This is a genomic window from Methanobrevibacter wolinii SH, from assembly GCF_000621965.1.
In the GTDB taxonomy this organism is placed as follows: domain Archaea; phylum Methanobacteriota; class Methanobacteria; order Methanobacteriales; family Methanobacteriaceae; genus Methanarmilla; species Methanarmilla wolinii.
Genome location: NZ_JHWX01000013.1, coordinates 1,427 through 59,097 on the forward strand (window position 1 = coordinate 1,427; position 57,671 = coordinate 59,097).

At 22.4% G+C, this 57,671-nt stretch carries 45 protein-coding genes; 30 read left to right on the plus strand and 15 right to left on the minus strand.

From position 1 onward, the window contains the following. Positions 1 to 259 precede the first annotated feature (259 nt). Positions 260 to 901 carry a DUF447 domain-containing protein gene (locus tag T523_RS01235; RefSeq protein ID WP_042707074.1) on the minus strand — a complete coding sequence of 214 codons (642 nt, stop codon included), beginning with the start codon at positions 899 to 901 and terminating at the stop codon, positions 260 to 262. Between the two features lie 295 nt (positions 902 to 1,196). Between T523_RS01235 and T523_RS01240 the strand changes: the two genes are divergently transcribed. From T523_RS01240 to T523_RS01255, 4 genes are all read left to right on the plus strand, one after another. After that, positions 1,197 to 1,502: a hypothetical protein gene (locus tag T523_RS01240; RefSeq protein ID WP_042707075.1), complete on the plus strand. Its 306-nt coding sequence runs from the start codon at positions 1,197 to 1,199 to the stop codon at positions 1,500 to 1,502. Between the two features lie 58 nt (positions 1,503 to 1,560). Then, positions 1,561 to 1,839, plus strand: coding sequence for a hypothetical protein (locus T523_RS01245; RefSeq protein WP_042707076.1), 279 nt, complete (start codon positions 1,561 to 1,563; stop codon positions 1,837 to 1,839). A gap of 42 nt (positions 1,840 to 1,881) precedes the next feature. Continuing rightward, positions 1,882 to 2,223, plus strand: coding sequence for a DUF2085 domain-containing protein (locus tag T523_RS01250; RefSeq protein ID WP_042707077.1), 342 nt, complete (start codon positions 1,882 to 1,884; stop codon positions 2,221 to 2,223). An 84-nt stretch (positions 2,224 to 2,307) separates the two neighbouring features. Continuing rightward, positions 2,308 to 2,892, plus strand: a complete 585-nt coding sequence (locus tag T523_RS01255) for a class I SAM-dependent methyltransferase (protein WP_042707078.1) — start codon at positions 2,308 to 2,310, stop codon at positions 2,890 to 2,892. Between the two features lie 157 nt (positions 2,893 to 3,049). Here T523_RS01255 and T523_RS01260 read toward each other — a convergent pair whose 3' ends face one another. The 3 genes from T523_RS01260 to metG form a co-directional block, all read right to left on the minus strand. Beyond that, on the minus strand, positions 3,050 to 3,529 hold the full coding sequence (locus T523_RS01260; protein WP_042707079.1) for a hypothetical protein: 480 nt from the start codon (positions 3,527 to 3,529) through the stop codon (positions 3,050 to 3,052). 11 nt (positions 3,530 to 3,540) lie between these two features. Beyond that, positions 3,541 to 5,100: a DUF530 domain-containing protein gene (locus T523_RS01265; RefSeq protein WP_042707080.1), complete on the minus strand. Its 1,560-nt coding sequence runs from the start codon at positions 5,098 to 5,100 to the stop codon at positions 3,541 to 3,543. A gap of 336 nt (positions 5,101 to 5,436) precedes the next feature. Continuing rightward, positions 5,437 to 7,443 carry a methionine--tRNA ligase gene (gene metG / locus T523_RS01270; protein ID WP_042707081.1) on the minus strand — a complete coding sequence of 669 codons (2,007 nt, stop codon included), beginning with the start codon at positions 7,441 to 7,443 and terminating at the stop codon, positions 5,437 to 5,439. 313 nt (positions 7,444 to 7,756) lie between these two features. Here metG and dtd point away from each other — a divergent pair, with 313 nt between their 5' ends. Next, the gene (gene dtd, locus T523_RS01275) at positions 7,757 to 8,203 is read left to right on the plus strand and encodes a D-aminoacyl-tRNA deacylase (protein ID WP_042707082.1); all 447 of its coding nucleotides are present in this window, start codon (positions 7,757 to 7,759) and stop codon (positions 8,201 to 8,203) included. Between the two features lie 226 nt (positions 8,204 to 8,429). On the opposite strand, the gene T523_RS01280 is transcribed toward dtd, so the two are convergent. After that, positions 8,430 to 10,553, minus strand: a complete 2,124-nt coding sequence (locus T523_RS01280) for a Tex family protein (RefSeq protein ID WP_332248284.1) — start codon at positions 10,551 to 10,553, stop codon at positions 8,430 to 8,432. A gap of 313 nt (positions 10,554 to 10,866) precedes the next feature. Here T523_RS01280 and T523_RS01285 point away from each other — a divergent pair, with 313 nt between their 5' ends. Both T523_RS01285 and priS read left to right on the plus strand, forming a co-directional pair. Continuing rightward, a complete protein-coding gene (locus T523_RS01285; protein WP_232229004.1) occupies positions 10,867 to 12,240 on the plus strand; it encodes a DNA primase in 1,374 nt (457 codons plus the stop codon). Between the two features lie 76 nt (positions 12,241 to 12,316). Continuing rightward, positions 12,317 to 13,321: a DNA primase catalytic subunit PriS gene (gene priS / locus T523_RS01290; RefSeq protein ID WP_042707085.1), complete on the plus strand. Its 1,005-nt coding sequence runs from the start codon at positions 12,317 to 12,319 to the stop codon at positions 13,319 to 13,321. A gap of 396 nt (positions 13,322 to 13,717) precedes the next feature. Here the strand turns inward: priS and T523_RS01295 are convergent, their stop codons facing one another. The 3 genes from T523_RS01295 to T523_RS08710 all read right to left on the minus strand — a co-directional run bounded on the left by T523_RS01295 (position 13,718) and on the right by T523_RS08710 (position 17,308). Next, entirely contained in the window at positions 13,718 to 14,344 is a 627-nt protein-coding gene (locus T523_RS01295; protein WP_042707086.1) for an Ig-like domain-containing protein, read from the minus strand. A gap of 505 nt (positions 14,345 to 14,849) precedes the next feature. Next, entirely contained in the window at positions 14,850 to 16,235 is a 1,386-nt protein-coding gene (gene cca, locus T523_RS01300; RefSeq protein WP_042707087.1) for a CCA tRNA nucleotidyltransferase, read from the minus strand. 473 nt (positions 16,236 to 16,708) lie between these two features. After that, complete coding sequence (locus T523_RS08710; RefSeq protein ID WP_052334591.1) at positions 16,709 to 17,308, minus strand: TetR/AcrR family transcriptional regulator; 600 nt, start codon at positions 17,306 to 17,308, stop codon at positions 16,709 to 16,711. A 735-nt stretch (positions 17,309 to 18,043) separates the two neighbouring features. Here T523_RS08710 and npdG point away from each other — a divergent pair. The 3 genes from npdG to thpR all read left to right on the plus strand — a co-directional run bounded on the left by npdG (position 18,044) and on the right by thpR (position 21,071). Then, positions 18,044 to 18,730 carry an NADPH-dependent F420 reductase gene (gene npdG / locus T523_RS01310; protein ID WP_042707088.1) on the plus strand — a complete coding sequence of 229 codons (687 nt, stop codon included), beginning with the start codon at positions 18,044 to 18,046 and terminating at the stop codon, positions 18,728 to 18,730. Positions 18,731 to 19,940: 1,210 nt separating this feature from the next. Further along, the gene (locus T523_RS01315) at positions 19,941 to 20,450 is read left to right on the plus strand and encodes a nitroreductase family protein (RefSeq protein ID WP_042707089.1); all 510 of its coding nucleotides are present in this window, start codon (positions 19,941 to 19,943) and stop codon (positions 20,448 to 20,450) included. A gap of 63 nt (positions 20,451 to 20,513) precedes the next feature. Then, entirely contained in the window at positions 20,514 to 21,071 is a 558-nt protein-coding gene (gene thpR / locus T523_RS01320) for an RNA 2',3'-cyclic phosphodiesterase (RefSeq protein WP_052334592.1), read from the plus strand. A 303-nt stretch (positions 21,072 to 21,374) separates the two neighbouring features. Here the strand turns inward: thpR and T523_RS01325 are convergent, their stop codons facing one another. The 4 genes from T523_RS01325 to T523_RS01340 form a co-directional block, all read right to left on the minus strand. Next, positions 21,375 to 22,511 carry a 3-dehydroquinate synthase II gene (locus tag T523_RS01325; protein ID WP_042707091.1) on the minus strand — a complete coding sequence of 379 codons (1,137 nt, stop codon included), beginning with the start codon at positions 22,509 to 22,511 and terminating at the stop codon, positions 21,375 to 21,377. A gap of 142 nt (positions 22,512 to 22,653) precedes the next feature. Then, positions 22,654 to 23,448, minus strand: coding sequence for a 2-amino-3,7-dideoxy-D-threo-hept-6-ulosonate synthase (locus T523_RS01330; protein WP_198016018.1), 795 nt, complete (start codon positions 23,446 to 23,448; stop codon positions 22,654 to 22,656). A 567-nt stretch (positions 23,449 to 24,015) separates the two neighbouring features. Continuing rightward, positions 24,016 to 24,549, minus strand: a complete 534-nt coding sequence (locus tag T523_RS01335; RefSeq protein WP_042707095.1) for a methyltransferase domain-containing protein — start codon at positions 24,547 to 24,549, stop codon at positions 24,016 to 24,018. Positions 24,550 to 24,572: 23 nt separating this feature from the next. Further along, entirely contained in the window at positions 24,573 to 25,463 is an 891-nt protein-coding gene (locus T523_RS01340; RefSeq protein WP_052334593.1) for a pantoate kinase, read from the minus strand. Between the two features lie 191 nt (positions 25,464 to 25,654). Here T523_RS01340 and T523_RS01345 point away from each other — a divergent pair, with 191 nt between their 5' ends. Both T523_RS01345 and T523_RS01350 read left to right on the plus strand, forming a co-directional pair. Further along, positions 25,655 to 26,323 (plus strand): histidinol phosphate phosphatase domain-containing protein, encoded by a 669-nt coding sequence (locus tag T523_RS01345; protein WP_042707096.1) that lies wholly within the window; start codon positions 25,655 to 25,657, stop codon positions 26,321 to 26,323. A 288-nt stretch (positions 26,324 to 26,611) separates the two neighbouring features. Next, the gene (locus tag T523_RS01350) at positions 26,612 to 28,672 is read left to right on the plus strand and encodes a Coenzyme F420 hydrogenase/dehydrogenase, beta subunit C-terminal domain (RefSeq protein WP_084486354.1); all 2,061 of its coding nucleotides are present in this window, start codon (positions 26,612 to 26,614) and stop codon (positions 28,670 to 28,672) included. Between the two features lie 179 nt (positions 28,673 to 28,851). Here the strand turns inward: T523_RS01350 and T523_RS01355 are convergent, their stop codons facing one another. Next, the gene (locus tag T523_RS01355) at positions 28,852 to 29,529 is read right to left on the minus strand and encodes a 2,5-diamino-6-(ribosylamino)-4(3H)-pyrimidinone 5'-phosphate reductase (RefSeq protein WP_042707098.1); all 678 of its coding nucleotides are present in this window, start codon (positions 29,527 to 29,529) and stop codon (positions 28,852 to 28,854) included. A 614-nt stretch (positions 29,530 to 30,143) separates the two neighbouring features. Between T523_RS01355 and T523_RS01360 the strand changes: the two genes are divergently transcribed. The 14 genes from T523_RS01360 (at position 30,144) to T523_RS01425 (ending at position 51,112) form a co-directional block, all read left to right on the plus strand. Then, the gene (locus T523_RS01360) at positions 30,144 to 30,380 is read left to right on the plus strand and encodes a FeoA family protein (protein ID WP_042707099.1); all 237 of its coding nucleotides are present in this window, start codon (positions 30,144 to 30,146) and stop codon (positions 30,378 to 30,380) included. A gap of 38 nt (positions 30,381 to 30,418) precedes the next feature. Continuing rightward, positions 30,419 to 32,428 carry a ferrous iron transport protein B gene (gene feoB, locus T523_RS01365; RefSeq protein ID WP_042707101.1) on the plus strand — a complete coding sequence of 670 codons (2,010 nt, stop codon included), beginning with the start codon at positions 30,419 to 30,421 and terminating at the stop codon, positions 32,426 to 32,428. 394 nt (positions 32,429 to 32,822) lie between these two features. Continuing rightward, positions 32,823 to 33,032 carry a hypothetical protein gene (locus T523_RS01370; RefSeq protein ID WP_052334594.1) on the plus strand — a complete coding sequence of 70 codons (210 nt, stop codon included), beginning with the start codon at positions 32,823 to 32,825 and terminating at the stop codon, positions 33,030 to 33,032. A gap of 612 nt (positions 33,033 to 33,644) precedes the next feature. Further along, a complete protein-coding gene (locus T523_RS01375) occupies positions 33,645 to 34,850 on the plus strand; it encodes an ATP-binding protein (protein WP_042707103.1) in 1,206 nt (401 codons plus the stop codon). Between the two features lie 234 nt (positions 34,851 to 35,084). Further along, positions 35,085 to 36,527: a tetratricopeptide repeat protein gene (locus T523_RS01380; RefSeq protein ID WP_042707105.1), complete on the plus strand. Its 1,443-nt coding sequence runs from the start codon at positions 35,085 to 35,087 to the stop codon at positions 36,525 to 36,527. 98 nt (positions 36,528 to 36,625) lie between these two features. Continuing rightward, entirely contained in the window at positions 36,626 to 37,429 is an 804-nt protein-coding gene (locus tag T523_RS01385) for a tetratricopeptide repeat protein (protein WP_042707106.1), read from the plus strand. Between the two features lie 437 nt (positions 37,430 to 37,866). Continuing rightward, the gene (locus T523_RS01390; protein WP_042707107.1) at positions 37,867 to 39,762 is read left to right on the plus strand and encodes a tetratricopeptide repeat protein; all 1,896 of its coding nucleotides are present in this window, start codon (positions 37,867 to 37,869) and stop codon (positions 39,760 to 39,762) included. 490 nt (positions 39,763 to 40,252) lie between these two features. Further along, positions 40,253 to 40,600, plus strand: a complete 348-nt coding sequence (locus T523_RS01395) for a tetratricopeptide repeat protein (RefSeq protein WP_042707108.1) — start codon at positions 40,253 to 40,255, stop codon at positions 40,598 to 40,600. Between the two features lie 143 nt (positions 40,601 to 40,743). Beyond that, positions 40,744 to 41,469, plus strand: a complete 726-nt coding sequence (locus T523_RS01400; RefSeq protein WP_042707109.1) for a tetratricopeptide repeat protein — start codon at positions 40,744 to 40,746, stop codon at positions 41,467 to 41,469. A gap of 297 nt (positions 41,470 to 41,766) precedes the next feature. After that, complete coding sequence (locus tag T523_RS01405) at positions 41,767 to 42,939, plus strand: tetratricopeptide repeat protein (protein WP_042707110.1); 1,173 nt, start codon at positions 41,767 to 41,769, stop codon at positions 42,937 to 42,939. Between the two features lie 178 nt (positions 42,940 to 43,117). Next, the gene (locus T523_RS01410; protein ID WP_042707112.1) at positions 43,118 to 44,287 is read left to right on the plus strand and encodes a tetratricopeptide repeat protein; all 1,170 of its coding nucleotides are present in this window, start codon (positions 43,118 to 43,120) and stop codon (positions 44,285 to 44,287) included. 617 nt (positions 44,288 to 44,904) lie between these two features. Next, complete coding sequence (locus T523_RS01415) at positions 44,905 to 46,380, plus strand: tetratricopeptide repeat protein (RefSeq protein WP_042707114.1); 1,476 nt, start codon at positions 44,905 to 44,907, stop codon at positions 46,378 to 46,380. Between the two features lie 552 nt (positions 46,381 to 46,932). Next, a complete protein-coding gene (locus tag T523_RS01420; protein WP_042707115.1) occupies positions 46,933 to 49,500 on the plus strand; it encodes a DUF11 domain-containing protein in 2,568 nt (855 codons plus the stop codon). A gap of 349 nt (positions 49,501 to 49,849) precedes the next feature. Next, positions 49,850 to 51,112, plus strand: coding sequence for a BaiN/RdsA family NAD(P)/FAD-dependent oxidoreductase (locus T523_RS01425; protein WP_042707116.1), 1,263 nt, complete (start codon positions 49,850 to 49,852; stop codon positions 51,110 to 51,112). A 242-nt stretch (positions 51,113 to 51,354) separates the two neighbouring features. Here T523_RS01425 and T523_RS01430 read toward each other — a convergent pair whose 3' ends face one another. Next, entirely contained in the window at positions 51,355 to 51,600 is a 246-nt protein-coding gene (locus T523_RS01430) for a DUF5654 family protein (RefSeq protein WP_042707117.1), read from the minus strand. A gap of 450 nt (positions 51,601 to 52,050) precedes the next feature. On the opposite strand from T523_RS01430, the gene T523_RS01435 reads away from it, so the two are divergent. Together T523_RS01435 and hemL are read left to right on the plus strand one after the other, a co-directional pair. Continuing rightward, positions 52,051 to 52,698, plus strand: a complete 648-nt coding sequence (locus T523_RS01435; protein WP_394296269.1) for a cobalt-precorrin-8 methylmutase — start codon at positions 52,051 to 52,053, stop codon at positions 52,696 to 52,698. 68 nt (positions 52,699 to 52,766) lie between these two features. After that, entirely contained in the window at positions 52,767 to 54,035 is a 1,269-nt protein-coding gene (gene hemL / locus T523_RS01440) for a glutamate-1-semialdehyde 2,1-aminomutase (RefSeq protein WP_042707119.1), read from the plus strand. Positions 54,036 to 54,360: 325 nt separating this feature from the next. On the opposite strand, the gene T523_RS01445 is transcribed toward hemL, so the two are convergent. Further along, positions 54,361 to 55,089: a DUF4012 domain-containing protein gene (locus T523_RS01445; protein WP_042707120.1), complete on the minus strand. Its 729-nt coding sequence runs from the start codon at positions 55,087 to 55,089 to the stop codon at positions 54,361 to 54,363. A gap of 476 nt (positions 55,090 to 55,565) precedes the next feature. On the opposite strand from T523_RS01445, the gene mtxX reads away from it, so the two are divergent. Together mtxX and uppS are read left to right on the plus strand one after the other, a co-directional pair. Continuing rightward, entirely contained in the window at positions 55,566 to 56,321 is a 756-nt protein-coding gene (gene mtxX / locus T523_RS01450) for a methanogenesis marker protein Mmp4/MtxX (RefSeq protein ID WP_042707122.1), read from the plus strand. A gap of 247 nt (positions 56,322 to 56,568) precedes the next feature. Next, on the plus strand, positions 56,569 to 57,333 hold the full coding sequence (gene uppS, locus T523_RS01455; RefSeq protein WP_042707124.1) for a polyprenyl diphosphate synthase: 765 nt from the start codon (positions 56,569 to 56,571) through the stop codon (positions 57,331 to 57,333). Positions 57,334 to 57,671 lie beyond the last annotated feature (338 nt).

The following is a 57,671-nucleotide window of genomic DNA, read 5'->3' on the forward strand; positions in this document are numbered from 1 at the left end:
GTTTAATAGTTTTATTCTGTTTTTTTAGTTTAAATTGTATTTAATTATTTTAATTAGGTTTAAGTAAGTTTATTCTAAAATTATGAGAACTTTAATTATTTTTTAAAAATAGTAATCTGATCTTTTTTTAAGAGGATATTGAAATTCTAGTTTTTTATAATATAATTTAAACATTATTAATACTTGAAAATTAAATTAAAATAAGTTTATTTTAAAAATTAGGAGTTTTTAACAAAGTTAAAAAAGGCTAAATTAAGATTTAATCTATTTTAAATCCTTTTTTAACCATTGCATCACCAAGAATATTCATAGCTTCTTTAGTTTTATCATCAGAAACTTTATTTATTATTCTTTTATTTTCATTATAACGTCCTACATAATAATCTTGTTTTTCTTTATCTACAATATCTAAACGTGTATAATTTGAAAGTGATTCAAGAAGAGAAAAGAAACCTCTATTTAATGCTTTAGCACATTTATTATTTTTAATAATTTCTATAACTTCTGAATCAATAATATATGCTTCACCATGTGAATTAACATGATCTGCAATAGGATCCATCTTTTCAATTGATATTGCTTTACATTTAATATATGCATCTACATCTTTCATAATTGCAATATCATTATCCTCTGTAAAATCCTCTTTATTTAAGTTCCCAATAGTAGATTTAACAAATGCAATAGGATTATCTGTAATATTTATTACAAACTCTTTAGTTTCTTGTATATTTTTAAGTGTTGTACTACCTACAAAGATTCTACATCCAATTTTATTTTTATCTTTACAATTAATTCCAATTGGTGCAGCATCTTTTACTCCATCTTTACTAATTGTTGTATAAATTCCTTCATAATGTAGACCATCTTCCATTCCAAGTGTTGTTAAATCATTTGTCATTTTAATCACATAATTTTTTTAAAAAAACTTTTATTATAAAAGTTTCAATTTTTAAATAAGATTTTATAATATTTTTATATTAATATATTTTTTATTAATTATTTTAATTTATTTGAAATTGTTTAAAAACCATATTTTATTTAAAATTTTAACTTTTAATAATGATTTAAAATAAATTTATATAAAATTAAAGGTATTTCAACAAAGTATTAATTTAAACAAAATTTTTTATATTTATAATATAATAAATATTATTATATCTAAAGTATTTAATAAAATAAGAATCAGTGTTAATATGACTAAATCTTGTCCTAGTTGTAAAGTTGATATAAAAGATGGATATATGCAATGTCCTAATTGTTTAAAGATTATTCCTAAGGATTCTATTGTATGTCCTAACTGTCATATATCTCTTATAGAAGAAGAACCTACTGAAATTTTAAGTGGAAAATATATATTAATTATAAGTTTAGTTCTAGCTTTAGGGATAGTTTATCTTGAAGGACAATCATTTTTTAGTTTAAGATTTTACATTGAACTTATTATTATATTAATAATCTTTTTCAGTGCTATGAATTGGTTTATTAATAATAAAATTTGATTTTAGTAATTTAGTTAATAAAATTATTAAATATTTAATTTAAAATTATGGTGAACTTATGTGGTTGTTTGATTTTTTAGGTGGTGTAATAGGTACTTTAATACTTTGTTGTATTGGTATATTTATTATTGCATTCCTTTTTGGATTTGTACTTGTAGATCAAAATACTTTATACAATGATAATCAAGTTAATGATAATTCTAATCTTAATGTATCTAATTCAACATCTAATATTTCAGTAAATAATGTTTCAGTAAAAAATGATAGTAACAGTATTAATGTAAGTGGAGTAGATCAAAATGGTACTCCAATTAAGATTAATATTCAACAGGGATAATTAAATTTTTATAGTTAATTCATTAAAACAAGTAGTGTAAAAATGTCTTTTAATCCATTAAATTTAATTTGTCATAGAAGACCTGATAGAACATTTTCATATAAAGGCCATTATTTTCCAGTATGTGCAAGATGTACTGGTTTTTACATAAGTATTTTTGCATATTTTATTTATGCTTATTTTGTATTTATAAATTATACTCCTTTATTGATGTTTATTGGTATATTTCTTCTTGTTCCTGCAGGTATTGATGGTTTTACTCAATTTTTAGGTTGGAGAGAAAGTACAAATTATTTAAGATTAATAACTGGTCTTTTAGGTGGAATTGGATTAGCTATTATTATAAAAGGTTTAAAATATTATATATATTTAGGATTAATATAAATTTTCATTATTCTTTTAATATTTTTAGATTAAAATTAAATGGTGTAAAGTTTGAATCTAGTAAGTATTTTTTAGGTGCAAATTATGGATAAGATAGAGTTTAAATCCAGTAAAAATTTTATAGATATTGATTATGTTTTAGATGTACTTAATGTTCGTAATGTTGATTCATTTATGGATATTGGTTGCGGTGATGGTCATGTTGTAATTGAAGTAAGTAAATTAAATAAAGATGCTTTTATTTATGCAGTTGACCAATCTGATGATGTAATAAATTATGTGAATTCTAAAATTAAAGAATTAGATATTTCTAATATTGAAGTTATACAAAGTAATGTAGATAAACATATTGATTGTGAAGATAATAAAGTAGATTTAATATTAATGATTAATGTTTTTCATGAATTTATAACTGAAAGAGATAAATATAATGCGATTTCTGAATGTAATCGTGTTTTAAAAGATAATGGTAAAATTGCTATAATTGACTTTAAAAAAGTACCTACATTCCAAGGTCCACCAATGAAATTAAGACTTTCTCATAATGAGTTAGAAGATTATTTCTCAAAACAAGGTTTTTCTCTTGTTTATTTAAATGAATCTATTGGTACATGTGTAGAAGAAGGATATTCACATTATCTTTCAGTATTTAAAAAGTATAATTTTTAAAAAATCTCTTTTTTATTTTTTTAATTAAATTTTTAGCTATTTGGATTTTTTTGTTTTTAAAATTAGTTTTTTTTATTTATGTTTTTGGTGTTTAGGTTTTTTTAGAATTAGTTTTTTATTTAATAATTAATTTTTAAAGATATAATAAATATTAAAATTATTTTTTATTTAAAATATAATAAATAGTTCTTACTGGAATATTCATAATTTCTGATATTTCAATAGGTTTAACTCCTTCATTTCTCATTTTTTTAATTTTTTCTTTCTCTTCTTCAGTATATTTTCTTTTGTAATTGTTAAGTTTAATATTTGAATATTTTTCAAGAATATAATATGTTTTTTTAGTACTTAATTGGACTTTTTTAGATATTTCTTTAGGTGTTAAACCTTTTTCTTTTAATTCAATAACTTTATTTATAAGTTCTTTAGAATATTTTGGTTTTGCTCCTTGGTTATATTCTACTTTAACATTTATGTCTAGTTGTTCTAGAGCATATAAATATTTTTTAGGTATTCTATTATAGATACTTTGAGAACATGTGATAATTTCAAGTGAAGGATATTCCTCTGTAATTTCAATAATCTTTTTTGAAGTTAAAGCTTCTGTAATATGAACTTTTGTTTTATCTTCACTCATTTTAATCACATTTAGCCTTTAATTAATTCTAAGAATTTTTTACTTTTATCATTTTTTGGTTTAGTGATGGTTTCAATGTTTTTTGCTTCTTTTTTAATTTTTTCATGTTCTAAATTAAATGATTTAGCAACTAAATTAATATCAATTTTACCTTCTTTATATATCATTGCAGCACCTAATGCATAATGATTTATTTTAAGGTTTGAATTTTTTAATTTATATTCTAAATTAAACTTTTTATGTAATATTAAATCCATATTTTTTACAGGAATTATTGTTTCATGACTTCTTTTATTTAATAGTTTTATTGCTTGTGTATATGTGATTTTAAATATTTCTCTTTGTTGACGGTCTATTTCACTTCTAATATATGGAAATGGTCCACTATGTCTTTTACGTTTATCTTGGGAATTTGTAAGATAATATTTAAAGATATCCCATAATATTAATGAAGGTGCTAAATTTATGAATATAGATTTTTCAATACGTTTTCTTGTTTTTAAATCAATGTCTAAGGTTCTATTTAAACGTCCATCTTTGTATTTAAGTTTTGCTTTAATTAAATCTTCATTAATTTTATCATCTTTCCAATCTTCAATAGAATCAGTTTCATCTAAAAATTTTGGATTTGCTGTTTTAGCATTATAAATGATTTCATCATATTTTTGTAATTTATCTGGATTTTTAATTTTCTCTTTTAAAAGTTCATCTTTATATCTATTTGCAATTATTTCTCCTTTTTTAACATATGCAATAGCAAGTGCTGTTCTAGTATTATTATCATCAATAATTGCTGGTTTTGTTCTATGGAATTGTAGTTTTTCAATACGTACATGTTTTCCATATCTTTTTCTTACTTCTTCTTCATAAGAATCAACAAATTCTGAATCAAGTGTAACATTTTTTCTTATTGTTTTATTTTTTTCTTTGTAACGAATTTGTAATGTTACAGTTTTAACAGATCCTTTTCTTTCTTGTTTAAGCATATTTATAACTTTTTTAAAGGATTTTCTTCCCCATTTGGAAAGTTCACTTATTTTTACCATATAATCTCCTGCAAGTGGTAAAAATGGAATAATTTCAATTCTATAATTTCCAGTGGGGTTTACTTCAAAGTTATAATCTGTTTTTCCGCATTTACACTCTTTTTTTAGTTCTTCAATCCTATAAGTTTTTCCACAATTATTACAGTGAATTAATCCATATTCTTCTAAATTACCTAAAGCTATTTTATGTGAAGTAATTGCTGATTTGACTCTATCTAATATATTTTTTTTATTAGAAGCTTTCATTCTAAAATATTGGTTATGTCTATGTGTTTCTGAAGCTTCTTCAGCAGTAATTTCACCAACTGTACTTATACCATATTTACTAAGTGATCTATATGGTGAAGTATAACCTTGTATATCCATAGTTTCTTTAAAATCTTGAAGTATTTTTAATTGTTTATTTAATTTGTAATAAACTTCTTTAAAATATTCAAAATTATTTAATTTACTTGAATCAATTGGTTCTTCATTAATACTATTTAAATAATTTTCAGCTTTCGTAATTAATCTATTTGAATCCATTAACTCACCGTGAGGACTTTATAATAACCTATTGCCGCTTATAGGTTAAGAAGTAAGTTGTATTCTTTCTTATAACTTTATAATTTTTAGTTTTTATTATTAATAAAACTTTTTCTTAATTAAGTTTAATTATTAAATTCTTAATTTTTTCTAATTAGATTATTAAAAATTTAATAATTATTTTTTTATTTTATTAATTGTATTATTTTATTTATTTTCAGATTTTAAATTTTAAATAATTATATATTGTAATTTCTTATGGTATTACTAATTATAATTTAAAAATAAGTAATTTAATTAAATTAATTAAAATTTAATTAAATATTTTTAAGTAATTTACATTACTTTTTCTCCGACTTCACAGTCTTCGTGAACACCTAAAAGAGCTGCTGCTTTTTCAGTAGCTAAAATCATACCTTCTGATTTTTCACCACAGAGTTTTGCTGGTTTGAGGTTACATAAAACAACAACTTTTCTATCAATTAAATCTTCAGGTTTGTATTCATTTGCAATACCTGATACAATTTGTTTAGTTTCAGTACCTAAATCTACTTGTAATTTTAATAATTTTCTAGATTTTTCAATTTTTTCAGCTTCTTTAATTTGTCCAATTCTTAAATCGATTTTATCAAATTCATCTATTGAAATAATGTCACTCATATTATCATCTTTTTTATTATCTTTTTCTTCAGTTTTTTCTAAATTTTTATATAATTCTTCTTTTTCTTTTGCAATTTGTTTGTCTTCAATTTTTTTGAAAAGAGGTTTAGCTTTATTAATTTCATGTCCCTCTTCTATAAATTCACTTGCTTCATTCCAATCATCATGTAATTCAATATTCATGATTTCTGCAATTTTATCTGCTTTTGTTGGAATGTATGGTTTTAATAAAGTTGCAAGTGATTTACATAATTGGTTTGAAAGATATAAACAATTTGCTGCTTTTTGTTTATCTTCTTTAACTGCTTTCCATGGTTCTTGATCATTGAAATATTTATTTGCTGATTTGCAAGTTTTCATAATTTCAACAAGACCTTCTCTGAACTCCATATCTTCAATTTGTTTTCCAACTTTTTCAGGGGTTTCTTTGATTAATTTGATGAAAGCTAAGTCATCATCACTTGGATTTTTATATTCAGGTATTTTACCATTAAAGAATTTATTTGTAAATGTAAATGTCCTGTGTAAGAAGTTACCAAGTACATCTGCAAGTTCATCATTGTTTCTTCTTTGGAAATCATCCCAGCTAAAGTCAGTATCTTTATTTAATGGTGCAACAATTGTTAAATAATATCTAAGTAGATCTGCATCATATTTTTTAACAAAATCATCTACCCATACAACCCAATTTTTACTTGTAGACATTTTACGTCCTTCTAAGGATAAAAATTCTCCAGCAAATATGTCATCAGGTAATTTACAACCATGTGCTATTAACATTGCAATCCAGAAAATGGAATGGTGGTAAATAATATCTTTTCCAATAAAATGAACTACAGTATCATTCCAATAATCTTCCCATGCAGGATTTCCATCTTTTCTAGACCATTCTGCAGCTGATGAGATATAACCTATAAATGCTTCTCCCCAAACATAAATAACTTTACCTTTAGCTTCATCAAGTGGTACTGGAATACCCCAATCCATATCACGAGTGTATACCCAATCTTTAAGACCATCTTTTAACCAGTTTTTAGCATAATTTCTTACATTATCTGCTAATTTATCATTATTATCTATGTATTCTTCTACTTGGTCTTGGAATTGGCTTAGTCTAAAGTAATATTGTGTTGTTTCCTTTATAATTGGGGTTGTATTACAAGTTAAACATTTTGGTTCTTTGAGTTCAGTAGTTTCTAAAGCTCTACCACAGTTTTCACAATGATCTCCTCTTGCTTCACCACCACATACAGGACAAATTCCTTCTACATATCTATCTGGTAAAAATTTTTTACAATTTGGACAGTATAATTGTTCTACTGTTTTTTTGTAAATATAATTATGTTCATATAAATAAGTGAAGAAATCTTGTGATATTTTATAATGTAATGGTTTTGTAGTTCTTGAAAAATTATCAAGAGATATATTACATGATTTAATATCTCTAACAATCATATCATGATATCTTGTTGCTATTTCAATTGGTTTTTTATCTTCTTTATCTGCTTGAACAGCAATAGGAGTACCATGTTCATCGGTTGCACCAACCATAAGTACATCATCACCAATCATACGATGATATCTACAGAATATATCTGCAGGTAAGTATGTTGATCTAAGATGGCCTAAATGGAATGGACCGTTTGCATATGGAAGTGCAGTTGATACAAATATCTTAGCCATTTTAATTTTTCTCCTTTAATTATAGTGAATTTTTAATAATCATAAAAATAAATTCTATTAAATTTATAGAATATATTTATATATTTAATTTGAATTATATAAATGGTACTATTTTTGCCTTATTTAACTGTAATTTTGTTTTTATTAATTTTTTATAATTTTAATAGTTTTAGATTATTTTATTCTAATTATAATATTTTATTTTCTAATTAGTTCAATCTTAATTAAGGTTATTTAATAGTTTATTCAAATCTTTAATATAGTTATAAATTTTATATTAAATTTAATAAAAGAAAATTTTAATGATGATATTATGCGATTAGTAGTTCAAAGAGTTTCAAATGCAAGGGTTGAAGTTGATAATAAAATATGTGGTAAAATAAATGTTGGTTTAATGGTTCTTGTAGGTATTGGTGAAAATGACACTGAAAAAGAGCTTGATTATATGGTTCGTAAATTATTAAGACTTAGAATCTTTGAAGATGAAAATGATAAAATGAATGTTTCTATTCAAGATATTAATGGTGAATTATTACTTGTTCCACAATTTACATTGTATGGTGATGTAAGTCATAATAATAGACCTAACTTTTCAAAAGCTATGAATCCAAAAGATGCAGATAGATTATTTAATAAATTTGTAGAAAAATGTAGAGAACATATTCATGTTGAAACAGGTATTTTTGGTGCATATATGAATGTTGAATTAGTAAATGAAGGTCCAGTTACTATTATTATTGATAAAGATTTTGATAATTAGATTTAAAGTTTTCAGTTAATTCGTTTATTTGAGAGTTTTATAAATATGAAAATTTAATTTTTAAATTTTTGATTAAAATTAGGTCTGTTGAAAACTATTTTTTATAAAAATCTAAACTTAGTTAATACTTGAAATTAATTTTAAAAAAATTTATTTAAAAAAATTTTGAAGATTTCAGCAAAGTCAAAAACAGTATATAAAAAAAGATTGTTAGTTTAAATATGTTTTATATAATCATAGATAAACTAATTCTACTTCTTTCTAAATCAACATCTAAAACTCTAACATCTACAACATCACCAACACTTACAATGTCTAATGGGTGTTTTACATATTGATCAGGTACAAGTTCTGATATATGGACAAGACCATCTTGATGAACACCAATATCTACGAATGCTCCAAAATCTACTACATTTCTTACAGTACCTTTTAAAATCATACCTTCTTGTAAATCTTCCATTTCAAGAACATCTGATCTTAATATTGGTTCAGGCATTTCTTCTCTTGGGTCACGACCTGGTTTTTTAAGTTCTTTTACAATATCTTTTAAGGTTTCAACACCTATTCCAAGTTCTTTTGAGAGTTCATTATAATTTAAATTATTAAGTTTTAAATCATCTCTTCCAATATCATCAAGTGTGTAACCTAATTGTTTTAATAGTTTTTCAGTTGCTTTATATGATTCAGGGTGGACTGTTGTATTATCTAATGGATTTTTAGAATTTGGTACTTTTGTAAATCCTGCACATTGTTCAAATGTTTTTGGACCTAATTTTTTAACTTTTTTAAGTTCATTACGTGATGTAAATTCTCCATTTTCTTCACGGTATTTTACAATGTTTTTTGCAACAGTTTTTGATATTCCTGATACATATCCAAGAAGTGAAGGAGATGCTGTATTAAGATTTACTCCAACTTCATTAACTACCTTTTCAACAGTATTAGTAAGTGAATCATTAAGTTTTTTCTGATTCATATCATGTTGGTATTGGCCTACACCAATTGATTTTGGATCTATTTTTACAAGTTCTGCTAATGGGTCTTGTAATCTACGTGCAATGGAAATTGCACTACGAGCACCTACATCATAATCTGGAAATTCTTCATCTCCAAGTTTACTTGCAGAATAAACACTAGCACCTGCTTCAGATACTATAACATATTTACAATTAAGATTATATTCTCGAATCATATCTGCAATAATTTGTTCTGATTCACGTGAAGCAGTACCATTTCCAAGGGCAATTAAATCAACATTATATTTTTCAATCATTTTTGAAATAATTTCTTTTGATTCTTTTACTTTATTTTGTGGTTCTGTTGGATATACAACAGTCGTGTCTAATACTTTTCCAGTTGAATCCACAATTGCTATTTTACATCCAGTTCTAAATGCAGGATCCCATCCAAGAACAGTTTTATCTGCAATTGGGCTTGTAAGAAGTAATTGTTCTAAATTTTTAGAAAATACTTTTATTGATTTATCTTCTGCTTCTTCTTTAAGATATGACCTTATATCTCTTTCAATTGCTGGTTGTATAAGTCTTGTATAAGAATCATCAATAGCATCTATTATAATATCATCAGTATATTTATTACCTTTTAATGTATGATTTGCTATGTATTGTTTAATTTCGTCATCATCAGTATCTATTTTAATTTTAAGAATTCCTTCTTTTTCTCCACGATTAATAGCAAGTATTCTGTGAGGAGTAATATCAAATATAGATTCATCATAATCATAATACATTTCATATTCTGATTCTAAATTTTCATCTTTTGCTTTAATATCAATGTTTCCATTTTTATAAGTATCGTCACGAATTCTTTTTCTAAACTTTGCATTATCTGATATGTTTTCTGCAATAATATCTTTTGCACCTTTAATTGCATCTTTAATACTTGATACTTTATCATTAATAAAGTCTTTAGCAATATCTTCAATAGGTTCATTAATATCTTGATTAAGAATAATTTCAGATAATGGTTCTAAGCCTTTTTCACGAGCTTTTGTAGCTCTTGTTTGTCGTTTTTTCTTATATGGTAAATATAAATCATCTACTTCAACTAATGTTTTTGCTTTTTTAATCGCTTCTTTAAGTTTACTAGTAAGTTTTCCTTGTTCTTGAATATTATCTATAACTTTTTCTTTTTTATCTTCTAAGTTTCTTAGATAATTTAATCTTTCATTAAATTTTCTTAATGTTTCATCATCTAAGGATCCAGTAGCTTCTTTACGATATCTTGCAATAAAAGGTATTGTATTTCCACTGTCAATTAATTTTATAACTGCTTCACTTTGTTGTGGTCTAATGTTTAACTCTTTTGATAATTGTTCTGCAATAATCATATTCTTCCCTTTAAATTTATTTAATAAATATTTTAAATAGTTTTAAAATAAATTTTTATTTAGAATGAATTATTTGTTATAAACTTACTATAAAATAAGTTTTATTCTTAAAATAAGCTAATTTTTTTAAAAACAGTATTTTTCGTCCTTTAAAAAATATAAAATTTATTTTTTAATATTTTTTGTATAATTATATTTGAATTAATAATTTAAAAAGATTTTCATGTGTTTATAAAGAAATTTATTTTTTAATATTTTTTAGAAGTAATTTTTGTTTTTAAATTTTAAAATTAAGATATTTATTTATTATATGAATTATAAAGTAAATTTCATGGTTTTAACTTCATTTTTAAATCCTCTTTCTGAGGAAGCTCAAAATATTGTTAGAGAAAAAGCTGATTTAACATCTGTTTTTGATGTTGATAATGATTTAATAAAAATTGTGTCATTTTCTCCACATCAAAAGGTTGATGATGATTCTCTAATACCTAAATCCATTATTGAATTTGCTCAGAAACGTATTAAATGGTATATTGAAAGGAGAAACAATAAAAAATATAATCAACATGATTATGAATATCTTTTTGTAGAAGATATTACTCCATATGATGTTATTGCATTTCATTTAACGGCTCAAGCTATAGCTTATAAATTCAATTTTAATTCACGTGAAATGAAATTATTTGTTGATGGAGAAGGCCAATTAATTGAAGATAGACTTAGTACTTTATTATTAAGTGAAAAAAGAGCAGTTTTAGAAGAAATATTAAGTCAATTGATGATTTCTGATACTGTAGAATGGACATCACTTAAAGATATTATTGCTAGCCGTAAACTTTCATTAACTGATTTAGTTATTGATGATGGTGAGGTTATACTTGATAAATATGAATTTATTTCAAGATTTGAAGATAAATTCGATGATATTTCAGTAGATAAAATGTATGATGTTCTTGTTGGAGATAATGTTAAAGAACAAGTTTTAATTAATACAATAAAACAGAAAACTGAGGATTATATTAAAAAAATTCAAGAAAAATCTGAACTTATTGAAGTTCATCCTACAATATCTGTTCTTGGAGATTTAATTGAGGAATTAATTGATAAGGAAATGTCTAAGTATAGTTCATTTTATGCTAATATTAATAATCCTGATGGGATTATGTCTATTGGTAAATTAGTAAGAGAAGCATTTCCACCATGTATTCGTGAAACTATGAAAGGTGTATCTTCTGGTGGACGTAATGATGCTATAGTTTTATTTTTAACATCATTTTTATCATATGCTAGATTATATCCAGGAATATTTGCTCAAGGAGCAGGTGTAAAAGTTTCAGATATTGATAAAAATCTTAGAATTACTGAAAATGAGATTTTACCATTAATTTATGAAGCTGCAGATAATTGTACTCCTCCATTATTTGAAGATCAACCTCAAGAAAAAGTTAATATTATTTCAAAATTAGGTTTTGGAATGCATTCTGAACCTTCATTGGAGCATGAAGGTGAAACTAAATGGTATACTCCTATGAGTTGTGAGAAAGTTAAAATACATCTTCCACAATTATGTAAAAAAGATAATTCTTGTAAAGGAATTAATAATCCATTATCTTATTATACTAGAGCTAAGTGGAACCTTAAAAAACAAGGTAAATTAAAAGAAGATGGAAATAATAAAGAATAATTTATAATGTATAAAAATAAGTATATATTAAATTTATAAATTTTAAAAAGTAAAATATTGATTAGAGGTTATATTAATGTTTGGTAAATCTTCAATACGTGAAAGAAGGCAATTTTATAGGGAAGAGTGGTCTGTTAAAGATTTACCTGATTTTATTACAGATGAATTACCTAGACGGGAGTTTGGTTTTGATCATTATGGTCGTGGACCTAATGATAGATATAAGGTTTTTAGAAATGAAAATGTTTTAAGACGTTTTTTAATGAGTAAAGCTCCATTTGCAGCATATGTTTCTATTGCTTATTATCTTAACCCTAAAAAAAGGGAAGGTTGGCAAAAAGCAGAATATGTTTTTGATGTAGATGCTAAAGATTTACCTATTCGTTCATGTGACTGTAAGGAAGGTGAAGTTTGTGAAAAATGTTTAGATGAAGCATTAGATATTGTAAATAATCTTATTGATACATTAAATGGTAATTTAGGTCTTAAAAATATTCATCTAATTTATTCTGGAAGAGGGTATCATATTCGTATATTAGATCCTGTTATGATGACTGGTGATAGTGATTTACGTTCAGAAGTTTTAAAATATGTAGCTGGTGCTACAGTTCCTAGAAGTAATTATCCTAATCCTGATCCAAGTATGGTTGCTAGTAATTTTAATTTCCAACATTTTATTATTCCAATTGGATATCATAAGATTTTTACAGATAGACTTAAATTTAATATACAACATTTAAAAGGTAATGAAAAAATAGATGGTATTAATCCTAAATTATTAAAAGATATTATAAAATATAGACACTTTTTAGATAATAATCAATGGGGTTTATTTAAAGGGAATATTGGTCCAAGAAGATATAATAATTTAGTAAGTTCTATGGCTAATGTTAATCTTGAAACTATTGATGCTAAAGTTTCTATTGATATAAAACGTATTTTAAGACTTCCAAGTTCACTTCATTCTAAAGTTAGTATGAAATGTGTTGAGGTTAAAGATAGGGAAACTTTTGATCCATTAAAATATGCAGTTCCTAAATTTGTTTATGAACGTAAAGATATTACAAAACCAGATAAATAGATTTTTAATTAAACAGTTTTTCTATTGTTAAATTAAAAGTCTTTTAAATTTAAAACTAAAAATTTAAATTTTTAAATAAAATTGTTTATAGTATCATTAAATCTTATTTTTTATTTTTTTTTTTTAATAATCTTGTTTTTTTCTAGAAGTTTTTTATGTGGTTTTTTGGTTTTTTATTTTTTTAAATTATGTTATTTTTTTCTAGAAGTTTTTTACGTATTTTTTTATTTTTTTAGTCTTTGTAGTGGTTTTTTAATGTGGTTTTTGATTTTTTTATAGAAGTCTTTTTAAAAAAAGTTAGATATGAATTTATTCATATCTTAAATAATTAAATTATGGTTTATATTAATTTCAAGTTTTTATAGTTTATTTTTTTATTTTATGGTTATTTACTTATTAATATCCATATGTTATAACATTTCCATCTTCATCACAGATTCTGTAATATCCATCATCATAATATATTTTATGATTTCCATCACTTAATTCTTCACGTGATACTTCATGTTCTGAAGGATCCCATCCATCTATTATATCAGATTCTTGATGTATGCCACTATCTTCTTGTTTATATTTTGAACTATTAAATGTTTTATTTTTGTTATTACTTTCATTTGTTTGGATATTTCCAACGATATCTTTAATTGTGATTCCTTGTGTTATAGAACTTTCTTTATATTTATTATTTCCATTATATTTTATATTAGCAGTATATTGTCCAGAATTATTAACATTTATAGCTATTTTTCCTTCACCATCACTATCCGTTATTGTATTGTATTCTTCTATACTACCATTTGAATCAGTTAATGTTACAGTAATATTTTGATTTCCAATTCCATTTCCATCTTTATCTGTAAGTTTTATAGTTAATGGTTCTCCTTTGTATAAGGTACTATTTCCACTAAGAATTATATTTGTATCTTCTTTTGTAAAATTAGCATTAAATAAAAATATTCCTATAATTACTACTAAGATTATTATAACTATAGATAAAATTATAATAATTTTATCATTTTTCATAGTCTACCCCCTAATTTTAATAATATTATTATATTTATATATCTTTTTAAATTTTTCTTTTTAGATTTTCTATAAAATATCTTGAAAATAACTTATATGTTTAAAAATAGATTTAATAATTGAATATTTTTTACTTATTTTTTGTTTTTAAGTTGTAAAATTAGTTTTTTAAATATTAAATTTAAGTAAAAATTATCTTTTAAATTATTTAATTTTTGAAATCAACTATTTTTAAGATAAATTTTCTTAAATGATATTTAATTATTGATATACTTTAAATTTTTATAAAAATAGTTTTTCAATAAGTATTGTTTTAAAAAAGTTAAATAAAACATTTATTGATTTAGTTTTATTTAATTATTGGATAAAGTTGTTTTTTTAATAATTTTAGTTATTTATATGAATTATTAAGTAAATCATGTTTAATAATCTTAATTTTATTTAATTATTAAATAAAACATTTTTTAATAATGTTAATTTTAAATTGTTTTAGAAGATAAATGAATTATCTTCTGGTTTTTTGTCCAGGATTTAAGAAGTTATCTAAATATTCTAATAAATCTTCTAAATCATTTTTATTTATAGTTTTCAAGTAATTTTCAAGTAAATAAATTTTATATGTTTTTAATGCAGGTTCTTTTAAATTTTTACCAATTTTAATTCTACTTATGTTTTCAGGTTTAAATATATGTTCAATAAAATCTGTTGCATTAATAAATTTTCTTTTCTTATTTATAACTAAAAATTCATTAAAACTATAGCAGTTTTCTCCATTTGCTTTTTTAAAGTTTTCACATGCTTTTTTAGCCCATATTTTTGGTCCATAATGGATTTTAATATTATTTAATTTATAAACACTCATTTCAAATATTAAAATTCCTTTATCTTTTTCATTAGTCCAGTATCCACTTTTAAATACTTTAAAATCTTCTTCTTCAAGTTTTTCTCTTAAAGATTCTTCAGTTTTCTTTAATTGTGGATGTAATGTATCTGATACAACATTAGGAATATTAAATTCAATAATATATGTTTTTCCACCATGTTTTGTAAATTCCTTAATTATATTTTCTTTTTTTAAATTATTTTTTTTAATTGGGTGGAAAAATTTTATTTTATCATCAGATTTTTCAAAATTACGGCAAGCTTCAATAAATTCTTCCATTTTATCTATTCTTAAAGCTGCACCTACATTACGATTTTTATCAGTAGGATCTATTGCTATTAATGGATCATCAAATAAATCTTGAGTACCATAATTTTCAAGATCAATAACTGTTCCATATCTCCAATTTGATACTTCTTTTATAAGGTTTTCAAAGTTTCCATATTTTAATATAAGTATTTCACATAAATAACCTGCAAAACCCCCTACTTTAAATTCAGACCCATAAACACCAACACAATCCATGAATTGTTTAAGGAGTAAAACTTCAGATATTTGTTCTTCTTTAAGATGTGATTTGATATATTTAGTATGTAATATTGTTCTATCTACTGCAGATTTCATTTCTTCAGCACTTTTTATATTATAACAAGGTACAAAATCTATTTCATAATCATCAATAATACTAGTTAAATAAGGGTGTGATGCAAAATGTTGGTTACTTGCTCCATTATTTTCTTTAGTAACTTCATATCCAATTTCAAGACCTTTTTCTTTAAGTGTATCTGTAGGAGTATTAATAGGGAAGCTAATAAAAATATCAATATCTGATTTTCCATGTAAAAATGTTTTTTTAGCTACAGAACCTACTTTTATACCTTCTGCATCAATATTATTCTTTTTACATATATTATTAATATCTTTAATTAATTTATTTGATATTTCTTTAATCTCTTTTTTTTCAGTATCATCTGGTGTTATCTCTTTTAAAATTTCCCTATAATTCATATTCAATCACAAAATAAAATTTAATAAAATAAGTTTTAGATATATTATCTTAGTATTTTATAGTATAAATAAAAATACTTTGTTTATTTAAAATTTATCTCTTAAAATAATTTTTTAATATATGAATTTCTTAATTTGTATTTTTATACTAAGATACTTTTAAATAAAATAATTTAAATTATAATTTAAGTATTTAAAATTTTTATAGGTTGTGTTTGTTTTTTAGTTTTTTTTTATTTGGTTTGTGTGGTGTTTGTAATGTTTGTGTTTGTTTTTTAGTTTTTTTTATTTGGTTTGTGTGGTGTTTGTAAGGTTTGTGTTTGTTTTTTAGTTTTTTTTATTTGCTTATTAGTGATTTTTATAAGGTTTATATTTCTTGTTAAATTTATAATAATTAGTAGAAATATTTGTTTTAATAAATTTAACTATTTTAAATAATTTAATTAATAAAATAATCTATAAAAATTAATATATTATTGATTTAAACTACCTAAATCTCCATTTATTAATGGATTAAATAAAAGTATATTTAAATCTTTTAAAAATTCTTCTTTATCTATTCTTTCTGAATTTTTAATCCAATATTCAGTTGATTTTAATATTGCACCAGAATAATATTCTGCTATAATATCTGTAGAAACTGGATATTTTTTACCTTTTTTTATTTCTAAATCAAGATTTTCTTTAATATTTTCTAGTACTATATTGTATATTATTCCTAATGATTCACTGTGTTGATTGTTATTTAACATTGCTAAGTAAATATTTCTATTTTCATTAATATGTTCTAAGTATTCTTTTGTTAGTATATAATAATATTCTACAATATTTTTATATTCCTTGTCTTTGATTTTATTATTTAATTCTTTTGTGAATTCATAAATACTTTTTTCTAATAATTCATATTTATCATTAAAATGATAATAGAATGTACTTCTATGAATTCCTGCATCATTACAAATATCAATTACTTTAATTTCCTCAAAGGGTTTTGTTTCAAGTAATTTAAATAAGCTATTTGATAATTTTTTGTAGGTTATTTCTTTTCTAATATCTGTTTTTTTATGTTTCATAAAACCCCTCATTTTTTAATTTGTTTTAAGTTGAAATTACTTATGTTAAAATTTAAATCTTTTGAATATAGTAATGAAATTACTTAATATGTTTTTAAATAATTTCATGATATTTTTTTAGATATACTTTAAAAGTAGTTTTTTTCTACATGTGTATAATATTTCTTTAATTTTTATCTTTAAAAAGTTTACTATATTTATTGATTTTTTACAATAGTTAAATCATGTTTAAAATTTATCTAAAATTTTAACTTTTTAAACTATTAAATAAGTTAAGTTTTATATTAAATTTAAAAGATTTATATAAAAAGATATTTATCATATCTTTATAATTCTTTTTAATAATTGTTTATTTTTAATTTTACTTATTTTTATTAAATATTTTAATTTTAAAACTATTATATTATCTTTGTTTTAAAATTATTTTATTTTTTTTAAAAATTTTTTTCCTTTATTATTTTATTTTTAAAATTATTTTTAATGAATTTTATTTACTGTAATTGCTGTTTTGTATTTTATACAACTGTTTAAACACAATATATAAAGTATATTAATTTTAAATTATTTTTCTATTTTTTTTCTAAACATATTTTAGAATAATTCAATTTATTGCTTATTTTATTGAAAATATTTTAAAAAAATCATTTAGAAAGTTTAAAATATTAGTTTGTTCTAACTTTAATTATAAAGTTATTCATTTTGAATATCTATAAAATTTAAAGGGAGGTTATATATTTGGTAGTTAGTGTCATTGGTGGAACTGGACCTCAGGGTCTAGGTATTGCCAAACGATTAGCTATTGCAGGTGTAGATGTTATTGTTGGATCTAGAAAAGAAGATAAAGCTTTAAAGATTGTAAATGAAACTAAAGAAGAATTGAAAGATTATGACATTGCTTCTATGGAAGGTATGGCAAATGAAGATGCAGCAAAAGCTGGAGATATCATAATAATGACTGTTCCTTTAGTTGCACAAGCACCTACTTTAAAAACTATTAAAGAGTTTGTTAAAGGTAAAGTATTTTTAGATGCTACTGTACCATTAGAAACAGCACTTGGCGGATCTGTAAAAAGAAGTATTGGTTTATGTGAAGGATCTGCTGCAGAAAGAACCCAGGCTCTCTTAGAAGGAACTGGTGCAAAAGTTGTATGTGCTTTTAATAATATAAGTAATTCTCAACTTTTGGACATACCAGAAGATATAGATTGTGATTGTCTTATAGCTGGAGATGATAAAGAAGCTAAAGAAATTGCATCTGATTTAATTAATAAAATTTCAGGAGTTAAAGCTATTGATTGTGGTCCTCTTGAAAGAGCTAGACAAATTCAAGAAATTACTCCACTTCTCATTGCTTTAAATATTAAATATAAATCTCATTTCGGGGGAATTAGGATAACTGGAATTGATTTTGATAAAATTTAGTTTTTATATAAACATTTATTAGAATAAAAATTTAATTAGTTAAAAATCATTAAGATTTTAGTTTTATAAGTATTTAATTTATAAAAAGTTTTATATTAATTGTTTATTCGTCGAATGATTAATTTGGGCTGATTTTTATATTTTAATACTTTATAAAGATATAAACATTAAAATGGATATATAAGACAAAGTTTTCAAATTTTATAATGGAATATTTTAGGAATATAAATTGTTGAGCTAGAAATAGTTAATATTCTAGTAAATCGTATTTGATTGTTGAATTCTAGAAATGGTTATTATTCTAGGGGAAATTTGGCTGTTGAAACTAGAAAAGTTTATTTAAATAGATGTAGATTTTATTTAATTAAATTATTTTTAGTTTAAAGGATAAACAAATAAACTAGTTAAATAGTTTAAAAAACATGGTTGAAAACTTTTAATTTACTCAAAATAATCTGTAATGATATTTTGTTTAAATTATTAGTTTATATACATTATAGATTATTAAAAAGGTATTTTGATTGTTGAATTCTAGAAATGGTTATTATTCTAGGGGAAATTTGACTGTTGAACTAGAAAAGTTTATTTAAATAGATGTAGATTTTATTTAATTAAATTATTTTTAGTTTGTACTTTGTTGTTGAATAATGTATTTTGACTGTTGAACTAGAAATGGTTAATATTCTAGTAAATCGTATTTGATTGTTGAATTCTAGAAATGGTTATTATTCTAGGGGAAATTTGACTGTTGAATTATTGGTTAAAATTTATCTAAATAATATTTTATATAAGTTGAAACTAATAATTAGAAATTTGTTGTTGAATATTAAATTGTATAGATGTTAAATTATATTTTAACACTATATTAATTTTAATATTGATTTTTTACTATTTTTTGTTATTATATTTTTTATAATATTACTTTATATTCAATTTTGAATTTATTTTTTAATTTATTATTATATTTTTAATAATTATGAGAAAATTTTTATAATATTTTTAATAAACTTAATTTAATTAAAATTTTAATAGTGTATGTTTTAGATTTTTTAATTTTTTAAAATTTTAGAATTATTTAATATATTTAATTTATTTAAAAATTTAAATTTCTAAACTGTTTATTTTTAATTTTAAATAATTTTTATATTAAATTTAAAGAATTTAACACATATTAATTTATAAATATTTTATTTTTAAGAGGATTTTTTTTATGGAGTCTAATTCAATTTTTAAAAGAAAAAGTATTCGTAAATATTTAGATAAAGATATTTCTGATGATGATATTAAGTCTATATTATCTGCTGGAATGCAGGCACCTTCAGCATTTAATACTCAACCTTGGGAATTTATTGTTGTAACTAATGAAGATTTAATTAATAAATTGTCTAATATGAGTAAATATTCAAAATGTGCAGCAGGTGCAAATAAATTAATTTTAACAATGGTTAATCTAGAAAAAGTACCTTTAACTAGAGCGTGGTTTACTCAAGATATGTCTGCATGTACTGAAAATATTTTAATTGAAGCTACTGAACTTGGTATTGGAAGTGTATGGTTAGGTTTGTATCCTGATTCTAAAAGAATAGAATTTGTATCTGAAATATTTGATTTACCTAAAAATATTGTTCCATTTTCACTTATTGCATTAGGTTATCCTACTAAAGAATATGAAATTAAAATGAATTATGATGAATCTAAAGTTCATTATAATAAATTTTAATTTTTTTATTTTCAGTTGATATATTATTTAATTTATTTAATTTCTAAGTTTATGGGGGATATAATGAGTAAAATAAGAAGTTTTTTAGCTATTGAAGTTGAAGATGTTTTACTTAATAAGATTTATAATATTGAAAAGGATTTTAAAAATATTGATGCTAATATTAAATATGTTCCAACTAAGAATATGCACTTTACATTAAAATTTTTTGGAAATATTAATGAAGAGATGATTGATAAAATTTCATGTTCTGTAGAAAAAGTTTTAGAAAATCATAAACCTTTTGAAATTGATATTTCTGGTTCTGGTGCATTTCCAAATGAAAATAGAATAAAAGTTATTTGGGTGGGTATTAAAAATAATTCTAATCTAAAATCTCTTCAAGAAGATCTTGATGTTTCTTTTAATAAATTAGGGTTTGAACTTGAGAGAAATTATGTTTCTCATTTAACAATTGGTAGAATGAAAAATGCTAAAAATAAAAATTTAGTTCAAGATAAAATTAAGAAATATCATAATTATGAAATAGGTAAAATGACTGTTTCAAGTATTGTACTTAAAAAAAGTACTTTAACACCTAAAGGACCTATTTATGAAAATATTAAAGAGTTTACTCTTTAATTTAATTTTTTTTTAGTTTTAGTTTTTTTTTTGTTTTGGTTTAGTTTTGTTTTTTAGTTTTAGTTTTTTTGTTTTTTATCTCTTGAAATCTTTTTATTACTAATATAAATAATATTTATACTTAAAATTTAAATTTAAGAGATTTTTTTAAAATTAGAATGATTTTAATAATGTTTTGTTTTAATTTAGTTTTGTTTCTTGTTTTTTAAAATTAGTTTTTTGTATTTAAATAAAAAATATAAATTAATAAAAAGCTATTTAATGCTTTAAATTAATTTATGTGTTTAAATTTATAATATAAATCTATTTTTCAATTATATTTTCTTCAATACTCATACCAAAGTGACGAGCTTTTTCATCTATGTAAACTTTTATTTTGTCACCTGGTTTTAGTTCTGCAACAGAAATTGCAGATTCTTTATCATCAACAAGTCTAATGGTTTCAGCATTTTGAACAATAGTTTTAATATCAATATCTTTATATTTTGCTTCAATTAAAAGAAGAGGTCTTCTTTCAATTTTACATCTACCTACTATTGATTTTCTAGTTTCACCTTTAGTGTTAACTATTAATACTTCATCACCAGCTCCAAGTTCTGATAAATAATGAGTTTTTCCATTAGGAACCATTACATATGCTTGAACAGGTCCTGCATTTACTCTAAATGGACGTGAAGCAACATATTCACTTTCTAAACTTTCAGAGTGTACAAGTACCATAGCTTTTGAATATGATCCAACAAGCATACCTTCACCAGGATACATAATACTAGTAGTATCAATACATACTCTATCACCAGATCCAAGTGGTTTAATATTGGTTATAGTAGCATCTTTGAGACTATAGCTTTCACTTGAAATCTCTTCAATGAGTTTTGAGATATCTTTGATTTGATTAAATTCAATTGGTTCAAAAATAACTCCATCAGTACCTACTTCTAATGTTTCAATAGCTACTTTAGCTTCATCTGCTGATTTTACAGCTGCTATAATTTTAACATCTTTTCCTTGTAAATCTGCAATGATATTTTCAAGTGGAATTACAGTCCAATCTTTACTAACTAATATTATATAATCGCAGATATCTCCAAGTTTTACAGCTAATTGTTCATGGTTTTTATCTGTGATTTCTATATAGGCACAAACAGGAATATTTTTGTTTTTAAGTTCTTTAGCTTTAGCTAAATCTTTTGATTTAGTTAAATTATTATCTAATTTAAGTGTTCCATCACCTTCACCAGAAATACCTATTAAATAAACATCACTATCATCACTAGGTGCAACGATATTAACATTACCTAATTTTCTTATGTTCTTATTATTTTCTGAATCAAAACATACTATATGGTCAATTCCAGATTCAAATGATGTTGTAATCATTTCTTTAGTATTGTCCCAATTGCCTATTGGGTTTAATATCCAAGCAAATTTTTCTGACATTCCTAATCTCCTTAAAATTTATAATTTCCTAGATTAAATATTATAAATCCTTTATTTTAATTTATTTTTTTTAAAAAATATGATATTTTTTTAAAATTAAACTTTAAATGATAGGTATTTATAATTATTTAATATTTTAAGTCTATTTTAAAATTTTTAAAGCTTCTTCAACATCCATTCCATTGTGAACAATTTCAGAAACAGCTTTAGTCATTTTTTCAGGATTTTCAGCTTGGAAGAAATTACGTCCGAAAGCTACTCCAGCTCCACCAACTTCAATTGCATCTTTGGTCATTTGGAGTAAATCTTTATCAGAGTCTACACTTGGACCGCCTGCTATGATTACAGGTACTAAAGCTCCTTCAACAACTTCTTCAAAGCTTGCAGGATCTCCAGTATAATTTGTTTTTACAATATCTGCACCAAGTTCTGCACCAACACGTGCTGCATGTTTTACAACTTCAACATCATGTTCATCTTTTATTCCTGGTCCACGTGGGTACATCATAGCTAAAAGTGGCATACCCCATTGACTACAAGTTTCTGCAACAGAACCTAATTCTTCTAACATGTATGGTTCAGTTTCAGAACCTACATTTACATGTATAGATACTGCATCAGCACCAAGTTGAATAGCTCTTTCTACACTAGTAACAAGGACTTTATTATTAGGGTCACGACTTAAAGAAGTACTTGCAGATAAGTGGATAATTAAACCAATATCTTTTCCGTAACCTCTGTGACCATTTTCTACAATACCTTTATGCATAAGTACTGCATTTGCTCCACCTTTAGAAATACTTTCTATAGTTTTATCAAGGTTAACAATTCCTTTAATAGGACCATCAGAAACGCCATGATCCATAGGTGCAATAACAGTTTTATTTGTTTTGCGGTTAATTATACGTTCAAGACGTATTTTTTTACCTATCATTATTTATCCTCCAATTTAAGTTAAATTTAAAATTTTTATAAATTTTAATTTAACTTTTTTTTAATTTTTTAAAATATATTAAATTATTAAATAATTTAACATACACTATTTTTTATAAGATAATACTTATATATTATTTGATTTTTGTTTAAAAATTCTAAATTCAATAGATATTATAATTTAATAATAAAATTTTTAGCTTTCTTAATTATTTAAATTTAAGACATGATTTCTTTTTAATATTAAAGTAAATAGCATAAAAATTAAATTCTAGATAATATAAGTTTTAGATATTGTTAAAATTTATATAATTTTATTTAAATTCTATAAAAAATTATTTAAAGTATTTTTTAAAATATTAAAAATTTATTAAATTCTGAAGTATTTTTTAAAAATTAAGTCTATTAGAAATAATAATTTAAACAGTACTTAATACTTTAAAATGAGTTTAAAAAATGTTTATTATAAAAATTAAAATAATTTTAACAAAGTCAAAAAATTAATAATTAAAATTAGTAGTAAATTAGTTTTATATTAAGTATTAACAAATTCATTAATTTTAGTAATTATTTATTGTTTTAATGAATTTGTCCATAAATTGAATTCTTTAATTTGTGGAGGGATTCCTTCATCACCATATGAATCTAAATAACCATTTTTTGATATTAAATCTTCTTCAACATATGAAGTATTTACAAAATCTATTAATCCTTTGTTTCTAATAATTGAATTTTTTGGTTTAAATGTTGAAGACCATATGTAAAATACTTTAAATACAGTATCTGGATGATATCCTCCACCTAAATCTACAGATAATAAATCACATTTATCTGTTATTTTACAAGCTTCTTGAATAATATTATGGAGTCTCACATCTCCACTTATAAATTTGATATTATCATATTCTTCTTCTAATTTTTTCATTTTTGGAATTGCTTCTGGGCTATTATCTATTGCTATTAATTTACCTTCTTTTATTATTTCTGCAATAATCTTAGAACTTCCACCAACATGACATCCAAGTTCTATTACTGTATCAGTAGGTTTTAATATTTTTTTAAGGTTTTTTCTATATAGTTTCATCTTGTAGTTAAGTTGTATCATGTACTCACATTTTTTATTAATTATTAAATATTGTTCTTTTTAATTTGTATTCCATTGTTTTCAATATTATTGATGGTGTATTTTTTATCTAAAGTACTTGTATCTTTACATAATCCAAATACTGTATTTCCAATCATAGCCATTGATGAACCAATACAAAATTCATTAAATTCATCTATTAAATCAATAATTTCATTATTAAATAAGCCAATCTTTTTTGAAAAATTATAAGAACATTCTATAAAATTTTTACTTGATGGATTTTTTAAATATTCCTTTTGTGCTTTAATTCCTTCTTTTGTTATTCTTTTTTGATAATCTGGGTCTGTTATTATTGTTGATGTATCAATTTTATCTAATGATTTTGATACTATTTTATAATCTGAGTTAATATATTCTGTTTTTCCAAAACCTGGTGCTCCAGGTTTTGTTCTAAGTACAATTCCTTTAGACATCTCTGCTATTACATCACCAAGTCCACAATTTAAAGAAACTTCACTAAGATGAGCATATTTTCCAGCTTCTTCATAAGTAATTGGTAAATTTAAAGTATCTTTTAGTAATATTGCTACTCCTAGACTTGATGATGCTGAAGTTCCAAATCCACATCCAATAGGTACTTCAATATTATGATTAATTTCAAGTCCATTTATATCAAGCTTATTAAGATATTTATCTATTTGATAATCTTTGTTTATTATATCAATTGTTTCTTTACTTATAATTGTATGATAGGAATCATTTTTACCATTAATTTTAATATTTATTCCATCTTTATTTCTTTCTTTAATACTTGAAGTAACTCCTTTATCAAGTAAAACTCCACAACCTAATGATCCTTTTTTTAATTTATTTTCTTTTGGAAATATTGAAAAAAATCCAGTTATATGTCCAGGTACAAATACTGAAATCATTTTACCCCTTTAGTTTTTATTGATTTTTTAATTTTTAAGTTTGAATTAATTAATTTATTTAATTTAACTTTTTAAAAAACTTATTAATTATAATAATATTATATATTATATTAAATTTAGATTAATATAAAATTATTTTAATATATTAATTCATATAATCATATAAGTTAGAGATTTTATTGGAGATTAAAATGACTAATAAAAGAATTGATTTACACATGCATAGTCTATTTTCAGATGGTGAGCTACTTCCTTCAGAACTTGCAAGAAGAGCATATGTTTTAGGTCATAGTGATATAGCTATTACTGATCATGTTGATTATTATAATATTGAAAATATTACTAATATACAAAATGCAATTGATGATATAAATAATAATTGGGATATTAATGTTATACTTGGAGTTGAAATAACTCATGTTCCACCTTCTTCAATTAAACCTCTTGCAATTAGAGCAAGAGAATTAGGTGCTAAAATTGTTGTAGTTCATGGTGAAACCTTATCTGAACCTGTAGTTGAAGGTACAAATCATGCTGCAGCATTGTGTCCTGAAGTAGATATTATTGGTCATCCTGGTTTAATTTCAAAAGAAGATGCAATTTTAGCTAAAGAAAATGATATTGCTCTTGAAATTAGTTGTAGAGCAGGTCATTGTCTTGGTAATGGTCATGTTGCAGATATTGCTTCTGAAGTGGGTAATCGTTTAGTTGTTGATACTGATACACATGCTCCTGAAGATTTAGTAAATTTTGATAAAGCATATAATATAGCTTTAGGTGCAGGTTTATCTGAATATGAAGCAAAAAAAGCTGTTATTGATAATCCAAAGTATATTCTTAAAAAGCATGATTTAATTTAGAATGTCTTATATTTTTTATTTTTTCTTTATCTTTTTTGAGAGTTATTTTTTTAGTATTTTATATTTTCTTTATTTTTTTAGAATTATCTATTTGAAATTTTAAGTTTTTATAAATTTATTTATTTATTTATTTTAAAAATAGTGGTTTGTTCTATTATTTTAAATTTAAAAAGTATTATTAAGTTTTTTTATCTGTATTATTTTTTTATTATTTTTTTATTATATAGTATTTATATAGATATCAAATATTTAAATACTTTAATTATAAAAGTTATAATTAGGGATAATATGATTAGCAGAATTTTTGATAAATTTATTGAAACTATTCCTGATGAAGATAAGGAATATATGAAATCTAAAATCAATGATTATGTGGACAAAGAAGCATTAAAATTAGCTAAAAGTAGGCATGTTGAAGTTACAGAAGATATTATTAATGAAGTTATTTCTAAAATGGGTTCTTTACAAGACTTTATAGATGAAAATTTTAAAGACCCAGAAGATTATACTTGGGCATTAAATAGTATTGTACATAATGAATTCTGTGCTAAATGTGGTACTTGTAGTATTGTATGTCCAAACAATTTAATTGAATTTACAGATACACCACATCTCGTTCAAGAATGTAGACGTGATGGTAATGGTATGTGTATGGAAGTCTGTCCTAGAATGGGTTCAGCTAGATACCAAATTAGTATTAGGGAAAACTTTAAAGAAGAATATTATTATGGTAAAGGTACACTTGATGGACAAGATGGTGGTGTAGTAAGCTCATTCTTAAAATATCTTTTAGAATCTGAAAAAATTGATGCAGCTATCGTTGTTGGGGATGAAAAGTGGAAACCTGTTTCAATGATTGTTAAAACTCCTGATGAATTAAAACAAACTGTTAAATCTAAATATACTATTTCTACCTTAGAAGCATTAAAAGAAGCTCATGCTCAAGGTGCTGAAAAAGTAGCAGTTGTTGGACTTCCATGTCAAATTGAAGGATTAAGAAAATTACAATACTTCCCATATCATGCAAAACATGATCCTGAATTAGGTTGGGATGGTAAAGCAGCTAAACTTCCTAAAATCGAATATTTAATTGGTTTATTCTGTACTGAAAAATTTGATGAAGAAACTCTTTCAAACCTTTTAAAAGAACATGATATTGATATTAATAATGTTAAAAAATTCAATGTAACTAATGGTAAATTTATTATTGAAACTGAAGAAGATACACTTAAACTTCCAGTTAAAGATATTAAATTAGCATCTGGTTGTAAATTCTGTCGTGACTTTGATTCTGATCTTGCAGATGTTTCAGTTGGTTCTGTTGGAAGTGAAGAAGGATACTCTACTATTATTATTAGAACAGAAAAAGGTGAAGATATTAAAAATATTATTCCTTTAAAAGAAGGAGTAGATGAATCTAAAGTACAATTCTTAAGAGACTTCAAACTTAAAAGATTTAATAAAAACATAAAAGAACGTTTTGATAATGATGAATTTATTTCATATTATTGGAATAGTGATTATGGTGGAGCATCACCTAGAATTGATGGTGATTATTTCATAAGAATGAGGGCAAATCCTTCTGGTTTTTATAGTCAAGAAGAAGTTCAAAGTATTATAGATATTTCTAAAAAATATAATGCTAAAATTAAACTTACAAATAGGGATGAATTTGAGTTACATTCTGTTAGACCAATAGATGTTGAACCTATGATTTTAGATCTTCAAAAAGCAGGATTTAGAAATGGTACAGAAGGACCTCTTGTAAGGTCTGTACTTGCATGTCCTGGAGATCAAAATTGTCGTCTTGGTTTAATTGATACAACTGCTCTTGCTAAAAAAATTGATGATAAATTTAAAGAAAATCCTGCACCATATAAATTTAAAGTTGCAATTAGTGGTTGTCCTAATAAATGTGTAAGACCACAAGTAGCTGACTTTGGTATTAATGGATATAAGTTACCTGAAACTATTGAAGAAAAATGTAATGGTTGTGGAAGATGTGCTGATGTATGTAAAGTAGATGCTCTTGAAATAAGAGGAGACCTTGCTCATACTGATTATAATGTATGTATTGGTTGTGGAAAATGTATTAAAGCATGTCCTCATGATGCAAAAGACCTTAAATATGATGGATATAATCTTCATATTGGTGGAATGAGTGGTCGTAAAATCGTTGAAGGTTTAACCTTAAATGTTGATAATGAGGAGGATATCATAAAATTAATTGGTGCTGTTATTAAAGTTTACAATAAATATGGTATTAAACCTCAAAAAGAGAGAGTTGGAACTACTATGCAACGTATTGGTCAACTCAAATTTATGGAAGAAGTTTATAAATTATTATAACTTCTTTTTTTTAATTTTTATAATTATTTTTTGGTTTTATTGGTTTTTTAGGTTCTATTTTTTATTTTAAAATTAGTGGGTTTTTGGTTTTATTGGTTTTTTTTAGGTTCTATTTTTTATTTAAGATTAATGAGTTTTAATAATTTAAACTTTTAATAAGAATAATTTTTAATATTATTTTAACAAGTTTTATTATTAGATTTAGAATTTAAAACTTTATATTCTAAAATTAAATCAGTATCTATATTATATGAATCTTTTAATTCTAATTTTACACTGTCTTTCATATAATTAAAACCTTCTCCATCAAATAATGTTTTTGCATCTTTTCCACCTACAACCATAGGAGCAATACAAATTCTAATTTCGTCAATTAATCCTTCTTTTATCATTGAAAAATTAAGTGTTGAACCTCCTTCAAGCATGAGTGTTTTAATTCCTTTTTTATATAAATAATCCATTAGTTTAACTAAATCTACATGTTTTTTTCCTGATGGGAAAATATCTGCATATTTTGATAATTTTTTAACCTTTTTAGTTTTAGTATATTCTTCTGCTACTGCAATGATTGTTGGCGCCATATCATTTAATATTTTATAATTAAGTGGTGTTCTTCCTTTACTATCTACTACTACACGTATTGGATTATCTTCTTTTTTAGCAGGTATTTTAGATACTGTGAGTTTTGGATTATCTTCAATTACAGTATTTATTCCTACCATTATACCATCAACTTCATATCTAAGTTTATGAACTCTTATTAAGTCTTCTTTACATGATATTTCTGATGAACCTGTTTTTGTAGCTATTTTTCCATCTAAAGTCATTGCAGCATTAAGTATTACATAAGGTTTCATATTATCAACTTATTATTTTTTTATAATATATATTATATAGTAAGTTTTTTATATTTTTTTGAGTCTGTTAAAATTTTATTTTTAATAGTTTAAACAGTTTTAATACTTGAAAATTTAAGAAAATTTTAATAAAGTAATATTTTTTATAAAATATATTTAATTATATTTTTTTATTTTTTAGAGTTTGTTGAAAACTATTTTTTATAAAAATTTAAAGAATAATTAATGCTTTAAAATCAATTTTAAGAAAATTTATTCAAAAGATTTTGAGGATTTCAACAAAACTATTTTTTATTTTTTCATATTTATTATTGTAAATTTTTTTACTTTTGTCTAAATTTTTTTATCTGATTTTTAGGTATAACTAAACATTTATATATTAGTTCAATCTAATTTTTAATTAAGAAGTTTAGGTACAACTAAATTTAAATATTTTTAATAAATTTCTAAATTTCTTAAATTTATTAAAAGTTCTAAAATTATGTCCTTATATTATTGTAAATTTTTAGGATTTTAATGAATTATTATTCTAATTAGTAATTATATTTAATTAGAAAAAAAGTGAATTAAAAATTTTTAACTAATTTCAATTTTAAAATAGAAGGTGGATTTCAATGATTAAAAGTTTAGATCAATTAAAAACAGGTGAAGAAGGAAAATTAGTTTCCTATAATGATGGAGGAAGTAGTGAATTAAAACGTCATTTAATGGGTATGGGTTTTGTTAAAGGTTCAAAAATCCAACTTAAAAAAATTGCTCCATTAGGGGATCCTTATGAATATAAAATTAAAGGATATTCTGTCTGTTTAAGAAAAGAAGAAGCTCGTAATATTGAAGTTGATGTTGAATAATTTTAATTTACTTTTATAATTAATAATGGAGATTGTTTATGGAGAATATTAAAATTGGATTAGCAGGTAATCCTAATGTAGGAAAAACCACTTTATTCAATAATTTAACTGGGCTTCATCAACATGTTGGTAATTGGCCAGGTAAAACAGTAGAACAAGCTTCAGGTCACTTTGAAGAAGACGGTAATCGAATTGATGTTATTGATTTACCTGGAAATTATGCATTAAGTGCTCATTCTATTGAAGAAATCGTTTCAAGAGATTTTATTGTAGATGAAGAATCTGATGCAATTATCAATGTTATTGATGCAGCTAATTTAGAACGTAATTTGTATTTAACAGTTCAGATGATGGAATTAAATGCAAATTTAGGTATTGCTCTTAATATGAATAAGTTAGCACGTAAAGATGGTATAGATATTGATGTAGATAAATTATCTGAATTATTAGGTCTTCCTGTAGTTCAAATTGAAGCTAATTCAGATATTGGTCATAATGACCTTATTAAAATGATTAAAAATCTTAAAGATCATCCTGTAGAAAGTAAAAATAAACTTGTTTATGGTAATGAATTAAGGCAACATTTAGGTGATTTAGAGAAATTAATCTCAAAAGATAAAAATTTACTTGATGTATCTCCTTATTGGACTGCTATTAAATTATTAGAAGATGATGAAATTGTAATGGATAAAGTTCAACAATCTTCTATGTCTAATCCAATATTTTTAGAAGTAAGAAAAGTTAAAGATCATCTAAAAGATATTTATGGGGTATCTGCAGCAGAAGCAATTGCTAATGCTCGTTATGCTTTTATTGATGGTTTAATTAAGGAATGTGTAAAACTTCCTGAAAACCCAAAACCAACTATGACTGAAAAGATTGATAGAATCGTAACTAATAGAGTCCTTGGTATTCCTATATTTTTAATTATTATGTATATTGTTTTCCAAGTTACCTTTACTTTAGGTTCACCAATTCAAGATTGGCTTGATTCTTGTGTTACTGCAATTGCAGATGGTACTGTTGCATTAGTTGGTCAAAATGCTTTAGGTTCACTTTTATCTGATGGTGTAATTTCTGGAGTTGGAAGTGTTTTAAGTTTCGTTCCTCAAATTGTTTTACTGTTCTTATTATTAAGTATATTAGAAGATAGTGGTTATTTAGCAAGAGCTGCTTTTGTAATGGATAAAGTTATGCACAAAGTTTTAGGACTTCATGGAAAAGCATTTATTCCAATGATTCTTGGATTTGGTTGTGGAGTACCTGGAATTATGGCAACACGTACACTTGAACATGAGGAAGATCGTTTAGTTGCAATGTTACTTATACCATTTATGTCTTGTACTGCAAGATTACCAGTATATCTTTTATTTGTAGGAATATTCTTTGCTTCATCACAAGCAAATGTAATTTTCTCATTATACTTACTTGGAGTTGTTGTAGCTATTATTGTAGCAGCTATTATTAAAAAATTATTCTTTAAAGGAGTAAGTACTCCATTTGTAATGGAATTACCAACTTATAAAATCCCTACTGTAAAAGGTGTTCTTATGCATACTGGTGAAAAAACATGGGGATTTGTTAGGAAAGCAGGTACTATTATTTTAGCAGCAGCAATTATTGTATGGGTATTAAGTTATTTCCCAGCTGGTGTTGATTATGGATCACAAGCAAGTTACATTGGTCAAATAGGTACATTTATTGCACCAATATTTAGTCCATTAGGATTCGGTAACTGGCAAGCTTCATCTGCATTAATCTTTGGTATGGTAGCTAAAGAAGTTATTGTAGCAACTTTAACTTCAGTATTTGGTTCATTCCCTGGTGGAGCTACTGCAGGAATTACTTCAGTGTTTACACCACTTACAGCATATGCATTTTTAGTATTCTGTTTATTATATATACCTTGTTTCGCAGCATTAGGTACTATAAAACAAGAATCTAATGGTTGGAAATGGCCTGCTGTAATGGTATGTACTTGTTTAATTACTGCATATGTAGTATCATTTGCTGTATTCCATATTGGATTACTTTTAGGATTCCATTAAAAATTAAAAACATAAAATTGTTATTGATTAAAATTTGTTTCTAATTTATACAAATTTATAATCAATTATTTAATTTTAATAAATCTATGTAAAGAATACTCTTCTTATCATGGTTTATATAAAATATATGGTTAATTGAGGTGATTATATGAAATCTAGATCTTATATAAAAGGTATTAAATTAGAAGAAAATGAAGAAAAAGACCAAGATAATCAAAAGTAATGAGCATGTGACATTAATTAGTACTTTTATTATCTTGGATTAAATTTTAAGAAAAAATTATCTAATTTCCTTCTTAGTTTTTATATTTATTAGTAATTTTTTTATTCTTAAATTTAATTTATTTAAAAAATAAGTTTCCATCGTTTATACAGTTAATATAATGGTGATAAAATGAAAATGAAATGTAGAATCTGTGGATATGAATATGATCCTGAAGAAACTAGAGGAACATGTGATGGAATTGGCTGTTGTGGATGTGAAGAATGTAATGAAGCAATGTGTCCAAATTGTGGTTATATGAATAAAATAGTATATGAAGATGAATTTGAATTTATTGAAAAAATTAAATCTATGATTAAAAATAAAATTGCAGCAAAATAAGATTTTATTTTTAATTAAGTCAAGTATTTAAAAAATGGGGTGTGTAATAATGGAAGATCATGTAAGACCACCATGTTGTCAGAAAAAAGATGATAAAGATGAAACTCAGTTTCATAAAATTTTAATGAAGATTAAAAACTTCTTCTTTGGTTGTTGTAAATAATTATTTTGTTTTTTATTATTTCTGTTTATATTGTTTTTATAGTATTTTTAATTTAAATTTTAAAGTTTTTATAAGATTTTTAAAGTTTAAAAATTTTAATATTGCTTTTTTTATAATTTTATCATATTATTTTTATCTATTTATTAAATATTTGTTTTTTATTTGTTAATACTCGATATTTATATTTAAATTTTATTTAATTATTGTATTTTGTATTCTTTGACTTTATTTTACTTTATACTTATTATTTCTTTATTATTTATTAATTAATTATTTTTTTAATTTATTCTTTTATAAAATAATAACTTTAATATTTTTATAAAATATTATTTTTTAAAATAATAATATTTAATTAATTTAATATTATTTTTTTATAAAAATATAAATATTATAATTAATATAAAAATAATCATTTAAAGATTTATTAGATATAAGGCTAGGATTAGAGAATGATAAAACGAGATTTATATATTAATCAATTAAATGATCTTGCAAATACTAAAACTCTTAAGATATTAACTGGAGTTCATGGTAGTGGTAAATCTTGTATTTTATTATCATTTGCTAATAATCTAGAAGAAAATAAAAAGAATGTAATATATCTAAATTTTGACTCATTAAAAAATAAAAAATATTTAGATTACATTAAACTCTATGATTTTTTATCAGAAAATATTTTAAATGATAAAATGAATTATATTCTTCTAGATAATGTTAAAAAAGTAGATAAATGGTATGAAGTTGTAAATTCACTTTCAGTTGATTACAATAATGTTGATTTCTTTATTTCTGGCCTATGTGGTGATATTAAAGACTATGAATTATCAAAATATGTTTCATGGCCAATAATTGAAGTAAATGTACTTCCATTATCTTTTAAAGAATATTTAAAATTTAATGATGAGTATTGGGATGATAATTTAGATATTAATAGTAAATTTAAGGATTATCTTCATTATGGGGGATTTCCAGTAATTTTTGAACATAAAAAATCAGATTTAATTTTTAATAATATTATTGAAGGTATATACAATACAATTATTGTTAAAGATTTAATATCTAAGTATAAAATTAAAAATCTACTACTTCTTAATGAAATATTCTATTTTACTATTAATAATTTAGGAGAATATTTCTCCTCTAAAAAAATTACAGAATATTTTTTAACTGAAGGTGTAAAAACTACTCCAACAACAGTTTTAGACTATTTAAAATACTTTGATAAATCATATCTTTTTTATCCAGTTAAAAGATTTAATCTTAAATGTGATGTATATTTAAGAACACTTGAAAAACATTATCTTTGTGATTTAGGACTTAGAAATTATATTCTTGGATTTGATGATGAATATTCAAAAGGTGTTCTTGAAAATTTAGTATATTTTGAACTTTTAAGAAGAGATTATAAGGTTTCAACTGTTAAATATAAAAAGCATAATATTGACTTTATGGCTAAAAAAGTAGATAAGATAGTTTATATTCAAATACTTAAAAATTTAGATGATCAATTGTTAAATGGGAAATTAAATGATTTAAATTCAATAAAAGATAATTATGATAAAATTATTATAAGTTTTGATAAGACACATATAAAAAATATTCAAGGAATTAAGATTCTTAATATTATTGATTTTTTATTATCTAATGATTTTTAGTAATAAGTTAAAATATATTAATATCATTTTACTTGTTATTTGGATTGTTTTTTGATTTGTGGTTTATTTGAATTAGTATTTTATTTGTTATTTGGATTGTTTTTTGATTTGTGATTTATTTGAACTGGTATTTTATTTCTTATTTAAATTAATTTAATTTGTGATTCTTTATTTGAAGTATAAATGAGAAAAATTATATTTATTTTTACTTTATTTAATAAAGGAGGTAGTATCATGTCTAATAAGAAAAATTTAGATGAAAAGTTTTTGAATGCATGTTCTTTATATGAAAATCATGACTTTGACGAATCTATGGAAATATTTAATGAATTACTTTTAGCAGATTATGATGTTGATACTATTCTTCCATATTTAATAAAATTTTATTTAAGAAACAATGATACAAACAAAGTTTTAGAATATTTAGATAATTATCTTGATGATAATTCATCTCTTTATGAGCTTTTAATTTTAAAAGCATCTATTTTACTTAAAAAATATAAAGCTAATGAATCCTTAGAAATTGCCAATAATATATTAGAAAAAGATTCTTTAAATGATTCTGCAATTATGATTAAATTAGCTTCTCTTAAGCTTTTAGGCGAAATTAATGAAATTAAAAGTTTTCAAAAAGAGATAGGAGTAGATTTAATTAGTGATGAAGAATTATCTCATTTTAATAATAATTCTACTATTAATAATAATGATAGTAAAATTCAAGAAACAGAAGATTTAGGTTTTGTTACTGCTGATTCTTTAGTTCATGGTAATGAGGTTAGGTCTGAGGGTGCTGATTTGGATGAGGTCGGTGGTTTAGGTCATGTTTTTGATGATAAGGATTTAGGTTTTGTTACTGCTAATAATTTAGACTTTGATGATTCTTTTGAAATTAAAGACAATTCAATGGATTCTAAAAACAATAGATTATCTGAAAAAGAAGATTCTAATTATCATAATATTATAAATGATTTTATCTCTTCTATGGATAATAATATATATGATGTAGATAATTTTAATGAGGATAATTCTTCTTATGATGAAAATCAAGAAGAATATACAAATTCAGATATATCTCTAATAAGTAATGATGAAAATTTAAATGGAGATATTAATAATAATAAAGTTGATAGTGATATTCAAGAGGATGAATCTATTACTAATAATTTAATTGATGATTCTTTTAATAAAAATGATTCAGAGGAATTAACAACATTTGAAATTGAGGATATTGATATACCAATAATTACTGAAGATTATAGTAAAGATTTCAATAAAGATCCTATTGATATTGATTCATTATTTAATTTTGATGAGAATGGTAATTTAATTGATGATATTTCAAATGAAAATGATGAAATTTCCAATTATTCTTCTGATATTAAAAATGATGATTTAAACTCTTCTAAAGAATATTTCAATGAATCTAATAATGTTTGTAATGAGTCTTCTAAGGATGATTTTGTTGAGTTTAATAATGTTTGTGATGAGTCTGAATCTAATGACTTAAATTCTTCTATTACTAATTTAGATAAAAATTCAAGTGAATTAAATTCTATAAAAAATAAAGATTCATCAAAAAACTTAAATTATCACTCTAAGAATAAACACTTTAATAACCATCTTAAAATGCATAATCTCCGTGAATCTACTTTAGATTCATTTTTTAATTTTCAATAGCTATTTAATTATAGTATGTAAAAATTAATTTAAGTTTTAAATACTAATATATTTTTATATATTTTTATTATTAAATTAGAATCGTGATGATAATTAATATGACAGATAATAATTCTTATAATAATGATTTTAACTTAGCAAACAATTTATTTGAAAATAAACAATATGATAAGGCTATAAATATTTATTATAATTTATTAATTAATGATTATAATAAAATAAAAGTTATCCCTTATATTGTTAATTCATATATTGCTTTAGATGATTTTGATTCTTGTATTGAAATTTTTAATAAATATTTATCTGATTCAAATCTTAATGAGAATACAATAATTTTAAATAACTGTTTAGATTTACTTAAAAATTTAGATATTGATGATTATCAGTTTAATTTAAATTCTGCTAAAATTTTTATTCAATTTAAAAAATTGGATAATGCAATGATTTGCCTTAATAATATTTTAGAAAAGTATCCTAATGATACTATTAGTTCTAAATTAAAAGCTATTTTATTATATGATCAAAATAAGTTTGATGAATCTTTAAATATATTAAATAATATTTTAAATAATAATCCTAATGATTATCTTGCTCTTCAATATAAAGGATATATTCTTTTAAATAATGGAAATGTAAATGAAGGTATTGATGTTTTTAAAAAAGTTTTATCTATATATAATAAAGATTATAATATTTGGAGACAAGTTTATTTCGCATATGCATATACTGGAGATTTAAAAAAATCATTAGAAGTAAATAAGAAATCATTAAAGATTTTTCCAGATAATTATATTTTATGGTATGATAGATTTCAATTATTTGAAAGTATTAATGATTATTTATCTGCTTATGATGCTTTAGAAAAAGTTAAAAAATTAAAACCTGAATTTTTTAATGATTAATTTGGATTTTTTCTTGAATATTTTAGATTTTTTCTCTTAAATATTTATATTATATTTAATAGTTAACTTTATGAGTTTTTTATGGGAATTTTGCTTGTATTATATTTTAGATTAGTATGAAGAACTATTACAATATAAGGCCACTGCATAACTCATTTTGCTTGTATTATATTATAGATTAGTAGTTAATTTTGTGAGTTTTTTATGGGAATTTAAGTGTATTATATTATTAATAAATAGTATATGAAATTTAAATGTATTACATCTAATTAAATAAGTAATATTCTGAATCATTTATAAAAATTTAATTATTAGTTTTAATAAATATTTAATTAATTGAAATATTCTAAGAGGATATTATTATAAAGTATTCGTTTTATTAAATCTTAAATAGTTTAATATTTTTTTATTTATTAACTTAATCATGGAATTTTTTTATGTCAAGTTTTGATAAGGATTTTGAAAAAGCAAATATATTATATAATAATGAAGAATATGATGCAGCTTTGGAAATTTATAATAACTTATATCATAATAATTTTGATGAATCAAAAATATTACCACGTATGATCTATTCATATCTTTCTAAAGGTGATTTTAATGAGCTTGTAAAATATTTTGAAAGATTTACTGAATTACAACTTGATGATGAAGAAATTGATAAATTTTTAAATACTTCTTTTAAAATATTTGATTCATTAGGTTTAACTGATTTTAGTTTATATATTAATAAAGCACAATTTTTAATTAAATTTGAAAGATTTGACGAATCATTAATCTATTTAAATAAATCATTAAAATTAAGACCTAAAGATATTCTAGCTTTAAATTTAAAAGCTTTTGTTTTATATAATATTTGTGATTATGAGAATTCTCTTAAATTTTTTAATAAAACAATTAGATTAGATAATTTAAATTATGATGCATGGAAATTTAAAGCTCAAATATTATATGTGTTAAATGAAGATGAAAAATCAATGAAAGCATTCCAGAAAACTCTTTCAATTGATAATTCTGATTTACTTATTTGGAGAGAATTTATTTCTTCATGTATATTTTCAGGACATCTTAAAAAAGCAGTAACTGAGGTTAATAAAGCATTAAAATTATTCCCATCAAATTTAGATTTACTTCTTGATAAATTTGATTTATACATGTTTAAGGATAATTCCAAACAAGCAAAAAGGGTTGCAGATGAAATTGCAGAAAAATATCCTGATATTGTTGATGATTACTTAAATAAGAAAAACGATTTATTAAATGATGATTTAATTAGTTTTATTGTTGAAGATAAACCTTATCATAATAATGATTATATTCTTGAAAATGATTTTATTGATGATAAAAAAGTGGATGAAGAAGATTTTGATGAAGAAGATTTTGAGAAATTCTTCCTTAATCTATTTGAAAATGCATCAATATTTACAGGTAAAAAAAATAAACTTAATTTTAATTTAAATGATATATTAAATCTATTTTTATTTACAGATTCAGATGTTAATACTTATAAAAAAGATTTATTATTAAATAAACTTTCTGTTAAAGATAATTTTAAATTAGTAAATAAGAATGGTAAGGATATTGAAGATTATGTATTATTTTATGAAACTAATTTAAGGAATTTAGAAAATAAAGCATTAAATGATGAAAGTTTATATGATGAGTATAAAGATGAATTTCTTTTTAAAACAATCTTTGATAGTTATAATAAAAAGTATGGAAATGATGTAGTAACTAATATTATACTTAAAGCTAATTTATTATTTACTTATAAGAAATATATTAATGTATTTGGATATTTAACTGAAGCTGATAAATTATTACCTAAAAATATTAATGTCTTACTTTTAAAATCAGGGGATTTATTATTTTTAGAAGAATATGAAGATGCTTTAAAGTATGCAAATATGGCTTTAGTACTTGATAAATTTAATTTCATAGGATGGGTATTTAAAGCATATTCTCATCTTTATTTAAAAGATATTTTTAATACATTACAATCATTTAATGTAGCATTAACTCTCAATAAGATGGATAAAAATCTTTGGAGATTATATGAATTAACTTTAATGTCAATAGGTAGTTATAATTTAGGATTAAATATTAATAAACAAGCTTTAACTATATTTCCAGATGATACTGATTTTTGGAGTGATAGATTGTTTATGCTTTCTGAAATTAAAGATACTGAATCTGAAGATTATATAAAATCATTAGAATATGGTAAAAATTCAAAATTTTTTAATGAGGATATTATTTTAGAAGATTATATTGATATGGATTATTTAGTTAATCTTATTGATTCATTATTCATTAAATTTGAGGTTTTATAATAATTAATTTTTAATTATTTTTTTTATATGTAAAATTTATTATTATAGATTTTACTTTAATTTTTTAGTTGAAAAACTATTTATAAAAATTTAAAGAATATTAATACTCTAAATTAACTTTAAATAGTTAATTCTAGGAATTATAAATATTTCAACATTTTTTTATTTTTAATTCTTTTTAGGTTTTTTTTGCTGTTTGTTTTTTATTTTTTTAGTTGTTTGTTGGTTTTTTGCAGTTTGTTTTTTATCTAAGTGTATGATTTTTTTTAATGTTTTGTTTTTTTATTTTGTTTAGGTGTAAGTTTTTTATTTTTAACTAATTTTCTAATTTTATTTAATTATTGCTATTTTAATTAAGTATAAAACTTATTAAGTAATTTAATAATTTTTCTAATTAGAATTTTTATTTAAGAATAAACTATTAAGTATTTATTTAATTAATTATAAAAATTAAAAATTATACTTTCAATAAGTTAAGGGTAAGAATATTATGGCAGAATTTAAAGAAGATTTAGAAAAAGCTTTTAAATATTTTTCTGATTGTAATTTTTCAAAGGCATTAAATATTTATTTAAGATTATATAATAAGGATTCTAATAATTTAACAATTATAAATAATATTGTATCAACTTATATAAAATTAGGAGATTATAATCAAGCAATTAAATTTGCAGATATTTATATTGATTTAAATGATAAAAATGTTAATGTTTTATTTTCTAAAGTTATTGGATTAATAAATCTTAAAAGATATGAAGAAGCATTAACTGTAATTGATAGGCTTATAAAATTAAATCCAAAAGATCTAAAAGGATATGTGTTAAATATAAAATTTTAAATATCTTAAATAAAGATGATGAAAAAACTAAATTATTTAGAAATCTTAAAAATTATGATTCACGTACTTTTGCTCGTTTAATTATTTCACTTGGATTTTTAAAAGAGCAAGGTGATGATATTACATTAAAAGATTTTGATAATATGGCAGAAGCTAAAATTAAAACAAAATCTAAAGAGATAGTTGAAGATTTTTCATTTTTATATGAAGATATTGTAAATCCCTTTGTAGAATATAGGCAGAATCTATTTAAATCTTTACTTGGTAATCTTGTAGGGGAAAATAAAGATCTATTAAAATTATTTTCATTTATTGATGAAGGAAATTATGAAACTGCACTTAGTTATGTAGATGATTTACTTAATAAAGATTTAAATAACTTAGATTCAATTGATGATGAAAATCTTCTTGATTTAGATTCTGATTTAGATAATCAAAATATCTCTATGACTGTTGAAGAAGAAGTAAAAATAAGTATTAATAAAGATTTAATTACTGATGATAATAAAAATTTATTAATATTTAAATCTGTAATTTTATTTAATTTAAATGATGAAAAAGATGCACTTGATTTAATTAATAATTTACTAGATATTGATAGGAAATCATTTGAAATATGGTCAATAAGAGCAATTATACAATCTAGTTTAGGTAATTATAATAATGCATCAAGATCATTTAAGAAAGCATTAAAGATTGATGATGGAAACACTGATTTATGGATCTTATATGTTTACTCATTATTATTAAATGGTAATCTTGATAAAGCATTAAAAGAAAATGAAAATGCTTTAGAAGCAGTACCAGATAATGAAGAATTTAATGATAATTTAAATAATATATTAAATAATTATGAAATGAATAATTAATTTGTATTTTTCATAATAATTATAATATTTAACTTTTTAATTTTAATTAGATTTAATTAAGTTAAATTTTTAAATATAATAGGATTTCTTGAATTTTTTAAATTTAGGATATGATCTATTTTAAACTTAAATATAAATGTTTTTACATGAATTTTAATTAAAATGTATTTTTAATTATATCATTTTAATATTTTATTTTATTAGTATATTTTTAATAAAACTCTTAAGTTTATTAATTTTATTGACTAATATAATATTAATATAATTTTTTACATATACTTAAAAAAGGGTATTTTTATGGAAAATTTTAAAGAAACTTATACTCATGCAAATCTTTTATACAATATAGGAAAAGTGGACAAGGCTTTGAATTTATATATTAAACTTTTTAATGAAGATTCAACTAGGGTAGATATTCTTAAAAAAATTTTATGGATTACTTTTGATAAGCATGATTTTGATAATGCAGATAAATATATTGATTTATATTTAGATAAATATCCTCATGATTTAGATGTTCTTTCTGCTAAAGTATGTGTATTATTTAATAATAAAAATTTTCATGAAGCATTAACAATATGTAATAAAATGATTGAAATAGATAGTAATTCAACTATTGCATATTCATTTAAATTATCTATTCTTGAGGTTCTTAAAAGAAATACTGAAAGAATGGAAATTATAGATTTTCTTAAAAAAGATAAACCTGAAATATATAAAGAAATCAATTATTCTGATGATAATTTAAATAAAGAAACATCTGTAGATGAATTATATAAAGAACTTGAAAATCAAAAAGCTTCTTCACGTTTTAGAAATTTCTTTGATGATGTATATTATAAATTAACTAATGATATGGATGATTTAACATTATATGATTACTTAATTTATGATAATAAAGAAGATAATAATAAAGAATTTAATACTTTATTTTCAAAAGCTAAAGAATATTTTGATAATGAAGATTATTCTAAATCATTAGATTATATTAAATGGAGTCTTGAATTTTACCCAAATAATATAGAAGCCTTAATATTTAAATCAATAGTTCTTCTTAAAACATATCAATATGAACAAGTATTAAATACTGTTGATTTGATATTAGAACTTGATAAAAAAAATATTCCTGCATTAACTATTAAAGGTCTTGTAAATATTGATCTTGAAAAATATGATGAAGCAGAGATTTCTTTTAAAACTGCTTTAGATTTAGATTTAGATAATGTAAATCTTTGGAGAACTTATTATATGTCTCTTGCATTAAATAAAAAAATCATCAAGGCTTTTGAACTTAATAATGATGCCATATCAAGATTTCCTAAAAATAAAGAATTATATAAAGATAGAAAACATTTTATTGATGAATATGATTTAGATGGTGGTAAAAAACCAATTAATCACATTAAAAATGAAGATTATAAAGTTGTAGAAAATACTGTTAATTCTACTTTAGATGATTTCTTTAGGTAGTTCTTTTAATATTACTTATTTTTTAATTTTTTAGCTATTTCTTAGATATTATATATTTTAATACTATTTTGTTTTTTTATTTTAATTTTAAGTATTTTTTAGTAAATATTTTATATAATAAATATTAAAATTATTTATATATTATAGTAATTTTAAAATAATTTGGAGTTTTATATTTATGTCTAATTTAGATAATATTTTTAATAAAGTATCTTCAAAAAAATCTAAAAAAGAGGATACTCAATTGACTTTTGATACTAATTTAGATGCTAATTCTCCTGTTGATGGTATAGATTCTGGTTTTGGTGAGGATGTTAATTCTCCTGTTGATGGTATAGATTCTGGTTTTGGTGAGGATGTTAATTCTCCTGTTGATGGTATGGATTCTGATGTTAATTCTTCAAATTATAATAATTCTATAAATTCTTGTTCTAATAATTCTATTAATGAAGATTTTATAATTGATTCTACTGAATCTGAATTTAATTTAAAAGATATTAAACTTAAAAACAAAATAAATAATATTTTCGCTGAATTAAACAATGAAATTGATGATAATTTTGAGTTAAATATTGAAAAAGCAAAAGTACTTGCAGATATTGAAGAGTATAATGAAGCTATTAAATTTTTAGATTTAGCATTAGATATTAAGGAAGATATTAAAGTATTATATATTAAAGCAAAATATTTACATGAATTAAAGGATGATAAAGAATCTTTATTGATAATTAATAAAATCCTTGAATTAGATAATAATTGTTTTGATGCATTAAAATTAAAAGTAATTATATTATGTAATCTTAAAGAATATGGTTTAGCAGATTCTACATTTAATAAAGCAATTTCTGTTAATCCTGAAGATTATGAAATTTGGCAACAATATGCAGATATATTTGATTCATTAAATAATCAGGAAAAAGCATTGAAAATTAATGATTTAGCTCTTAAACGATTTCCTAATGAATTAGATTTATTATATGATAGACGTTATTATTTAATTAATGGAGGATATGATGAATCCATTATTGATAAATTAAACACTAATATAAATAATCTTGAATCTACTGCAGAAGATCCTAATTATTCTTCTGGTGTAATTAATATAGAAGAAGCAGAATTAGAATTAGAACCTGAAAATAAGGTGGGTTCTAAAGGATATGAAGATAATGATAGTGAAGTTTCTGATGATAATGATATATATGACTTAGATTTGGAAAATAAACATTATGATGATGAAGAAAATACTGTTGATTTAGATTATGATAAAGACTTTGAGGCTATTGAAGAAGATGAATTTAAAAAGAAACCTAATAAAACAAAAGAATTAACATTAGATAACTTTTTCTAATAATTCAATATTTTATATTCTAAATTATTGCTTTTTTTTATTGTTTTAATTATATTGTATTTTTCTTAATTTTTTTAGTAGATTTTTATTTAAATTACTTGTTGAATTTTTTTTATTTTCTTTCATGTTTTTTAGAATTTTTATTAAGTTGCTTTTTGAAAACTATTATAAAAATTGAATCTGTTGAAATCTTATTTTTTATAAAAATTTAAACAGTATTTAATGTATGAAAATCAATTTTAAGAAAGTTTATTCTAAAAATTTTAAGGATTTCCACAATGCCTAAAAATTTAAATAACAATTTAAAATCAAATTTATGAAAGTTAATTTTAAAAATAATAGAATTTCAACAAAGCTTTAAATATAAAATAATTATTTATTTAAATTTATTTAATTAAACATAAAATATTCATTGTTCTTTTTTTTAAATTATTTACTTTTATTATAATTTTTAGTCATGAATAATATCAATAAGTTTATTTATATGAAATATTAATATTAAATAAAGTTTTATTTATGTAAAAATTTTTAAATTTATATAAGATATTAAAATTTTTAATTATCATTAAAATAAAAATTAATTTTATAATTATATTGATTAAATGTGAGGAAGTTAAATGGTTGATTTTGAAGAAAAATTTAAAGAAGCAAATTCTCATTATGAAAATCATGAATTAGATGAAGCTTTAGAACTATATGAAGAATTATTTGATAATGATTATAAAAAAGATGAAATTATTCCTGCAATGATTGACTTATATCTTGCAAAAGATGATTTTACTAAAGCAGATAAATATGTTGATCTTATGATTGAAAAAGATCCTAATGATTTAAGTGCATTAAGTATTAAATCATTTATTTTAACAAGTTCTAATAAGTTAGATGAAGCTTTAGATTATGCTGAAAAAATTATTGATATTGATCCTAATGTTGAGGAAGGTTATCTTCTTAAAATTTCTATTTTACATCTTCAACATAAACAAGATGAAATTGAAGAATTTGTTGATGATTTATTTGAAAATAATCCAGAAGTATTAGATGGTATTGAAGATTTAACTGGTTTAAAAGGTGAAGATTTAAAAACAGGTATTGTTCCTGAATTTGATGAAGATGCAGATGTTTGTGGACCAGATTGTGATCATGATCATGATAATCATAATGATTTAGATGAATTAAGTGATGAACAAATTGATGAATTATTAAAAGATTTATATAAACAAATTGATGAAGAAGTTGAAACAGAAGTTGAAAGATATTTATATAAAGCAAATGGTGCATTAAGATTCCAAAAATTTGATGAAGCTTTAGATTTAATTGATGAGGTATTAAAAATTGAGAATGATAATTTAGATGCATTATTATTAAAATCTACAATATTATTTAATCAAGCTAAATATGATGAAGCATTAAATACTATTAATTCTGTAATTAAAAATTATCCTGATAATGTAGATGCAATAACATTTAAAGGATTTATATATCTTAATTTAGCTGATTTTAAAAATGCTGAATTAACATTTAAAGATGCACTTGATTTAAATGATGATGATTCTGATTTATGGAGACAATATTCATTTGCAGTTGCATCTTCTGGAGATATTAATCGTGCAATAGGTATAAATCAAAAATCTCTTAAAAAGTTCCCAGAAAATTCTAATTTATGGTTTGATAGATACATGTTTTTAACACAAGTTGATTCATTAAATAAAGCAAATGATGCTTTAGAAAAATGTAGAGAATTAAATCCTAATCAATTAGATTATGAAGGTAATCCTGTATTTAATGATGTTGATTCTAAAAAAGACAGTATTGGGGAATCTACTGATTTAGAAAGTGATGAATTATCTAGAGAAGATGAAGATGTCACTGAACTTGATTTTAATGACTTAAATCCAGAAGATATTGAGTTATCTCCTGAAGAAGAAAGATTATTTAATTTATTATCTAAAGAAGGTTATGATTCTCAATCTGCAACTGAATTGGTTTTAGGTTCTTATCAAGAAGCATTAGCTGCTCATCCAGAACTTAAAGATGATGAAAAATTATTTAAAATAGTTGTAGATTTAGTTGAGGAGAAGATTAATAATAATTAATTTTCTTAATTATATTTTTTTATAGAATATTCTTTTGAAGAGAAAATTTATAATAATTGTTTTTTTTTAATTATATTTTTTTATAGAATATTCTTTTGAAGAGAAAATTTATAATAATTGTTTTTTTTTAATTATATTTTTTTATAAGATATTTTTTATTTTTTAATCAATTTGGTGGTTTTAAGCAGTAGTATTAAAAAATATATTAAAGTAAAATTAGATAAAAAACTTTAAAAATTATTTAAAGTTTAAATTTTATTTTTTTTTTTAAAAACGTATTTCTATTTTTTTAGATTTAAAGTAGATATAATGATTATAAAACTATTTTTTGTTTAAATTTTATTTAATAACTTCAATTTTTCTAAATTTATTTATTTTCAAGTTTTAAGTAAATTATATATTAAATTATATATAACTTTAATGGGATTATAGATTTTAGTTCATTTTTTATAAACTATTTTGCATTGTTCGAATAAAAAATTTTATATATTTTTATTAACATACTGTTCATTGTCAATCTATGTTATATTCATATATATAATATAAATTGATGTGTTTGGGGGTTATATTATTAAAGAAATTAATAGGAAATTAATATTATTTTTTTCATGTTTTTTAATAATATTATTTATAAGTTCAGTTAGTGCAGTAGATAGTAATTCTACAGATTCACTAGATAATCAAGATTTATCTGTTTTTCAGGATAACGATGATTTATATATTTCTGAAAACAGTATAAATACTTCGAATAATAAAAATCAAGTATCTATCTTGAAAAGTTCGGGTCATAAATCTTTTACAGATTTACAGAATTTAATTGATTCTAATAAGAATGGAACAATTGATTTAAATTCTGATTATATTTATAATGATAATGATAATAAGAATGGTATTTTAATTATTAATAAATCTATTATTATTAATGGAAATAACCATATTATTAATGCAAATAATCATTATATTGTTTTTAATGTATCTTTATCTACAGTTAAATTAAATAATATACATTTAACTAATGGTTATGAAGATAAGAATACTATTGAGGGATTAGTGGAAATTAATAAGTCTAATGCTACTTTCATAAATTCAAGTTTTTCAAATACTAAAGGAAGAATTTTTTATTCATATAACTCAAATTTTACTTTAAATAAATGTAAGGTTATAAATATTTCTCAAGCTTATCTTGATAATCTAAATAACCAATTTAGTTGTTTAGCATTATTCTCTTCACATTCTAATATTTCAATTAATAATACATTATTTAAAGATATTGGTGAAGGAATATATTCTGGTTCAATCTTTAGTAATTATGATAATTTTACTATAGATAATTCTAACTTTACTAATTCAAGTTCTATTGATAAAGGTGGAGCGTTGTATATAATAGCTGGTGATGCAGTTATCTCTAATTGTAATTTTGATAATTGTAGTTCTAGAAAAGGTGGAGGAGCTATTATTACAAATAAAGAAAGAAATATAATTATTAAAAATTCTAGATTTAATAATAATTATTTAAATTCTGATTCTCCTAGGTATTCTTTTGTTGGAAAAGGAGGAGCTTGTGATTTTGGTGATTCTAATGTTACAGTTATGGATTCAAAATTTAATAATAACTCCGCTAATCTTGGAGGCGCAATCTTTTTTGAAAATAAAAATGTATATAATAATAATGTTTTAAATATTAAAGATTGCGATTTTAATAATAATAATGCTATTTATGGCGGATCTATTTATTGTTTGTATAATTATTTAACAAATGTAAATAATTCCAAATTTAATAATGGCATTTCTTACTTTGGTGGAGCTATTACTTGTGCTGGAGGTAATTTAACTGTAAATAACAGTGAATTTAAAAATGGTAAATCTAAATTTGGTGGTGCAATAGTTACAGATAAAAATTTAACAATAGCAAACTCTAAATTTAGTAATAATCATGCTAATGTTGGTAATGATATTGCAAGGTTTAATTCAACTTTTAATTTAATAAATACAAGTGCTAATATTTATACATTTGATAATTTATTACATACTACAGGAGATAATTATAGAAATGTTTCTATAAACGATACATCTAATGGTTTTTGTTCTGAAGCTGTTATTCATCAGCCTCATAATGGACAAGAATATTTTGTATATGATACTAGTATTTTTTATAATAAGTTAAACAATAAACCAATTAGTGAATACCTTAAAATATTATTATATAAATATTATTTTAAATCTAATTTAACAGCTTTTGAACTTCAAAAAGTCGTCTGGGCATTTTCTGAGTATCAATATGAGAATATTGATATATATAGAGATATTATTGTAAATGATAAAATTAAGCAAGTCGTTAAAGATGTTATTGGAATTTATAATGGTGGATTTAGAGTTCCTGATTATGGTGCTACAGATATCCTTGATAATGGTTCTGTAAGAGTCTATCAATTTGCTAGTTTATTTTCTCCATTTTCTCAGAATTTGTTAGATTTTAAATTTACTTATATTGATAATGTTTTACCCGATTTTAATGTAGAAAAACTAGCATTAAATAAAACCGTTGAACTTAATAATCAAGCTAGTTTCAATATTGTTGTTAGAAATAATGGAACTATAATGTTAAATAATATAGCTATATTTGAAAACAATTATGACGGTCTTGTATATGACAGTTGGAAACCTATAAATGGTGTTTGGATTTTTAATGGTGATGATGATAAACATTCATGGTTATTAAAAAATTTAGGTATTAATCAAACTGCAATTATTGAAGTTACTTTTAATACTACAAAAATTGGTAACTTTACTAATGTTGTATTTGTAAAATCTAATGAAACCACTAATAAAACAGCAAATTCTTCTATTGAAGTTGTAAAACCAAAACATCATAATAATGAAACTGTTAATAATACAAATAGTTCTAATAATAAAACTATTAATAATAATGGTTCTAATAATAAGACTATTAATTATAAAAATAATACAAGAACAATTTCAAATTCAGTTTATAATTTTACTAATAATAAAGGAGCGGCTATTGCTAAAGCAGTTGGTACTCCTGCAACAGGTAATCCAATAAGTATTATATTATTAGCATTAATATTACTTGGTTTAATTTCAATTAAACATAAAAAATAATATTAAAAAATTTCATATTTAAATTTTTATTTTATTTGAAAAAATTATATTTATAATTAAAATATATTAATATTAAAATTATATTATTTAATTTTTTTAATTTTTTTATTTTTTTTTTAATAATAAATTTCTATTTTTTTAGAATATTTCTATATAAATCTTTATTTTTGATTGTAATGATTATTTTTTATTTAGAGATTTTAGAAGATTAAACTTTTAACTTATTTTAGTTTTAGGATATAGTCATGTTTTAATAGCTTATATTTTTTATAATTTTATTTTTTATTTTTTATTTTAATTTAGTTTTTTTACTAAAATTTTAATTATAATAATATTCAAAATATTTTTTATGAAATATGATATTGCAATAATTGGTGGAGGACCTAGTGGAATTTTAGCAGGAATTAAAGCAGCTAATTATAATCCTAATATTAATGTTCTTATTATAGAAAAAAATAGTAAATTAGGTAAGAAATTAAGTATTACTGGTCAAGGACGTTGTAATATTACAAATAATTCACCAATTCGTGAAACACTTAAAAAATATAGTAAAAAAGATAGTAAATTTATTAAACATGCTTTTTATTCATTTAAAAACAATGAACTTCTAGATATTTTTAGAAATAAGGGACTTGAATTTAAAGTTGAAGATAATAATCGCGTTTTTCCAATTACTAATAATGCAGAATCTGTTATTAATATTTTAAATGAATATATTTTAGATTTAAATATAGATCTTAAATTAAATAATGAAGTTTTAGATGTTTTAAATAATGATGATGAATTTTTAATAAAAACAGATAAAAATGATTATATTTCTAAAAAATTAATTATTTCTACTGGTGGAATAACTTATCCATATACTGGTTCTACTGGTGATGGTTATAAATTTGCTAAGACTTTAGGTCATTCTATAGAAACAATTAAACCAGGTTTATTTCCATTTATTGTAAATGATTCAAATTTAACTTCTCTTAGTGGATTAAGTTTTAAAAATATAAAAACTTCATTCAAATATGATAATAAAACTATTGAAGAAAAAGGAGATTTACTTATTTCTAATAATGGTATTACTGGGCCAGCTATAATTAATATAAGTAGGGAATTTATAAAATTAGAAGATTATGATTTATTATTTAATAAAAAAAATTTTAAAAAAGAAACAATATTCATTGATTTTATTCCTAGTTTAAATAGAGAAGAAATTAAAAAAGACTTTATTAAAAATTCAAAAACAAAAAAAGAGGTTCATAATTATCTTAGAAAATATTTACCAAATAAATTTACCTTTTACTTCTTAAATAAACTTAATATAAATTTAAATACTAAAATGAATAATCTTAATAAATCAAATCGTAATAAAATTATTGAAAATCTTAAAAATTTTCCAATTGAAGTTGATGGTATTATTGATAAAGCAGGATTTGTTACTGTAGGTGGAATATCTTTAAATGAAATTAATCCAAAAACTATGGAATCTAATATAATCCCAGGACTTTATTTTGCTGGAGAGATTTTAGATATTTGCGGTCCTACTGGAGGATATAACTTACAAATAGCATTTACAACAGGTAGTTTAGCTGGAGAATCTGCAAGTAAATCAATTAAATAATTTTATTAAAAACTTAAATTTTTAATTTAAAAATAGATGTTTTTTAGGTTTTAGTTTTTATGGTATTTTTAGTTTAAAGATAAATGTTTTTAAAAGATTTAATTTTTAAATAATCATGCTTTCACAGATTATTATAAAATTAGTTTAAATTTTATTGATTTGATATTTATTTAAAATTAGTAATTTTTAATTTTTTTGATGTTTTATTGTATATTTAAAAATTAAAATATAGATAATGAATTTTAATCATCATCTATTTTTACACCCATTTTACCTGCCATTCTACCAAGTAAGAGAGTTACAACTACTGCAATAACAGTTACTGCTATAGCATAGAAAAGCATACCATTAAGTTCACTTCCTGCAGGCATGAAAGTTTGTATTAATTTAGAAATAGCACTGTTCCATGCTAAACCTGCAACTAATGCAAATGCGGTAGTTATTAATGTAATCATTGTTTTTATAACTTCTTTTCCTACATCAGACATTATTTTTTCTCCTTATTTTTTTTAAAGTAATTGAAAATAGTTTTTAATATACTTAATCTATTTTATGAAATATTAATATTCATTTTAAAAATAGTTCATTTAATATTAAAAACTTATAACTACTTGTTTATTTGTTTTGTTTTTTATTATATATATACTATATTTTTAAAATCTATAATTAAACATAGTATTTTTATATATTATTATTTTAAAATTCTTTAGTTTATCTTTTAAAATAAGAAAATTTAACTTTAAATAAAAGTAACATTAATTATTGAATAAATATAAAGTATATATTATAAAAATTTAAATTATTATTTAGTCTTGTTGAAATCTTGGAATGAAATTTAATTTTTAAATTAAAAATAATGGTTTAAAAACTTAAATTTTTAAGTAAAACTTTTTTCAACATAATTTATTATTTAGTATTTAAATAAAGATGTGATAAAAATGTTTATGGGAGCATCTACAGAGCAAGGAATGGATATTGCAACAAAAAGTAGGGAAATTATTCGTTCACTTATAGGTGATGATACAAAGGATATGACTCCTGCTGAAAGAGATATTGTTGAACGTGTAGTTCACTCAACTGCAGACCCAGAATATAGTAAAATTATATCAATAAGTCCAAATTTTGTTGATATAAGTATTAAAGCACTTAAGAATAATGAAGATATACTTACAGATATTAATATGGTTAAAGTAGGTATTACTCAATATGATGGTAATGTTTATTCTTATATTAAAGATGATAATGTAAGAGAATATGCAAAAAATAAACAAATTACAAGAGCTGCTGCTGCAATAGAATATGCTGCTAAAGAAGACTTTGAAGGAATAATTGTAATTGGAAATGCACCAACATCTCTTTTTAAATCAATTGAACTTGTAGAAAATGGAGAATTAAATGCAAAATCAATTGTTGGAGTTCCTGTAGGTTTTGTAAAAGCTGCAGATTCAAAAGAAGCTCTTTCAAAAACAAACATTCCTCATGTGATTACTCGTGGTCCTAAAGGAGGAACACCTGTTGCTGTAGCATGTGTTAATAGTTTAATTTCAACTATGAAAAATGAAAATTATTATCAAATTAAAGATTAAATTTTTATATAATTAAGTAAATTATCAATTTTAATATAATAATTAAATTAAATAACTGATGTGATATTATGAATTCAAAAGATTTATACGAATTAGCTAAAGAATGTATGCCTGGTGGAGTAAATTCTCCTGTAAGAGCATATGAACCTTATCCATTTTTTGTAAAAAAAGGACATGGGTCAAAAATATATGATGAAGAGGGAAATGTTTATATTGATCATTGTCTTGCTTATGGTCCATTGATTCTTGGCCATGCAAATAGTGTTTTAAATCATGCAATAGAACAACAATTAAAATTAGGTAATGATTTTGGTGCACCTCATGTAAAAGAGATTGAACTTGCTCGTGAAGTAATTGATAGAGTACCTTGTGCTGAAATGGTAAGATTCTGTAATTCTGGAACAGAAGCTACAATGAGTGCAATTAGACTTGCAAGAGGTTTTACTGGTAAAAATAAAATTATTAAATTTGAAGGAGCATATCATGGAGCACATGATTATGTACTTGTAAAATCAGGTTCTGGAGGAGCATGTAAACCTGATTCTCTTGGAATTCCTGAAGAAACAACTGTAAACACATTATCTTGTCCATATAATGATGAAGATGCTTTAACTGATTTAATTGTAAAAAATGAAGATGATATTGCTGCAGTTATTATTGAACCTGTAATGGGAAATATTGGTTGTGTTGTACCTGATGAAGGTTTCCTTGAATTTGTACGTGAGATTACAAGAGAAAAAGGTATTTTATTAATATTTGATGAGGTTATTACTGGATTTAGAATAGCACGTGGTGGTGCTCAAGAGTATTTTGATATTAAACCAGATCTTGCAACTTTTGCTAAAATTTTAGCAGGAGGATTCCCAATTGGTGCTATTGCTGGACGTAGAGATATTATGGAAATGTTTGCTCCATCTGGACCTATTTATCAAGCAGGAACACTTAGTGGTAATCCAATAAGTATGGCTGCAGGTATTGCTACTATGAAACAGTTAGATTATAATTTTTATAATGATCTTAATAGTAAAGGTCAAGATTTAAGAGAATCAATATCTGATACTGTTGAGGATTTAAATCTTAATGTTCAACCTGTTGGAATAGGATCTATGTTCCAAATTTATTTCAATCCTAATGAGGTACATAATTATCTTGATGCTCAAAAATCAGATACTAAACGTTTTAATGTATACTTTAAAGAATTACTTAAACAAAATGTCTTTATACCACCTAGTCAATTTGAATGTAACTTTATTTCAATTAAACATACTGATGAAGATTTAGAAAAAACTGCAGATGCAATTGAAAATGCTCTTAAAGTTGCATATGAACTAGATTAATTCATTTCTCTCTTTTTTTTATTTTTTTAAATATTTTAAAGTTTTTATAAGTTTAGTTTTTTTAAGTGTTTTTAAAGTATTTTAAGCTTTTTTGTAAGTTTAGTTTTTTTTTATTTTCTAAAACAATTTAAAACATTTTATAAGAATAAGCATTTTATAGTTTTAAATATGTTTTTTTAGTTTTTTTATAAAAATAAGCTTTTTTTAATCTCTAAATATATTTAAAATTTTTTCATGAAAATAAGTTTTTTTATTAAAATAAGTTTTTGATTTAAATTTAGAGTTTGTAAATAAATTGTAGGATAAAGAAGTTAAATTTAACTTTTTATCCAAATAATGATCCAAATCCTTTAGTTGATAATAATCCAACAAAGTCTCCTTTTGGAGCCATTACAATATTTCCTTTTGAGTATTGGTCAAGTGCAGTTTGAACCATTGCAGCTTTTTTACTTGGATCTTTAGTTGCATTCGCCAATGCTTTAGTTAACATTAATACAGAGTTACCTCTAGTATTTTTAGCATTGTATTGCTCTTCACGTACTATACTAATTGAACTTGTATTAACTTTTTTTCCATCAACATATAATGGTCCTGCAGAATTCATGATTGCATTCATTGCTTCTGTATTAACAGCTACAACTGCATCAATTTTAACATGAGTGTTATATTCTACAATTTCTTTAGCATTTTCCATGGATTCTGTGGTATTATTATACCAAAATGAATCGTGAAGTAACATCTTAGATCCAGCACCTTGTGCTTGTGCTTCGGCAGGTTCGGCTTTAGTTGGGTGAGTCATACCATGAGGATAGACAGCAGTATAATTTTTGACAGTTCCATTTTGTAAATGGACAATAAATGCCATATCACATGCTCCCATTCCTGGACGTTTTTCACCTTCATCAATAGCACAGACAAGAACATTTTTATCACCATGTGCTAGTTCACCAGAAGGTTGGCCTCCTCCTAAGAAGAGTGTACCGGCTAATACTGCAACCATACCAACTAATATTACTATTAATATTGCAATAATTAGTTTTTTAGTTCTTCTCATATTTCTCACTTAAAAATTTTTCATGACTCAACATTATTATACAACAAAATATAATTTTTTAATTAAAAAATTCATTTATTAGTAAATAAATTAAATCTTAGTTATTTTATATTTTTTATTAAATATAAATATTATTACTTTTTTATAAAGTGTGCTTGAATTTCTACTTTGATTTTAAATTTGAATAGATTAACATAATTTAATCTAGTGCCTTTTTTGTATAGAATTTCATAATTTTTAATCTTTTTTAAGAAAGTTTAACTTGTAAATTTAAGTTAATTTTTATATATATTATGAATTTAATTAATCTATTATATTTATATTTTTTTATAATAAATTCTTTGATTTTTATGATATTTGTTTAGTTTATATCTAAATCTTTAAACATATCTCTATTTTTTATTATTTTTACTTACTTTATTTTTAAATATAAATTAATAATTAAATTTATTAATTTTAAAAATAATTTTAATATAATGATAAGAATTACAGTTGGTCTTGGGAAAAATAAGAATATTGTTAAAGCTTGTTCTATTTTAAATAAAAAAACTAATCTTAATATTAATATTGTTAAAAATGATGAAGAACTTATTTCTGCAATTTATGATGATAATATTGATGGTGTAGTACGAGGATCACTTCCTGCATCAGGTGTAATTAAAAATCTTAAGAATAAAAGTTCTAATAAAATAAATAGGGCAACATTTATTCATTCTAAAGAATATGAATTTTTAATCTTACCTGTAGGAATAGATGAAGGAAAAACTATTGAAGATAAAGTAACTTTAGCTAAGCAAGCAAGTGAATTTCTTTTAAAACTTAATCTTTCACCAAAAATAGCTATTTTATCTGGTGGGAGATCTGATGATTATGGTCGAACTAAAGAAATAGATAATATGCTTAATGAAAGTTCTAAACTTTATGATATTCTTTCTAATGAATTTAATAAAGATGAAAAATTTAAGAATATTAATTATTCTATTAAGAATTATAATATATTAATTGAACAAGCAATTAATGATAAAAATAATATTATAATTGCACCTAATGGTATTATTGGTAATTATATATTTAGAATCCTTGTTTTATTATGTAAATGGCCAAGTTATGGTGGTGTAACTTTAGGTATTAATAATATTTATATTGATACTAGTCGTGATCAGACTGTTGAAGGTTATGTTAGAAGTATTGAATTAGCATATCGTTTAGCTTCTCTTAAAAATAATGAATAATAATTTTAATAATATTTTATTTTAATTTTTTTGACTTTTTTTTAATATTTTATTTATTTTCTTAAATTTATAGATAAGTATATTATAAATTAAGAAACAAATATTATAGTAATTATATATTTTTTTAAAGTTTTCTAAAATCTTATTGTAATTATATAATATTTTTTTAAATATTATAATAGATTATAAACTTATAATTTAATATTAATTCAATAGGATACATTAAAAATGAAAAAAAGGAATAAATATGGTTGCTCAATTTATTTATGATATATATGAATGGTATCTTATGAAACACTTAGATTCAAGTAACATGCCTAAACACATTGCTATTATTATGGATGGTAATCGTAGATATAGTAAAATACAAGGGAATATTGATGTTGTTAAAGGTCATGAAATGGGTGTAGGTACTTTAGAGAAATTATTAGATTGGAGTATTGATTTAGGTATTAAAATTATCACTGTATATGCTTTTTCTACAGAAAATTTTAATAGACCTAAGCATGAAGTAGAAGGTTTAATGGACCTTTTTGTTAAAAATTTTAAACGTTTAGTTACTCATGAAAAAATACATAAATATCATATTAAAGTTCAGGTTGTTGGAAGAACTGATTTATTACCTGATAGAGTAAAAGAAGCTATTAATGAAGCAGAAGAATCAACTAAAGATTATACTGATAGATTATTTAATCTTGCAATTGGTTATGATGGAAGACTTGAAATTGTTGATGCTGTTAAAAAAATATATAAAGATATTGAAGCAGGAAATATTAGTATAGATGATGTTGATGAAGATTTAATTAGTAAAAACCTTTATACTGCTGGTTTAGAAGATCCAAATCTTATTATTAGAACTAGTGGTGAAGAAAGGTTAAGTGGTTTCTTACTATGGCAATCTTCTTATTCTGAATTATATTTCTGTGATAGTTTATGGCCAGAATTTAGAAAAACTGACTTTTTAAGAGCTATACGTGATTATCAATCAAGAGATAGACGTTTTGGTACATAGTTTTTCTATTATATATTTTTATCTTTTTTTAAGATTTATTCAAAATCATTTAAGGTAAATATTTTAAATTTAAGAACAATATTCTTTTTTAAAATTGAATTTTAAATAAAATGCATTTAATGGATTTTTTAGAATTTATTAAAGTTTGTATTTTGGTATAATTTTTTCATAACTTTAATAATATTTTTTTAATCTTTTTAATGGTTTTTATATAAGTTTTAGGTATTTTTAATAGTTTTTTTAATTTTTTAAGTGATTTTATATAGGTTTTATGTATTTATTTTTTAATCTTAAATTTAAAATGATTTAATATAGTTTTAGGTATTTTTTAATAGTTT

What these genes read in the sequence shown, in the direction of transcription:
- T523_RS01235 (WP_042707074.1), bottom strand. Translation starts at nt 901, where the DNA reads ATGACAAATGATTTAACAACACTTGGAATGGAAGATGGTCTACATTAT.
- T523_RS01240 (WP_042707075.1), top strand. Translation starts at nt 1,197, where the DNA reads ATGACTAAATCTTGTCCTAGTTGTAAAGTTGATATAAAAGATGGATAT.
- T523_RS01245 (WP_042707076.1), top strand. Translation starts at nt 1,561, where the DNA reads ATGTGGTTGTTTGATTTTTTAGGTGGTGTAATAGGTACTTTAATACTT.
- T523_RS01250 (WP_042707077.1), top strand. Translation starts at nt 1,882, where the DNA reads ATGTCTTTTAATCCATTAAATTTAATTTGTCATAGAAGACCTGATAGA.
- T523_RS01255 (WP_042707078.1), top strand. Translation starts at nt 2,308, where the DNA reads ATGGATAAGATAGAGTTTAAATCCAGTAAAAATTTTATAGATATTGAT.
- T523_RS01260 (WP_042707079.1), bottom strand. Translation starts at nt 3,529, where the DNA reads ATGAGTGAAGATAAAACAAAAGTTCATATTACAGAAGCTTTAACTTCA.
- T523_RS01265 (WP_042707080.1), bottom strand. Translation starts at nt 5,100, where the DNA reads ATGGATTCAAATAGATTAATTACGAAAGCTGAAAATTATTTAAATAGT.
- metG (WP_042707081.1), bottom strand. Translation starts at nt 7,443, where the DNA reads ATGGCTAAGATATTTGTATCAACTGCACTTCCATATGCAAACGGTCCA.
- dtd (WP_042707082.1), top strand. Translation starts at nt 7,757, where the DNA reads ATGCGATTAGTAGTTCAAAGAGTTTCAAATGCAAGGGTTGAAGTTGAT.
- T523_RS01285 (WP_232229004.1), top strand. Translation starts at nt 10,867, where the DNA reads ATGAATTATAAAGTAAATTTCATGGTTTTAACTTCATTTTTAAATCCT.
- priS (WP_042707085.1), top strand. Translation starts at nt 12,317, where the DNA reads ATGTTTGGTAAATCTTCAATACGTGAAAGAAGGCAATTTTATAGGGAA.
- T523_RS01295 (WP_042707086.1), bottom strand. Translation starts at nt 14,344, where the DNA reads ATGAAAAATGATAAAATTATTATAATTTTATCTATAGTTATAATAATC.
- cca (WP_042707087.1), bottom strand. Translation starts at nt 16,235, where the DNA reads ATGAATTATAGGGAAATTTTAAAAGAGATAACACCAGATGATACTGAA.
- T523_RS08710 (WP_052334591.1), bottom strand. Translation starts at nt 17,308, where the DNA reads ATGAAACATAAAAAAACAGATATTAGAAAAGAAATAACCTACAAAAAA.
- T523_RS01315 (WP_042707089.1), top strand. Translation starts at nt 19,941, where the DNA reads ATGGAGTCTAATTCAATTTTTAAAAGAAAAAGTATTCGTAAATATTTA.
- thpR (WP_052334592.1), top strand. Translation starts at nt 20,514, where the DNA reads ATGAGTAAAATAAGAAGTTTTTTAGCTATTGAAGTTGAAGATGTTTTA.
- T523_RS01325 (WP_042707091.1), bottom strand. Translation starts at nt 22,511, where the DNA reads ATGTCAGAAAAATTTGCTTGGATATTAAACCCAATAGGCAATTGGGAC.
- T523_RS01335 (WP_042707095.1), bottom strand. Translation starts at nt 24,549, where the DNA reads ATGATACAACTTAACTACAAGATGAAACTATATAGAAAAAACCTTAAA.
- T523_RS01340 (WP_052334593.1), bottom strand. Translation starts at nt 25,463, where the DNA reads ATGATTTCAGTATTTGTACCTGGACATATAACTGGATTTTTTTCAATA.
- T523_RS01345 (WP_042707096.1), top strand. Translation starts at nt 25,655, where the DNA reads ATGACTAATAAAAGAATTGATTTACACATGCATAGTCTATTTTCAGAT.
- T523_RS01350 (WP_084486354.1), top strand. Translation starts at nt 26,612, where the DNA reads ATGATTAGCAGAATTTTTGATAAATTTATTGAAACTATTCCTGATGAA.
- T523_RS01355 (WP_042707098.1), bottom strand. Translation starts at nt 29,529, where the DNA reads ATGAAACCTTATGTAATACTTAATGCTGCAATGACTTTAGATGGAAAA.
- T523_RS01360 (WP_042707099.1), top strand. Translation starts at nt 30,144, where the DNA reads ATGATTAAAAGTTTAGATCAATTAAAAACAGGTGAAGAAGGAAAATTA.
- feoB (WP_042707101.1), top strand. Translation starts at nt 30,419, where the DNA reads ATGGAGAATATTAAAATTGGATTAGCAGGTAATCCTAATGTAGGAAAA.
- T523_RS01370 (WP_052334594.1), top strand. Translation starts at nt 32,823, where the DNA reads ATGAAAATGAAATGTAGAATCTGTGGATATGAATATGATCCTGAAGAA.
- T523_RS01375 (WP_042707103.1), top strand. Translation starts at nt 33,645, where the DNA reads ATGATAAAACGAGATTTATATATTAATCAATTAAATGATCTTGCAAAT.
- T523_RS01380 (WP_042707105.1), top strand. Translation starts at nt 35,085, where the DNA reads ATGTCTAATAAGAAAAATTTAGATGAAAAGTTTTTGAATGCATGTTCT.
- T523_RS01385 (WP_042707106.1), top strand. Translation starts at nt 36,626, where the DNA reads ATGACAGATAATAATTCTTATAATAATGATTTTAACTTAGCAAACAAT.
- T523_RS01390 (WP_042707107.1), top strand. Translation starts at nt 37,867, where the DNA reads ATGTCAAGTTTTGATAAGGATTTTGAAAAAGCAAATATATTATATAAT.
- T523_RS01395 (WP_042707108.1), top strand. Translation starts at nt 40,253, where the DNA reads ATGGCAGAATTTAAAGAAGATTTAGAAAAAGCTTTTAAATATTTTTCT.
- T523_RS01400 (WP_042707109.1), top strand. Translation starts at nt 40,744, where the DNA reads ATGGCAGAAGCTAAAATTAAAACAAAATCTAAAGAGATAGTTGAAGAT.
- T523_RS01405 (WP_042707110.1), top strand. Translation starts at nt 41,767, where the DNA reads ATGGAAAATTTTAAAGAAACTTATACTCATGCAAATCTTTTATACAAT.
- T523_RS01410 (WP_042707112.1), top strand. Translation starts at nt 43,118, where the DNA reads ATGTCTAATTTAGATAATATTTTTAATAAAGTATCTTCAAAAAAATCT.
- T523_RS01415 (WP_042707114.1), top strand. Translation starts at nt 44,905, where the DNA reads ATGGTTGATTTTGAAGAAAAATTTAAAGAAGCAAATTCTCATTATGAA.
- T523_RS01425 (WP_042707116.1), top strand. Translation starts at nt 49,850, where the DNA reads ATGAAATATGATATTGCAATAATTGGTGGAGGACCTAGTGGAATTTTA.
- T523_RS01430 (WP_042707117.1), bottom strand. Translation starts at nt 51,600, where the DNA reads ATGTCTGATGTAGGAAAAGAAGTTATAAAAACAATGATTACATTAATA.
- T523_RS01435 (WP_394296269.1), top strand. Translation starts at nt 52,051, where the DNA reads ATGTTTATGGGAGCATCTACAGAGCAAGGAATGGATATTGCAACAAAA.
- hemL (WP_042707119.1), top strand. Translation starts at nt 52,767, where the DNA reads ATGAATTCAAAAGATTTATACGAATTAGCTAAAGAATGTATGCCTGGT.
- T523_RS01445 (WP_042707120.1), bottom strand. Translation starts at nt 55,089, where the DNA reads ATGAGAAGAACTAAAAAACTAATTATTGCAATATTAATAGTAATATTA.
- mtxX (WP_042707122.1), top strand. Translation starts at nt 55,566, where the DNA reads ATGATAAGAATTACAGTTGGTCTTGGGAAAAATAAGAATATTGTTAAA.
- uppS (WP_042707124.1), top strand. Translation starts at nt 56,569, where the DNA reads ATGGTTGCTCAATTTATTTATGATATATATGAATGGTATCTTATGAAA.